45 protein-coding genes and 1 tRNA gene (2 of these 46 cut by a window edge) are annotated in these 57,671 nt (G+C 47.4%); 24 read left to right on the top strand and 22 right to left on the bottom strand.

The features are described from left to right. The 5 genes from JAO78_RS12930 to JAO78_RS12910 all read left to right on the top strand — a co-directional run. Positions 1 to 374 carry the 3' end of an AAA family ATPase gene (locus JAO78_RS12930; RefSeq protein WP_226751777.1) on the top strand. 1,642 nt of this gene lie to the left of the window's left edge, so 374 of the gene's 2,016 nt are visible here — the last part of the coding sequence; its start codon lies beyond the left edge, outside the window; its stop codon occupies positions 372 to 374. Positions 375 to 406: 32 nt separating this feature from the next. Continuing rightward, the gene (locus JAO78_RS12925) at positions 407 to 865 is read left to right on the top strand and encodes a DUF6641 family protein (protein ID WP_134059267.1); all 459 of its coding nucleotides are present in this window, start codon (positions 407 to 409) and stop codon (positions 863 to 865) included. Positions 866 to 943: 78 nt separating this feature from the next. Then, positions 944 to 1,390, top strand: a complete 447-nt coding sequence (locus tag JAO78_RS12920; protein WP_226751776.1) for a JAB domain-containing protein — start codon at positions 944 to 946, stop codon at positions 1,388 to 1,390. A gap of 28 nt (positions 1,391 to 1,418) precedes the next feature. After that, positions 1,419 to 1,826 (top strand): DUF2787 family protein, encoded by a 408-nt coding sequence (locus tag JAO78_RS12915; protein ID WP_226751775.1) that lies wholly within the window; start codon positions 1,419 to 1,421, stop codon positions 1,824 to 1,826. Beyond that, a complete protein-coding gene (locus JAO78_RS12910; protein WP_226751774.1) occupies positions 1,826 to 2,098 on the top strand; it encodes a helix-turn-helix domain-containing protein in 273 nt (90 codons plus the stop codon). The genes JAO78_RS12915 and JAO78_RS12910 overlap by 1 nt, the downstream gene beginning before the upstream one ends. Before the next feature lie 31 nt (positions 2,099 to 2,129). On the opposite strand, the gene JAO78_RS12905 is transcribed toward JAO78_RS12910, so the two are convergent. The 6 genes from JAO78_RS12905 to JAO78_RS12880 all read right to left on the bottom strand — a co-directional run bounded on the left by JAO78_RS12905 (position 2,130) and on the right by JAO78_RS12880 (position 12,608). Next, on the bottom strand, positions 2,130 to 3,692 hold the full coding sequence (locus tag JAO78_RS12905) for a hypothetical protein (RefSeq protein WP_226751773.1): 1,563 nt from the start codon (positions 3,690 to 3,692) through the stop codon (positions 2,130 to 2,132). Positions 3,693 to 3,754: 62 nt separating this feature from the next. After that, on the bottom strand, positions 3,755 to 6,802 hold the full coding sequence (locus JAO78_RS12900; RefSeq protein ID WP_226751772.1) for a DEAD/DEAH box helicase: 3,048 nt from the start codon (positions 6,800 to 6,802) through the stop codon (positions 3,755 to 3,757). A gap of 191 nt (positions 6,803 to 6,993) precedes the next feature. Continuing rightward, a complete protein-coding gene (locus JAO78_RS12895; RefSeq protein WP_226751771.1) occupies positions 6,994 to 7,671 on the bottom strand; it encodes a hypothetical protein in 678 nt (225 codons plus the stop codon). Positions 7,672 to 7,804: 133 nt separating this feature from the next. Then, a complete protein-coding gene (locus JAO78_RS12890) occupies positions 7,805 to 9,952 on the bottom strand; it encodes an N-6 DNA methylase (protein ID WP_226751770.1) in 2,148 nt (715 codons plus the stop codon). A 20-nt stretch (positions 9,953 to 9,972) separates the two neighbouring features. Then, positions 9,973 to 12,360 (bottom strand): EcoAI/FtnUII family type I restriction enzme subunit R, encoded by a 2,388-nt coding sequence (hsdR, locus tag JAO78_RS12885; protein WP_226751769.1) that lies wholly within the window; start codon positions 12,358 to 12,360, stop codon positions 9,973 to 9,975. A gap of 161 nt (positions 12,361 to 12,521) precedes the next feature. Continuing rightward, positions 12,522 to 12,608, bottom strand: a tRNA-Leu gene (locus tag JAO78_RS12880). A 622-nt stretch (positions 12,609 to 13,230) separates the two neighbouring features. Between JAO78_RS12880 and JAO78_RS12875 the strand changes: the two genes are divergently transcribed. After that, positions 13,231 to 13,734, top strand: a complete 504-nt coding sequence (locus tag JAO78_RS12875; RefSeq protein ID WP_226751768.1) for an RDD family protein — start codon at positions 13,231 to 13,233, stop codon at positions 13,732 to 13,734. On the opposite strand, the gene lptG is transcribed toward JAO78_RS12875, so the two are convergent. Beyond that, positions 13,731 to 14,798: an LPS export ABC transporter permease LptG gene (gene lptG / locus JAO78_RS12870; RefSeq protein WP_226751767.1), complete on the bottom strand. Its 1,068-nt coding sequence runs from the start codon at positions 14,796 to 14,798 to the stop codon at positions 13,731 to 13,733. The genes JAO78_RS12875 and lptG overlap by 4 nt on opposite strands. 1 nt (position 14,799) lies before the next feature. Continuing rightward, positions 14,800 to 15,903 carry an LPS export ABC transporter permease LptF gene (gene lptF, locus JAO78_RS12865; protein WP_226751766.1) on the bottom strand — a complete coding sequence of 368 codons (1,104 nt, stop codon included), beginning with the start codon at positions 15,901 to 15,903 and terminating at the stop codon, positions 14,800 to 14,802. A gap of 214 nt (positions 15,904 to 16,117) precedes the next feature. Between lptF and pepA the strand changes: the two genes are divergently transcribed. The 7 genes from pepA (at position 16,118) to JAO78_RS12830 (ending at position 25,846) form a co-directional block, all read left to right on the top strand. After that, positions 16,118 to 17,626 carry a leucyl aminopeptidase gene (pepA, locus tag JAO78_RS12860; RefSeq protein ID WP_226751765.1) on the top strand — a complete coding sequence of 503 codons (1,509 nt, stop codon included), beginning with the start codon at positions 16,118 to 16,120 and terminating at the stop codon, positions 17,624 to 17,626. Continuing rightward, positions 17,626 to 18,090, top strand: coding sequence for a DNA polymerase III subunit chi (locus JAO78_RS12855; protein WP_226751764.1), 465 nt, complete (start codon positions 17,626 to 17,628; stop codon positions 18,088 to 18,090). The genes pepA and JAO78_RS12855 overlap by 1 nt, the downstream gene beginning before the upstream one ends. A 17-nt stretch (positions 18,091 to 18,107) precedes the next feature. Then, the gene (locus tag JAO78_RS12850) at positions 18,108 to 20,966 is read left to right on the top strand and encodes a valine--tRNA ligase (RefSeq protein ID WP_226751763.1); all 2,859 of its coding nucleotides are present in this window, start codon (positions 18,108 to 18,110) and stop codon (positions 20,964 to 20,966) included. A gap of 291 nt (positions 20,967 to 21,257) precedes the next feature. After that, entirely contained in the window at positions 21,258 to 22,757 is a 1,500-nt protein-coding gene (locus tag JAO78_RS12845) for a Na+/H+ antiporter NhaC family protein (protein ID WP_226751762.1), read from the top strand. A gap of 268 nt (positions 22,758 to 23,025) precedes the next feature. After that, entirely contained in the window at positions 23,026 to 23,367 is a 342-nt protein-coding gene (locus JAO78_RS12840; RefSeq protein WP_226751761.1) for a PadR family transcriptional regulator, read from the top strand. A gap of 2 nt (positions 23,368 to 23,369) precedes the next feature. Next, the gene (locus JAO78_RS12835; RefSeq protein WP_226751760.1) at positions 23,370 to 24,317 is read left to right on the top strand and encodes an HAAS signaling domain-containing protein; all 948 of its coding nucleotides are present in this window, start codon (positions 23,370 to 23,372) and stop codon (positions 24,315 to 24,317) included. A gap of 440 nt (positions 24,318 to 24,757) precedes the next feature. Further along, complete coding sequence (locus tag JAO78_RS12830) at positions 24,758 to 25,846, top strand: DUF3083 family protein (protein ID WP_226751759.1); 1,089 nt, start codon at positions 24,758 to 24,760, stop codon at positions 25,844 to 25,846. Positions 25,847 to 25,954: 108 nt separating this feature from the next. Here the strand turns inward: JAO78_RS12830 and JAO78_RS12825 are convergent, their stop codons facing one another. The 5 genes from JAO78_RS12825 to JAO78_RS12805 all read right to left on the bottom strand — a co-directional run bounded on the left by JAO78_RS12825 (position 25,955) and on the right by JAO78_RS12805 (position 36,362). Further along, positions 25,955 to 29,752 carry an efflux RND transporter permease subunit gene (locus JAO78_RS12825; RefSeq protein ID WP_226751758.1) on the bottom strand — a complete coding sequence of 1,266 codons (3,798 nt, stop codon included), beginning with the start codon at positions 29,750 to 29,752 and terminating at the stop codon, positions 25,955 to 25,957. A 2-nt stretch (positions 29,753 to 29,754) separates the two neighbouring features. After that, entirely contained in the window at positions 29,755 to 31,593 is a 1,839-nt protein-coding gene (locus tag JAO78_RS12820) for an efflux RND transporter periplasmic adaptor subunit (protein ID WP_226751786.1), read from the bottom strand. Between the two features lie 129 nt (positions 31,594 to 31,722). Further along, entirely contained in the window at positions 31,723 to 32,139 is a 417-nt protein-coding gene (locus tag JAO78_RS12815) for a hypothetical protein (RefSeq protein ID WP_226751757.1), read from the bottom strand. 72 nt (positions 32,140 to 32,211) lie between these two features. Continuing rightward, complete coding sequence (locus JAO78_RS12810) at positions 32,212 to 34,662, bottom strand: heavy metal translocating P-type ATPase (protein ID WP_226751756.1); 2,451 nt, start codon at positions 34,660 to 34,662, stop codon at positions 32,212 to 32,214. A gap of 125 nt (positions 34,663 to 34,787) precedes the next feature. Then, entirely contained in the window at positions 34,788 to 36,362 is a 1,575-nt protein-coding gene (locus JAO78_RS12805) for an amidase (protein WP_226751755.1), read from the bottom strand. Between the two features lie 198 nt (positions 36,363 to 36,560). On the opposite strand from JAO78_RS12805, the gene JAO78_RS12800 reads away from it, so the two are divergent. The 8 genes from JAO78_RS12800 (at position 36,561) to JAO78_RS12765 (ending at position 45,474) form a co-directional block, all read left to right on the top strand. Next, positions 36,561 to 38,258: a TIGR03545 family protein gene (locus JAO78_RS12800; protein WP_226751754.1), complete on the top strand. Its 1,698-nt coding sequence runs from the start codon at positions 36,561 to 36,563 to the stop codon at positions 38,256 to 38,258. A gap of 107 nt (positions 38,259 to 38,365) precedes the next feature. After that, entirely contained in the window at positions 38,366 to 40,000 is a 1,635-nt protein-coding gene (locus JAO78_RS12795; protein WP_226751753.1) for a serine hydrolase domain-containing protein, read from the top strand. Positions 40,001 to 40,208: 208 nt separating this feature from the next. After that, positions 40,209 to 40,388: a hypothetical protein gene (locus JAO78_RS12790; protein WP_226751752.1), complete on the top strand. Its 180-nt coding sequence runs from the start codon at positions 40,209 to 40,211 to the stop codon at positions 40,386 to 40,388. A gap of 126 nt (positions 40,389 to 40,514) precedes the next feature. Continuing rightward, complete coding sequence (locus tag JAO78_RS12785; protein ID WP_226751751.1) at positions 40,515 to 40,874, top strand: VOC family protein; 360 nt, start codon at positions 40,515 to 40,517, stop codon at positions 40,872 to 40,874. A gap of 556 nt (positions 40,875 to 41,430) precedes the next feature. Continuing rightward, positions 41,431 to 41,781, top strand: coding sequence for an SPFH domain-containing protein (locus tag JAO78_RS12780; protein WP_226751750.1), 351 nt, complete (start codon positions 41,431 to 41,433; stop codon positions 41,779 to 41,781). Between the two features lie 142 nt (positions 41,782 to 41,923). Further along, the gene (locus JAO78_RS12775; RefSeq protein ID WP_226751749.1) at positions 41,924 to 43,282 is read left to right on the top strand and encodes a M24 family metallopeptidase; all 1,359 of its coding nucleotides are present in this window, start codon (positions 41,924 to 41,926) and stop codon (positions 43,280 to 43,282) included. Positions 43,283 to 43,343: 61 nt separating this feature from the next. Continuing rightward, positions 43,344 to 44,615, top strand: a complete 1,272-nt coding sequence (locus JAO78_RS12770; RefSeq protein WP_226751748.1) for a DUF2254 domain-containing protein — start codon at positions 43,344 to 43,346, stop codon at positions 44,613 to 44,615. A 325-nt stretch (positions 44,616 to 44,940) separates the two neighbouring features. Further along, positions 44,941 to 45,474 (top strand): hypothetical protein, encoded by a 534-nt coding sequence (locus tag JAO78_RS12765; protein WP_226751747.1) that lies wholly within the window; start codon positions 44,941 to 44,943, stop codon positions 45,472 to 45,474. A gap of 59 nt (positions 45,475 to 45,533) precedes the next feature. On the opposite strand, the gene rraB is transcribed toward JAO78_RS12765, so the two are convergent. From rraB to JAO78_RS12720, 9 genes are read right to left on the bottom strand one after another with little or no spacing between them, the layout of a single operon-like run. Continuing rightward, positions 45,534 to 45,917 (bottom strand): ribonuclease E inhibitor RraB, encoded by a 384-nt coding sequence (rraB, locus tag JAO78_RS12760; protein WP_226751746.1) that lies wholly within the window; start codon positions 45,915 to 45,917, stop codon positions 45,534 to 45,536. A 13-nt stretch (positions 45,918 to 45,930) separates the two neighbouring features. Continuing rightward, positions 45,931 to 46,665: a 1-acylglycerol-3-phosphate O-acyltransferase gene (locus JAO78_RS12755; protein WP_226751745.1), complete on the bottom strand. Its 735-nt coding sequence runs from the start codon at positions 46,663 to 46,665 to the stop codon at positions 45,931 to 45,933. 53 nt (positions 46,666 to 46,718) lie between these two features. Next, positions 46,719 to 48,998 carry a DNA topoisomerase IV subunit A gene (parC, locus tag JAO78_RS12750; protein ID WP_226751744.1) on the bottom strand — a complete coding sequence of 760 codons (2,280 nt, stop codon included), beginning with the start codon at positions 48,996 to 48,998 and terminating at the stop codon, positions 46,719 to 46,721. Then, positions 48,995 to 50,398: a tetratricopeptide repeat protein gene (locus JAO78_RS12745; protein WP_226751743.1), complete on the bottom strand. Its 1,404-nt coding sequence runs from the start codon at positions 50,396 to 50,398 to the stop codon at positions 48,995 to 48,997. Before JAO78_RS12745 ends, parC begins: the two co-directional genes overlap by 4 nt. 34 nt (positions 50,399 to 50,432) lie before the next feature. Further along, on the bottom strand, positions 50,433 to 52,325 hold the full coding sequence (gene parE, locus JAO78_RS12740) for a DNA topoisomerase IV subunit B (RefSeq protein WP_226751742.1): 1,893 nt from the start codon (positions 52,323 to 52,325) through the stop codon (positions 50,433 to 50,435). Beyond that, positions 52,322 to 52,912, bottom strand: a complete 591-nt coding sequence (locus JAO78_RS12735; RefSeq protein WP_226751741.1) for a YqiA/YcfP family alpha/beta fold hydrolase — start codon at positions 52,910 to 52,912, stop codon at positions 52,322 to 52,324. The genes parE and JAO78_RS12735 overlap by 4 nt, the downstream gene beginning before the upstream one ends. Next, positions 52,912 to 53,670, bottom strand: a complete 759-nt coding sequence (locus JAO78_RS12730; protein ID WP_226751740.1) for a metallophosphoesterase family protein — start codon at positions 53,668 to 53,670, stop codon at positions 52,912 to 52,914. Before JAO78_RS12730 ends, JAO78_RS12735 begins: the two co-directional genes overlap by 1 nt. After that, on the bottom strand, positions 53,670 to 54,104 hold the full coding sequence (locus JAO78_RS12725; protein ID WP_226751739.1) for a DUF1249 domain-containing protein: 435 nt from the start codon (positions 54,102 to 54,104) through the stop codon (positions 53,670 to 53,672). The genes JAO78_RS12730 and JAO78_RS12725 overlap by 1 nt, the downstream gene beginning before the upstream one ends. Continuing rightward, positions 54,097 to 54,741: an NUDIX domain-containing protein gene (locus JAO78_RS12720; RefSeq protein ID WP_226751738.1), complete on the bottom strand. Its 645-nt coding sequence runs from the start codon at positions 54,739 to 54,741 to the stop codon at positions 54,097 to 54,099. The genes JAO78_RS12725 and JAO78_RS12720 overlap by 8 nt, the downstream gene beginning before the upstream one ends. Before the next feature lie 116 nt (positions 54,742 to 54,857). Here JAO78_RS12720 and tolC point away from each other — a divergent pair, with 116 nt between their 5' ends. From tolC to JAO78_RS12705, 3 genes are all read left to right on the top strand, one after another. Continuing rightward, positions 54,858 to 56,153 carry an outer membrane channel protein TolC gene (tolC, locus tag JAO78_RS12715; RefSeq protein ID WP_226751737.1) on the top strand — a complete coding sequence of 432 codons (1,296 nt, stop codon included), beginning with the start codon at positions 54,858 to 54,860 and terminating at the stop codon, positions 56,151 to 56,153. Between the two features lie 123 nt (positions 56,154 to 56,276). Beyond that, the gene (gene lpxL, locus JAO78_RS12710) at positions 56,277 to 57,203 is read left to right on the top strand and encodes an LpxL/LpxP family Kdo(2)-lipid IV(A) lauroyl/palmitoleoyl acyltransferase (RefSeq protein WP_226751736.1); all 927 of its coding nucleotides are present in this window, start codon (positions 56,277 to 56,279) and stop codon (positions 57,201 to 57,203) included. Positions 57,204 to 57,216: 13 nt separating this feature from the next. Beyond that, a protein-coding gene (locus JAO78_RS12705) for a TcpQ domain-containing protein (protein WP_226751735.1) crosses the window boundary here: on the top strand, positions 57,217 to 57,671 show its 5' portion. 130 nt of this gene lie beyond the right edge of the window; only the first 455 of its 585 coding nucleotides appear in the window; its start codon is at positions 57,217 to 57,219; its stop codon lies off the right edge, out of view.

Below are 57,671 nucleotides of genomic sequence, written 5' to 3'. Positions count from 1 at the left end.
ACGAACGGCAAGTGGTTAACGAACTGCTGGCGCAACTTGAGTGCTTTAGCTACCCGCTATTCGCTGCAACTAATTTCGAAACGGCATTGGATAGCGCCATATTGCGCCGCTTTGACTTCAAGCTGCAGTGTGACTACTTGAGCACGCAGCAAGTTTTAACGCTGTACAAGCGCACTGTGAGCGTTCCACAGCTATCGACGTTAGAGACTGCGCAGCTAAGTTTGCTCAGCAGATTAACACCCGGTGATTTTGCACTTTTAACCCGTCGTTTGCGCTTTAGCGCAGCGCACGAACATCGTCAGTTAGCGCTTGCCGTGCTGACCGATGAAAACAACCGCAAGCAACCTAAAACCCCCATCGGCTTTGTGCAATAGCCACTAAGCCAACACCATAAGGAAAACACACTATGTCTATATTGAGTTCGCTCAAGGTTATCGCTCGCCCAAAAATTGAGCCCAAACCACCTATCTTAGGCAAGCGCCTAAAACTGATTGAGAAGCTGGATGAGCAGCAGGCGATGGCGCAGGCCATGTTAGATGGGCAGGCTTATGAAGCCTACAAAGATAAAAAAGTGAAAGACCCCGAAACCGGCGAGCGCAAAACCGTACGCACACGCAAAGCGGTCCGCCCCTGGTACTTTGATGACAACGAGCACTACTACTTTGAAATCAAAGTCGGCCTTAAAACGCTGGAGCTGGAAAAGGGCAAAGCGGCAATCGATGTCGGTAAGAAAGAAGACTTACCGACTGTTATCAGTACCATCATCAAGGCGGTAGAAAGTGGTGAGCTGGATGCACAGATATTACAACTGTCACCGGCAAAACCTCCGAAACCGCCTAAAGCCAAAACCACGGATAAAAAGTGATACGACATGGCCGGTCACTATGCCGGCCAATTCATTCAATCAGGTTAAAAAACGTTTAGCAGGTTTTGGAGGTGCATTATGGCAACCCTGCGAGAAATAGAACTAACCTACCGTTTTAAAGAAGTGGACTGTGACATTACCGGTAAAACAGCCAACAGCCCTGAAGTCATAGGCAAGCTTTTTGACTACCTAAAGCATGAAACCAAAGAAGTGTTTATCGTGGTGAACCTCACCTCACAGCACGAAGTGAATTGCTTTGAAGTGGTGGCAAAAGGCACTGCCGATGCAATCAGCACAAGGCCTGTTGAGCTGCTACGCACGGCAGTCATTTTAAACTTAAAGGCGGTTATCCTAATTCACAATCACCCATCTGGGTTAAGTGAGCCAAGCCAGGCCGATGTGCGCTTTACCGAGCGGGTCATCGAGATTGGCAACATCTTAAATATCACCGTGCTGGACCATGTGATTATCGGCCTTAACCAACACACCAGTATGCGACAAACCCACGCTCATATTTTTAAGTAAACACCTCACCTATTCAGGAGTAAACATTATGCGTATTCAGTACGAGGGCTTAGCTTTGCCTGTTTCAAAGCGATTTATCGATGCACTTATTAAAGCCATCGAGCCACACCGAGAGCCATTAGCAGAGTTTGTCTGCGTGAACTTTCGGGACCCGAAATACAGTGCAGAAGATGGCGGCTACCATCCGGTAGAAATCCTACTTACCGGCACCAGTGGCCGTTATGACATCTGCTACATCACCGACTTTTGCTATGCAGGTATCGGCGATTGCGCAGAGCTGGTGAAGTCTTTGGACTTCGAGTTTATCGCTGGCACCTTTCAGGATATGACCGGCTACTACCCAATCGAAACCGCCAGAGAAATCTACCCTATGTGGGAAGATAACTTTTTAACCTACTGGCTGGATATGGGGGTTTTTGAGGTGGAGGTAAGCTAATGGAAGCATACAAACCAAAACGGGGCGAAGCTCATTTAAAAGCCAGCCCAAAGCGTATTGCACTCGGCAATTGGCTGCGTGAACAGCGAAAGGATAAAGGTCTCACCATGCGCGACATGGCAGCGATTAGCGGCTTACCGCATAGCTACTTTGGCAAGATTGAGCAAGGTATTCGGGGTTTGGATATTCTGGAGTTTTTGGAGCTCTGTCAGTGGCTAGGCATTGATTATCGTTCTGCGATAACTCAAATCAACAAACTGCAAACTCCTTAAAAAGACGCTTGCTTGATCTTCAGGCAAGCACTTAACTTTCGTAGAAACTTAAATGTATTGGTTCGAGCCAACAGCTTTTGTACACGCTATTGAGTAACTTTGAAATTTTTGGGAATGCTTCTAGCTCTGAGGGAATATAAAACTTGTTATCGTCCAAAGCTCTAACAAGCTCAACTTTGTACAGATACAGAAGCAGCTCCCGAATCCTCTGTGCCCTCTTAGCTCGTGCTACCCTACTCGATTTTAAGTTCAAATAATCCTCAATTATTTGATCACTTGCCGCTTCAGCAGGGCTACATGCTCGTCCTTGGTAGTTAGGTAATATAAATTCACAAAAGAATAGAGCCCAAAGTTTAGCAGGCATATTCCAGCCATCTTCATCAAAATCTGCCGGTTTCAAGTTGACTGAATAACGCTCACACAACAAAAAGTTAATGTCGCAAGGTCGGCTAGACAGGTTATTTAGAAAACCTTGTTTTTCTGCTCTTTCGTCTTGAATCTTTGCGTTTGCGACCGACACTTCGTATTTCGCTATCTTCTTCAAAGCATCTTGCCATTTATCGATACCACGCAAATAGGATTTAAACTCCAAAACTTCGACTTCTTCGTTGAAAATTAACTGATAAAACAACTTCGGGATTTTTGATTTTGGTTTTACCCCGTTAATACTGAAGATCACGGGCACAACTTGTCTTTTGGCATAGTTACCATCGACTATGATATCTGCTTCAGCTGTCGCATGGTCCCCAGTTTCGTTAAACAAAACATTTCTAATCCTCGACACTGCAACATTTTTTGAAACAGTAAGATCTTTGCCATCCAAAAGCGTGAATTTGTTTGACTTCATAGGTTTTAACGGAAGCTCTGAACGGGACGAATTGCGAAGTAAGTTATCAATCTCGAATTTGAAAGTGCCGTATATCTTTGCGTTTTTTTGCTCAATTAGCTTTGGTAGCTTCTGTTTAGATACTTCGTAACACCTTGCTTTGACAAACGCATCATTAACCCAACTTCGATTTGCCTTCCGAATTAATAAGCTACGTAGCTCTTCTAGTTCAACGTTCCAAGCCACCTTACTTATGTCAATTTCAACAACCTCAAAATCGAGTTGCGCAAACTTCTTTTTATCCTCGTTAGATTTTGCATTGGTAACATAAATTTCAATGCCAACTTGACGACCTGAAGCATCTGCTATTACAGAGTCGATAATAATATTGCCGAATCTTACTTCAGCTTCTGCTCTGCAAATTTTAATACGAGGTTCTAATTCATAGTAAGTTGATATAATTTCGTTTCCCATGCAATCAGCTCCCGAGGAAGAGCCATAATATCCAGGCAAAAGAATGCTTTGATTTTCAGATGCAAAGTCTGAAAGAATGGATTTCGCTACCTTATGAAGGACTGATTCGCCCTGACACACAGAGCCTTGCTCATGTCCAAAATATTCTGTTTTCGATGACGATTCTGAGTTGTAAGCAATTAGTGGTTCACCGCAGTCAACGCAGTGGCAGTTACAAGCTTTTCCATTTTCGACCTGCTTAATGTGGCAATATTTACCTTCAGCATTTATTGCCCAAGCGATTTTTACTGCCATAAATAATTTAGTGTCCGTTTTTCAAACCAAATAAAATATTGAATTAACGAATTAAAATTAACTCAAATTTCTCCTGATAACTTCTTCCACACTCTAAGATAGTCCTCTCCAGACAATCTCGAATTTGCTGGCTTTAACCTATCCCAATCATCAGTTTTTAGTAACTTTAAATATTCACTGGCTTTACGAGAGGATAAAACTATATCTTTTTGGCTGACTATTTTCGCCCTGAAATCATCTCCGACTCGCTCAGCAATACTTCTAGGAACACTATTCATTCGCATCAACACAGCTTCCTCAGTTTTTACGCCGTGGTACAGCATTGCCGGAAGGTTATTTAATCTGCGCTTTTCTTCGTCTGTCATGGCTTCAAAATCAAGCCCTGAAGTTGGCATTTTGCTTAATGCCGACAGTCCCCAAGCGCCATTGTTAGCCAAATCTCTATAGACAGCTTTACAGGCTTTCGAAATTTGGTCTGTCAGGTTCTCACCTTTAAAGTATGTCTTGGCTATGTATTCGATAGAGCTGCCCGTCACCCAAGCCTGAGTAATGTCAGCAAGTTTACGATGACTATTCCCTTCGCCTTTACTGATCTCTCGCAAGCTCTCTTGTAATTGCGGAACCCGCAACATAATCCCCATTAAACTTGGTAACACAGACTTTGATTTATCGCCAAATAGGCTCGAAGGTTCCCAATCTGCAAGCGTTAATTTGTTTTCAAGGTTATTCAAATCCAACAATGTTGAACGAACGCCCTCTGGGGAGAAGCCGGTAACATCAGCCAACGAAGCATTTTCTGGATGCTCAGCTAACTTTCTAACATATCCTTTGGTAGCCTCAAGAAGTGCGTCAGCTTTCTCTTGCGAGGCTTTATCAGCTTTAGCGCGAAGAGAACCAAACCCGTAGGTATTTCGCAGTAATTGTTCTGCTTCACCAATTACAGCGTCCAAGTTACGTTTTTCATTCCATAAATGAGCGATATAGCTTCTGAAGTCTGCCCATTGTTCTTGCTGCATAATCCAAGATAAGTTTGCTAATTCCCCCGCAGCTTGAAGATCATCCAGCATCCCTTCCAATCGGGAAACTAACGATGCGGTTGCATCACTAACATATTTCCGGATCTCATTCGGCTGTGCACCTGCTGCAATACCGATTACGCCTACGCTATCATGGCCGATACGCCCAGCTCGACCCGCGAGGTTCCAAAATGCCCGATGTGACATTTCATTGCCGTAAGGCAATTTTCTCGTCGCAAGAAAAACAGATGAAACAGGGAAATTAAGACCTTGTGCAATGGTTGTCGTTGCACACATCACTCGAATATGGCCTGCTTCTGTAAGCCACTCGATTAATGAAAGCGCCTCAGCAGGTAAACCTGCATGATGCACAACAACACCTTTTGACAGCATATCAATTAGCTCAAAGTCTTCACTAATCTCAGCAGCAAGAAAACGCTGAACCAGTTTAATGTCTTCGTGTACCTGAACAAAAGGTTCAAGCTCTGCGGCAACTTTACGAGCAATACTCCAAGCATCTGGAATCGTCTGCGCTACAGCAATACTGGTGCCACGCTTAGAGAACACCTTAGCCATAGCGACAGCTTGTGTCGTTATGCCCTTTGCGTTTGTATAATTCAGTTTTTGCAGAGGCCTATTACCATCTACTTTATGCATTCCCTTAAGTTGAATAGTCCGTTGAGTGGTAGTCAACGTTTCAAAACTTAAATTCCAATCACCAGCTTTTTCACCTTTATTAATATCAAATAGACCAACAATTCTCTCATTAGGTTGCCAAGCAGAGGTGCCCAAGCTGATGCTTCGGCCACGATCAGCAGCTAGCCATTGAGCTAAATCTTTAGCATTCGGAACAAATGGCATCAAGAGTAAGAAGTTCGCCCGAGGTGATTCTTGCTTAATCGTTGCAAGCAGAAGCTCAATACGCAAGCCACGAGACTCATCTTCAATATTGTGAGCTTCATCCATTACAACCAAAGCCAATGGTCGAGCGACTTTTTTATTCCTCATCACCAATTGAAGTTTCTCAGGTGTCGCAACCAAAACCTGAAAAGCACGTGCTTCACCCAAAAGCGCCTCTTCAAAAGAATCGACTTCAATCGCGCCAGTTAACGGCTCCACTTGTATACCTAAAGGGCCAAAATCTTCACGTAATCTTCGGGTAATTTGAGAAACCAAGGCGCGAGTTGGTGCAACATAGGCCACCCAACCATCATCCTGATCAAATTGATTAAGTGCTTGCAACATGCGGAACTGTGCCAACGCAGTTTTACCGCCTGATGTGGGCAAATCAACAATTACCGCTCTGCTGGCTTGGTCTAGTAAACCTTGCTCTTGAAGTGCAGCTCGTTGCGGCGGTAACAGCTCAAATAAGCTCTTGTTCTTAGTCACATGGGAAACAAAGCGTGTCACACGGGAGTTAACCGTATGCGCCACCCACCATAACGAGCCTGCGACCATTTTTCGGCTTGCGACATGTAACCAGCGTAAAATCATTTCAAGTTGCGGGTCTTTAGAGGCTTGAGCCGCTTTTTGCGCCGCTTCAAAATGCTGATCTAATTGCGCATCTATCGCTACCGGTTCGCCTTGTAGCATGTACACAGCTAAACGCTCTGTTGCTTTGGCCCAGTGATAAAGCGCCACTAAACGCATGGCTATGCTTTGTGCCTCTGCACCTTGGGTTTGTTCTAGTAACGCTTTTTCGTAGTTTGCTTGATCGTTTCGTAAACCAAGCACAATCTCTGAAATCTGATCTAAGTCGTCCCAGCGGTTTTTGCGTAGCAGTCGCAACCAACAATCAAAAATTCGGTAAAGCAGACGCTTATCCCAAGTAACACCAGCAACACTGGGTACTGCTACTGTATTGTGTTGCTCTTTAAACCATCGACGTAAATCCGTCCAGCGATCGGCGCAGTACGCCAAACCCGACACATGCAACACATGAAACAAGCGCGCCTCATTGTCACTCGGTACGGGTAATACACGATAAAGCCCAAACGCTCGAAACGCGCCAGCTTGTGCAAGCTCACGAATATTTTTATTGTCCTGATTGGCTACTGGGTGCAACAAAGCGCCAATGCCTTCGATCGCGGCCAACTCATACGCCGTCGCTACTTGCTCCAACAAGTCGCTGTCAAACTCAGTTGCAGCATGTTCAAGTAGATTACCCAGCGCCACATCAACCAGGCGCCGTTCAGCCATTTCCATAGCTGTATCACGCCGTTCAGCACTAATGGACTGAACAGCCCAATGCTGATCTACCTGTAGTAAGTGCTCTTGTGAAAGCGTCATGACGCCTCCTGCATAGCCGCTTGAGCACGAGCAGACAGGGTACTAATCATGTTAAGGGGAAGGTATAAAGCATAGATTTCAATATCAGTTTGCACTGGACAATCAGCCGCCAGTGCTTTCGCTCGGCCTACAATATCAGAAGCGCTTGGAGCAATATCTCGCACCAAAACACCATAAACAGCAATGTCTTTTGTATTCGAGCTTAAATATCGCTTGGCCGCACTTTTAAACATCTGTTCCCATGGTGCTAGTACCGAATGGAGCCCTAAATAACGTAAAAGTGCATCTTTTGTTTTGCGATTATCTCGAAGCCCAAAAAGTTGGGTGCCTAAGCTGGCCATCACGCTTGGCGGCGCCTTATTCTCTTCAGACGTTTTTACTTCACCAAACGCAAAACGGTAAGGAAACTCAGCATCATCGACAAGCTGAAACCCTGTCAAATCACATCCAGCAGGACTTGCGTTCGGATTTTTAAGATCACGCCCTGTTGGCCACGGAAAAACACAATTGCCCTTATTCGCCACAAAGGCTTCGGCAATCGCCTCGCCAACTCGCCAATTATCTGGCACCGTTTCATCGGTTAACGCTAGACGTAAACCCTCTTGCTCAAATTCAGTGCTTACGACACTGCCAAGTAACTCCTGAAGCTCATTATTTCCTGTGGTATCTTGCAAAATATGCTTTACGGGGCCAGCAAGCATCTCACTTACTTGATCGTCATGATAAGACAAACCATGAGCAATCACAGGCTGGGTACTAGCGTCATAAGAAAGCTGAGCAAAGGGCATCTGCACTAATAGTTTCTCTTTAAACTTTATTGTTAGTGTTTAAAAAATAATCTGCCAACTGTGTTGTTGATTCATTACAACAATCAGAAAAATCACGTACCAAATTGGCGAGTTCATTAAGCTTCATATTGTAATCCACGATAATCTTCTGCTCCGAAATTGATGGAAGAGGTAGAGTTTCACCCAGGAAAAGCTCCTCCTTCAATCTTTTTCTATTAGTTGTTCCTTTACTAGCATGCTGGCATGCATAGGTAAACTCTTTGGAACGAAGTAAAAAAGCCAAGAACTCAGGTAATATGACATCCTTTCTAATATCGAATAATGGAAAATCTTGGGTAACAACAGCTCCATCTAAATCAAAAGGTACGATAGCAAATGCTCCATTTCTTGCATCAATACGGCTCATGATCAGTTGGCCACTTTGCGCTATAAACTGAGATTTTGTTTTAATATCCTTTCCAAGGATAACTTGCCTAAGCACTGCTCCTTTCCCATACAACTTTACTGTTATTTGTTTGTAATCAACATCATCCTCTAACTCAATACTATTTTTAGAACGAATTAAAAAATCACCTATCTTAAATTCATTCCATGACTTCTTATCTATATTTCTTATTGTCTCAAATTGAGCTTGCAGATGAGCATTGCTACCTTCAATTTCTGATAAATAACTCGATAAAGCTTGTTGCAAATGTTCTGGACCTTTTAACTCCTTTTGTTCCTTACGCGGATTTCGAAAATCAAAAGAAAAATCTTTCCTCTCAATATCTTCAAACGGGACAAACCAAGAGTATTCACTTTCACAAGGGCTTTCGTACCAAACCCGGATTTCTGCCATCTCCTCTTCTTTCAAAGCATTTGTTACGGTGTAGCAGGGATTCTTCATTCCCCTGCGCTCAGCCGGTACTTCGTGCTGATAGAACCAAACACCTTGTGTAGGTCCGTTTCGATCAAAAAAAAGTATGTTCGATTGGATATCAGAATACGGCTCAAATACCCCCTTAGGCAAACGGATAACAGTGTGTAGGTTGAAATCACTGAGTAGTTGTTTGCGTACTCGCTGCGCAACCCCACCGTCATACAATACGCTTTCTGGAACGACAACAGCTGCACGGCCTCCGGATTCTGACCCATTTACTTTCCGCTTAAGTTTTCGCATTATAAGCTGTAGAAAAAGCTGAACCGTTTCGGCGGTTTGCATGTCTTCAGGAAAGTTACCAAGAATACCTTTTTCTTCCTCACCTCCAAAAGGTGGATTGCTTAGAATCACATCTACACGATCTTTGTCCCCAATCTCTCGTAATGGGAAACGAAGACTGTTTTCTGAGTCAATTCTTGGGTATTCCAAACCATGCAATAATAGGTTCATTTGAACAAGAAGGTAAGGCAACGACTTGGCCTCACCACCAAAGATGCTTTTCTCTTGCAATACCTCGCGGTCTTCAACCGTTTTACATTGACGCTCGAGGTGTTCGAAAGCTTCAACTAAAAATCCACCCGTGCCACAGGCAGGGTCTAGCACTGATTCACCCAACTGCGGATTCATTACTTCAACCATAAAACGAACCACTGGGCGCGGGGTATAAAACTCACCAGAGTCACCCGCGGCATCGCGCATTTCACGCAACATGGTTTCGTATAAGCGGCTTAAGGTATGCATTTCTTCTGATGAGTTGAAGTGAATACCATTTATTTTGTCGATTACATCACGTAACAAATAGCCATTGATCATGCGGTTCTGCAAGCCTTTAAACACTGTCGCGATAACATCACGTCGGTCACCTCCATTGTTTCCTTGTAGGCTACGCAAGTAGGCAAACAAACCAATGCCACGCGTGCCATCTGGTCGCATTGCTTCATCATTATTAATAAAAGCAATAAGCTCGTCGCCAGTTATGCCTCCTTCCGTTGCAGCCCAGTCGCGCCAGCGGTATGGCGCTTCTATGGCGGGCTGGAAGCTTTTTCCTTCTAATACAGCTTCGGTTTCTCGCATTTGCTCTAAGTCATCGAGAAACTTCAGAAACATTATCCAAGTTAACATTGGCAACCGATCGAGGTCGCCATTTAAGCCTTTGTCTTTACGCATTATTTTCCGAGACGATTTAACAATCGCACCCAATTGCTGGGCGGTGGTCATCGGCTGATCTGCTTTCTTTGTTCTTGCCATAAATCGTGTTGTCACTTCTATTATTGCTGGCTATAGAGCAGTGTTTGTAATTGGTCCACGGCGGTTTTCATTTGCAATGCGCCGCCAAAGAGATTGGCTATTTCCATCACATTGCCATATTCAGAAATGGGCGGTACCTGTAGCGAATCCGGAATACTGAATTGCTTAGGGCCGTGGTCGGTATATTTGTCCAGTAAAGACGTTAAGATCGCGCGGGCTTCTGGGCCGTACTGATCAAAAAAGTCCGGTTTGTTTTTCTTCAAGTAGTCAGCGCGCTCTTTTCTGGTTCGCAGCGGAACGTTAAATGCTATGTGACAAAGTAAATCCAATGGATCTGCATCGGCTTTACCCGACTCTGCCACTAAATCATCAAACTGGATCCCTCGTTCTTGTAATTCGAGAATGATCTCTTCTCGCTTTAGCGGATTAGCCCAGCTATCTTTTAGTTCGTCCAGTGAGGAAAAGAGGGTCTTTACCTTTTCTGCAGTGTAGTCGGTATATTGGATGATTCGAAGCTGTTTACCGTCTTCATCTAGCTCATAGACTAAATGAGACGTGATTTTAACGCTGCCACCGTCTACGTAGTACTTTCTCGGTTCGTGCTCTTCATCATCAGCGCCTTCACCTTCAGTGTTCACTTCGTATTCACCCGCCTCTTCAGCAACTTCTAACTCTTCACTATCTGGTGTTAAAGTGTCATCAACCACTTCTTCACCATCTTCATCAATCACCACTTCATTTTCAATTTCTGGGTAACCGTCAAAGTCAGGATCAGCAAAATTTTGTGTGGCGGAGCCGGTATAATCAATGATGTTGAACCACAACTTGCCGTAATCTTCTCGTAGGCGAGTACCACGGCCAACAATTTGCTTGAACTCACTCATTGAGTTCACAACACGCGCAAGCACAACATTTTTACAGGTTGGCGCATCTACCCCCGTTGTTAATAGCTGTGAAGTGGTCAGTATCACTGGTGTACTGGTTTCCAGCTCTTGAAAACGACTGAGGTGCCCTTTGCCAATTTTTCCTTCTTCGGATGTGACTCGAGCAACGTAATCAGGGTGCTTGCGTGCAAGGTCAGAATTTAAGTTATTAAGTGCCCGACGCATTTCATCAGCGTGTTCTTGGTCGACACAAAACACTATCGTTTTTGCAAAGCGATCGGTTCGCTTCATAAAGTCAGTTAAATGCTTAGCAAACGCATCTGTTCGAGCCTTTAACGCAATAACCCGCTCAAAGTCCTTGGTGTGGTATTCACCATCTGGGATTTCTCGCCCAAAGCGGTCAACATCACCTTTGCTCGGTCGCCAACCTGCAGCATCGACTTCCGAAATGACTCTGTGTACGCGATATGGTGCAAGAAATCCGTCATCAATACCTTGGCGCAAACTATAGGTGTAGATTGGATTGCCAAAATAACGATAAGTATCGCGGTTATCTTCACGCAGCGGAGTAGCTGTCATACCTATTTGGAAGGCAGGCTCAAAATACTCCAGAATTTCGCGCCAGTTACTGTTATCGCGCGCACTGCCTCGATGACATTCATCGATAATGATTAGATCAAAAAAGTCTTGCGGAAATTCCTTATATAAACCGGGACGGCGCTCATCACTTGCAATCGATTGATAAATGGCAAAATAAATTTCACGACTTTTAACAACTCTGCCGCCTTCAATTTTGTGTCTTGCATCACCAAACGGGGTAAATGTTTTATCCTTTGGATCATCAACCAACACATTTCTATCTGCCAAAAATAGAATGCGTGGCTTTCTATAGTCTCCCGTGCGATTCCAGCGAGCACTCCACAGCTTCCAACAAATTTGAAAAGCGACGACTGTCTTACCCGTACCCGTTGCCATAGTAATTAATGAGCGCTTTTTACCTTGAAGTACCGACTGTACTGCACGGTTTATGGCAATTTGTTGGTAGTAACGAGGGGAATATCCAGAAACATGGTGGTAAGGAGACAATAAAGTATCAAGATCTTCATCCTTTAAACCTTCATCGCCGCAAAGCCGCTTGAATAATTCATCAGGGGTTGGAAAGCGCGACAACAATTGCTCTTCACCAGTGGTGTAGTCAAATTCTAAGATCTCATGACCATTAGTTGAATAAGCAAACTTTAGCCCTAAGATTTCTGCGTAATCTTTTGCCTGTTGTATTCCTTGCCCTACAGGGCTACTTTCAGGTTTTGCCTCGACAACAGCTATAGGAAAATCGCGAGTGTACTTAAGTAAATAATCAGCTCGCTTTTGCTCTCCACGCTGAACTTTGCTGCCCTTGAACTGAACGCGACCATCAGTAAATGTGTACTGTTCAGTTATGACGCTAGGATTTTTTTGCCAACCAGACTCAATGATTTTTGGCGTTACATATACTCGACAAGTATCTGCTTCGTTTAATGCCACTCTACTATCCTTGGTATCAAGACCCAAATGGTCTTATATTCCGAAACTTTAAATAAAGTACTCAATGCCAATAGTGTAAACTTGTCATTTAGGGTACATAAAGTCAATTGGTCGTGTTAACAAGAACAGCATTTTTTTAAACGTGAAAGTTAGGAAATATATGGTGCCTAGGGCCGGACTCGAACCGGCACGTTGTCGCCAACGGTGGATTTTGAATCCACTGCGTCTACCAATTTCGCCACCCAGGCATTGAGAGGACTTTTTTTATCTGTATCTAGTGTAGCTACAGACCTTTACAAAACTTTACAAGCTTTTTTACGAGCTCTTATTTCTTTAACTCTAAACTATTCAAAGAGTTAAGTCTACCTTTTGCGAAGACGCGTTGCATTTTGAATCCGCTGCGTCTACCGATTTCGCCACCCAGGCATTGAGAGGACTTGCAAACAGTATGCAGCTTGGCAACTGTTTTCAAAACTTTTGAAATGTAGACGTTCCAAAAGTTAAAAACCTAATTTAAAAGAGTGCTGTAAAGTTGATTAACTTGTGCAACGCTTTAAATCAAAGTAATCGCATTATACGATGCGCGGCTGACTGTGCAAGTGCTTTATGCGGTTTATTGTATAAGCCTGATGCATTTGCTTATTTTTACAGCAAGAATATAACCAAGTGACTAAGCATCCTAAAGATTGCACGCCAACATACACTTAAGTGTCACTGGCGGCTGATGCGTTCTTGTCAGCGCAAGGCTCGGTAAAAAGCCGTTCATCTGTGCACACTCGCTAAAAAGCGACCGACTAAATAAACGCGCGTCTTTAGCTTGCTTTCAGTGTCATGCTAAACTTGCAACTTCAGCTTAAAAGGAAACCTTATATGTACGCTAATGCGCCAAGAGCGGGCTTTGCCCGTCGTCTCTCTGCGATTATTTATGATGTTTTAATCTTGTGCGCGTTGGTGATGCTGGCAGCAGGGGTCGCCATGTTGTTGGTGCAACTGCTGGTATGGGGTGCCGTTGTGTCGATTGAAGGCTATGTTGACATTGCCGATTATTTAAATAGCAGTTGGCGTCGCTGGGTCTACCTTGGCTATTTTGTTGCCATCATATTAGGCTTTTATGTGTACTTTTGGTCTAAAGCGGGGCAAACCTTAGGCATGCGCGCTTGGCGCATGTTATTGGTAACAGATGCTGGCGCACCTTTATCGCTGCTACAAGCGTTAAGTCGTGCCTTGTTATCGCTAGGCGGCTTAGGAAATATTTGGTTATGGTTGCGTTGGGGTAAAGGTTTGGCTCTGCAAGATCAGTTTACGGGCACACAAATGATCGTATTAACCAAAGAGCAAAGCAAAGCACTGAATCTGCACGACACAGCGCGTTAAACTTTTTGGCGCATAAAGTACAGCGAGATCCCGATAAACAATAAACTGGGTATCGCTGCACCGGCTAAGGGCGGTAGTTGATAGACGAGCGCTAAAGGCCCGAACACTTCATTACTCATGTAAAAGCCAAAGCCCGTTAAGATCCCCAATAACACCCGCGCGGCCATGGTAACGCTACGTAGCGGACCAAATATAAACGATAAAGCCAATAACAACATAGCCCCCACCGTAACCGGCTGCAGTACCTTACGCCAATAGGCTAATTGGTAACGGCTGGCGTCTTGGCCATTTTGCTGCAAATAATCGACATACTCCATTAAACCTTGCAGCGATAGCATTTCAGGCTTAACCGTTACCACGCCGAGTTTTTCAGGGGTAAGGGTGGAACGCCAACGTTGGCTTTCTGCTTCAACGCGAATAATTTGCTCAGACGTAAAATTTAACGCGGTAACCTGCTGTAAACGCCAAGCATCTTCGATGTATACCGCACTGATTGCCGTAATTTTTTGCTGCAAAGCCAGGTTTTCGTCAAATTGGTAAATAGTTAATTCTTGCAAGTTACCAACATCATCGACTTCTTTGATATTAACGAAACTATCTCCATCTTTCGCCCAAACGCCTTGGCGGGCAGCAAATAAGTTACCGTCAGAAATCGCTTTTATGCGCAGCTCTCGTGCCGCACGATCACTCACCGGCGCGCCCCATTCTGCAATAGCCATCATCACTAACACCATCAATACCGCTGACTTCATCACCGAACTGATAATATTTAAACGCGATAAACCCGCCGCCTGCATCACCACTAATTCGCTGTTACTGGCCAACATACCTAGGCCAATTAACCCGCCAATCAGTGCTGCCATTGGAAAGAAAATCACCACATCACCCGGTACGCTGTACAAAGTAAACAAGGCGGCATGCACCATATCGTAGTAACCGCGACCAATAGAGCGCATTTGATCGATAAAACGAAACATGGAGGACAAACCAATTAACACTGTTAGTGTTAACACACTGGTCATTAAAATAGTGCGGCCAATATAGAGATCGAGAATTTTCAGCATCTTAACGTCCTGCTAGCCATGCTCGAACCCGCTGAGCACTGGAGCGGTTGCGTAAAATTAACACGGTACCCACCGTCAGCCCAAGTAGATGTAACCACCACATACCCCACTCTGCGGGTATTTTGCCATCTTCAATTGCCGAGCGCGCAATAATCATCAAGGCGTAATAGCCTAAATAAAGTAATAAGGCTGGCAGTAAACGGCCAAACTTGCCTTGGCGTGGATTAACTCGTGCTAAGGGCACAGCAATGAGCGTAAGGATCGGAATAGACAATGGGATAGCAATGCGCCAATGCCATTCGGCAGCCGCTTCGGCGTTATTTTCTTGTAATAACGCTGGGGTGCTAAGACTGCCTAATTTACGGCGGCGCTGTTCTACTTCTTGTTCACGAATTTGCATCAGGTAACTGCCAAACTCGGTGATCTCGTATGCCGCAGTTTGGCTATCACCGGCATAGCGACGGCCTTGTTGCAACTGCAACATCTGCGCGCCGGTTTGCGGATCTTCTTTTACTGCACCGCTTTGTGCATAAACAATGGCATGGCCAGGGTTTGCTGGATTATCACTGCTTTGCGCCACAAACACCTTAGATAGCGCATTACCCGAACGACTGACATCTTGCACAAAAATCACGGCTTTTTCATTTGAGGTATGCTGAAAACGACCCGGCACCAACGAAAAAAGTCCTGCATCCGATTCAGCTCGTTCCAGCAAGGTGTATTCTTGCTCTGTAGCCCATGGGCTCAGATACAGCGTTACCGCACCGGCTAACAGCGCCATCACGAGCGATAACAATAAAGTGAGACGAGTGATATACCATTCACTAACGCCGGTAGCATGCAACACCGTCATTTCACTATCGGCATAAATGCGGCCATAAGCGACTAAAATGCCTAAAAAGGCACTCAACGGCAGGATAATCACCGCTAATTGCGGCAATTTCAGCGCAACAATACTCATGACCAATTGGCCCGGTATTTCACCCTCAGAGGCATCAGCCAAAATCTTCACAAAACGTTGGCTAATGATGATGGTGGTCAAAATTAGAAAGACAGCTAACTGAGAGCGAAAAACTTCACCAATCAGATAACGAAAAATAATCAAAATGCCCCCTAAAAACCTGTCTTTTCACTGGAAAGCTGGTCATTTTTCAGTAAACTTGGTATTTATAGCAATTATTATCGGGCAAAGCGGCTTAAAATCCGAGCTTTTTTATTTATTCTCGGTAAAATTCATTATCACTTTGTAGTCTGCTACTGCCCGCAGTACTTTAATTAGCGACTTATAGTAGCATAGTCTCTTAGAATCAGGAGTAAACATGGAGTTCAGCGTAAAAAGCGGAAGTCCCGAAAAACAACGTAGTGCTTGCATCGTTGTTGGTGTCTATGAACCGCGTCGCCTCTCTGCAGTAGCAGAGCAATTAGATAAAATCAGCGAAGGCTATATCAGCAATTTGCTTCGCCGTGGTGATTTAGAAGGCAAACCAGGGCAGATGCTGTTACTGCACCATGTTCCGAATGTACTAAGCGAGCGAGTGCTATTAGTGGGCTGTGGTAAAGAGCGTGAGCTAGACGAGCGCCAGTATCGGCAAATTATCGCCAAAACCATCAGCACCTTGAACGAAACCGGTTCAATGGAAGCCGTCTGCTTTTTATCTGAATTGCATGTGAAAGGCCGTGATACCTACTGGAAAGTGCGTCATGCCGTTGAAACCACACAAGATTGCCTCTATGTGTTTGATCGTTTAAAAAGCAAAAAAGATGAAACACGCCGCCCGCTGCGTAAAATTGTGTTTAACGTACCCACCCGTCGCGATCTGACCATTGGTGAACGTGCAGTAGACCATGGTTTAGCCATTGCTGCCGGTATCAAACAATGTAAAGACGTGGGCAACATGCCTCCGAATATCTGCACACCGGTGTACCTTGCGGAACAGGCCTCTGCCTTACAAAGCCTGTCTGACAAAGTCAGTGTTGAAGTACTGGGTGTAGAGGAAATGAGCGCCCTTGGGATGAACTCTTACTTAGCGGTTGGCCGCGGTTCGGTTAACCAGCCACGTATGTCGGTAATTAAATACAATGGTGCCGGTAACGACAGCGCGCCTGTGGTATTAATTGGTAAAGGTTTAACCTTCGACTCGGGTGGTATTAGCTTAAAACCGGGCGATGGCATGGACGAAATGAAGTTTGATATGTGCGGCGCCGCCTCTGTGTTTGGTACCATGCACGCCGTGATCAACTTACAATTGCCGATTAATATCGTGGCGGTGCTAGCCGCCGCTGAAAACATGCCGGATGCCAATGCTTATCGGCCGGGTGATATTCTTACTACGATGTCTGGGCAAACGGTTGAAGTATTAAATACCGACGCCGAAGGCCGTTTAGTATTGTGTGATGCACTCACTTACGTTGAACGCTTTGATCCTGAGCTGGTGATTGATGTGGCCACCTTAACCGGTGCTTGTGTGATTGCACTGGGCAAACACGCTTCTGGCTTACTGAGTAACCACAACCCGCTTGCCCATGAAATCCTCAATGCTTCAGAGCAAAGCGGTGACCGTGCTTGGCGTTTACCGCTGTGGGATGAATATCAAGATCAACTGGAAAGCCCTTTTGCCGACTTCAGTAACTTAGGTGGCCGTGCAGCCGGTACTATTACTGCAGCCTGCTTCCTGTCTCGCTTTACCCGCAAATATAACTGGGCACACCTTGATATTGCTGGAACTGCTTGGCGTAGTGGCGGTAAAGATAAAGGCTCTACCGGTCGTCCGGTCGCGTTATTAACGCAGTTCCTGATTAACCGTACGGGCAACAATCAGGATCATTAATGACTGTTACGTTTTATGTGCTGGCTGAGCCTGATGGCTCAGCTGAACACACCGCCACTCTGAATGAGCTGTCGCCTGCGCCAGCTCATTTTGCTTTTGCTTGTCAGCTTTGTGCCGATTTGTACCGCGCCAATCAACGCGTTTTTGTATATACTGCCGACCAACACATGGCCGAACAGCTAGACGAATTACTCTGGCAGTTTGATGCGGAACGTTTTGTGCCGCATAACCTCAGTGGTGAAGGCCCCGCGCGTGGCGCACCCATTGAGATTGGCTGGCAAGCACCACGACAAAGTCGTCAGGTGTTAATCAATTTAACCGACAACATGCCGGAATTTGCCCGGCGTTTTGCGCGTGTAATCGAATTTGTTCCGGCAGAAGCGTCGTTAAAAGCGCAAGCCCGGGAACGTTACAAACAATATCGTCAAGCTGGCATCACGCCTGAAACCGTACAAGCCGACTGAATTTACAGGTATCTCTGATGGAAAAAACCTTCAATCCAAGCGAAATAGAACAGGCCATGTATCAGGCCTGGGAAAGCAAAGGCTATTTTAAACCGAACGGTGATGACCGTGCAGGTAATAACTATTGCATCATGATCCCGCCACCAAACGTTACCGGTAGCCTGCATATGGGACATGCCTTCCAGCAAACCATTATGGATGCGCTAACACGTTACCAACGCATGCAAGGTAAAAATGCCTTGTGGCAAGTGGGCAGTGATCACGCCGGTATCGCCACACAAATGGTGGTTGAACGTAAATTAGCCGCAGAAGGTTTGCCAGGCCGCCATGAGCTTGGCCGTGACAAATTTATTGAAAAAATCTGGGAGTGGAAAGCCGAATCAGGTGGCACCATCACCTCGCAAATGCGCCGTTTAGGCAACTCGGTAGACTGGGATCGTGAACGTTTTACCATGGATGCCGGTTTATCCAATGCCGTGCAAGAAGTGTTTGTGCGTTTATACGAAGATGATCTGATCTACCGTGGTAAGCGCTTAGTGAACTGGGATCCGAAACTGCACACGGCTATCTCTGATTTAGAAGTTGAAAACAAAGATCAGAAAGGCCAAATGTGGCACCTGCGCTATCCGTTAGCCGACGGCGCCATGACCGCTGAAGGCAAAACTTATTTAGTGGTGGCCACCACACGCCCGGAAACCATGTTGGGCGATACCGGTGTTGCAGTAAACCCAGACGATCCACGTTATCAAGCGCTGATCGGCAAAGAGATCCTGTTGCCTTTAGTTAATCGTCGCATCCCAATTGTAGCCGACGACCATGCCGATATGGAAAAAGGCACGGGTTGCGTCAAAATTACCCCAGCACATGACTTCAACGACTATGAAGTAGGTAAACGTCATCAATTGCCGATGATCAACATTCTGACTCTCGATGCCATGATCCGCAGCGAAGGTGAATGTTTTTTCACTAATGGTGAAGTTAATCCGGCGCTCAGCGCGCCTATTCCTGCCGAGTTTCAGCAGCTAGAACGTTATGCCGCACGTAAAGCCATTGTTGCGGCTTTTGATGCTGCGGGTTTGCTGGAAAAGGTGGAAGAACATAACAATACCCTGCCCTACGGCGATCGTAGCGGCGTGGTGATTGAGCCGATGCTGACCGATCAATGGTATGTGCGCGCTGCACCGCTGGCGAAAACCGCAGTAGAAGCGGTAGAAAGCGGTCAAATTCAGTTTGTACCAAAACAATATGAAAACATGTATTACAGCTGGATGCGCGATATTCAAGATTGGTGTATCTCGCGCCAACTCTGGTGGGGCCATCGTATTCCCGCTTGGTACGACGCCGACGGTAAAGTCTATGTTGGCCGTAACGAAGCCGAAGTTCGCGCTAAATATCAACTGGCTGACAGCATAGCACTACAACAAGATAACGATGTATTAGATACCTGGTTTAGCTCCGCGTTGTGGACCTTCTCTACGCTTGGCTGGCCAGAGCAAACCGATGATTTAAAAACCTTTCATCCGACCGATGTGTTGGTAACCGGTTTTGACATTATTTTCTTCTGGGTAGCACGCATGATCATGATGACCATGCACTTTATCAAAGATGAACAAGGCCAACCGCAAGTACCGTTTAAAACGGTCTATGTTACCGGCCTGATCCGCGATGAAAGCGGCGATAAAATGTCGAAATCCAAAGGCAACGTTATCGATCCATTAGATATGATTGACGGTATTAGCCTGGAAGATTTATTGGCCAAGCGCACCAGAAATATGATGCAACCGCAATTAGCGAAGAAAATTGCTGATCGCACCACGAAACAATTCCCTGAAGGCATCCCCAGCAGCGGCACCGATGCTGTGCGCTTTACCTTAGCCACGTTAGCCTCAACCGGTCGTGATATTAACTGGGATATGAAGCGCTTAGAAGGTTACCGTAACTTCTGCAATAAATTGTGGAACGCCAGCCGTTATGTGTTGATGAATACCGAAGAGCAAGATTGCGGTTTCGGCACTGCAGAGAAAACCCTGTCGCTGGCCGACAAATGGATCTTGGCGCAGTATCAACAAACGGTGAAACAAGTGCGGCATTACTTTGATACCTACCGCTTTGACTTAGCCGCTACGGCCTTGTATGAATTTACTTGGAATCAGTTCTGTGACTGGTATTTAGAACTGACTAAGCCGATTTTATTTAAAGGTAATGAAGCGGAACAGCGTGGTACGCGCCACACCTTGATCACGGTGCTCGAAAGTTTACTGCGTTTAATGCACCCGATCATGCCGTTCATCACCGAAAGCATCTGGCAATCGGTTAAACCGTTGGCCAATATTCAAAGCGACAGCATTATGCTGGCCGCTTACCCTGAATATCAGGCTGACTTAGTCGATGAAACAGCACAAGCCGATCTGGAATGGCTAAAAGCCGTGATCACCGCTATCCGTAACGTGCGTGGTGAAATGAACATTTCGCCGAATAAGCCCTTAACGGTTTTATTACGCAACATCTCCACCGAAGAACAGCGCCGTATTGAACAGAACCGTAACTTCCTATTAGTGATGGCAAAACTGGAAAGCCTGGAGTTGTTAGCGCCTGAGCAAAAAGCGCCTGCCAGCGCCGCACAGTTAATTGGTAATATGGATCTGCTGATCCCGATGGCCGGTTTAATTGATAAAGAAGCCGAATTAGGCCGAATTGCTAAGCAGCTGGAAAAAACCGAGCAAGAGCTGTCTCGTGTTGCCGGCAAGCTAAACAACGAAGGCTTTGTTGCCAAAGCACCAGAGGCGGTTTTAGCAAAAGAGCGCGCCAAACAAGCTGAGCTAGAGCAAGCTGTTGCCAAGTTACAGCTGCAACAAGCCGAGATCGCTGCGATTTAAGCAACACAGTTAACATGTTAAGCAATACCCACGGCCAGTAACTGGCCGTGGGTATTTTTTTGTTAGCGCTGGTAATTGTACAAGCGCGAGTTTTTGTTATCATGCACAGGTTTGTTTGTATCCTAAACAAACACAATTAGCGTGCTCAGGTAAGAAAGCTTTTACGGTAAGTTTTTCAAGCCACAGCTACTGCTCGCACTGTGACTATCGCTCCGTTGAGTTGTCCATTCTGCTGCAACGGTTCAATACCTTTTTTGCCGGTAAGCCGGACTTTTATACGAGAATAAAAATATGTCAGCAGAAGATACCTTAGGGAGTTTGGCCGAGCCTGTTGCAGCGGCGGTCGAAGCGGCCGCCATTGCGCCAAGTGCGATAAGTTTAATCCCACCTCTTGTTGTTCTAGCCTTTGCCATCTGGTTAAAGCGCCCCATTTTGGCGCTGGTGCTAGGTGCTGCGTCAGGTCTATTATTAATTGGCTCACCACTCGACGCGCTATTTAATTTAGGCGAAACCTCTGTTCGCGTGATGCAAGATGAAACCATCGGTTGGCTCATTTTAGTTTGCGGTGGCTTTGGTGCGTTAATTGCGCTGTTGGTGCATACCGGTGGGGCCTTTGCCTTTGGCCGCATGGCGCAGCAATATGCAAAAGGGCGTAAACCGTCCCTGTTCATGACCTACCTATTAGGTTTAATTATTTTTATTGATGATTACCTAAATGCCCTGACGGTCGGTGAAACCATGAAACGGTTAACCGATAAATATAAAGTGTCACGCGAAATGCTGGCCTATGTGGTCGATTCTACTGCCGCACCCATGTGTGTGTTAGTGCCGATTTCAACTTGGGCTATTTTCTTCGGTGGCTTATTAGTTGCTAACGATATTGCGCCGGCCAGCGATCCGAATGGCATTAAAACCTATATCGCGGCCATTCCTTACATGATTTATGCTTGGTTGGCGCTAATCATGGTGCCGCTGGTTATCTTGGGTATAGTGCCGTTGATTGGTCCAATGAAAAAAGCCGAATTAGCCGCGATGCAAGCAGTGGATGCCCCGTTGAACAGCGTGGTCAGTGCCGAAGCACTCGCTAGCAGTGTGGCTAATCACGCCACGGCTACCGGCCAGCCACATACGGGTTTTGCCGTGGCATCGTTAGAAGAAGAATTTGATCATGCCGATAAGAACGACGGCAAGTTGATGAACTTCTTATTACCGATGTTAATGCTGATTGGTTTTACCATTTGGTTTGAAGCGGAAATTTGGCCCGCGCTCATTCTAACTTTTATTATCACCATTCCGATGTACATGGCGCAGCGTTTAATGCCGTTTGTGGATATGATGGAGTTAATGATGCATGGTTTTAAAACCATGCTACCGGCTATTTGTACCGTTATCGCTGCCTTTACCTTTAAAGATGTTTGCGATCAACTGGGCTTACCGCTGTATGTGATTGAGAATTTAGCCCCCTACATGACAGCACAAATGCTGCCTGCCTTAGTGTTCGTCGCGATGGCGGTGTTAGCTTTTGTAACCGGTTCAAGCTGGGGCATTTTCGCGGTATCAATCCCTATCGTTATGCCATTAGCGATGACAGTCGAGGCGAATATCCCACTGGTGATCGGCGCTCTGCTTTCAGCCAGCTCGTTCGGTAGCCAAGCCTGTTTCTACAGTGACTCTACCGTACTGGCCGCACAAGGCTCAGGCTGTAATTTGATGAGCCACGCACTAACGCAGTTCCCTTATGCGTTAATGGCCGCCATTGCAGCGTTCTTTGGGTTTATCTTACTAGCGTAGGTTTTGACCCAGGCAAAAAACCATAAGGGCGCGTAAAGCGCCTTTATTGTTTTGTATTATGTCTATTTCAGTCGCCAACAAACCCGCAAATACCCTTACACAAACTCAATAATGGCCGATTATAGCGTTACGCAATGGCTGCGCTTATTAAGCAAAGTATAAAAATAAAATCACTTGCAATCTTACTGTGCGTCACCTAGTATCTTAACTGTGCGCTACACAGTATGCGCCGTACAGTATCGCCGACATCAACAGAAGGAGCAAGCAGATGACCTTGGCACAACGCGATAAAATGCGCCTAGAGTTACGCCGTGGCGTGCTGGTGTTGGCAGTATTAGCTTCACTAAAACAGGCGCACTATGGCTATTCACTGCGGCAACAGTTACAGCAAGGCGGCATCGACATTGATGAAGGCACCTTATATCCGTTGATCCGGCGGCTAGCTGAGCAAGGTCTACTAGAGAGCGAATGGCAGCAAGCAGAGGGACGGGAACGACGTTATTACAAGTTGTCTGCCTTGGGTGCAACGTTGTTACAACAGCTAACGCAAGAGTGGCAAAACCTCAATGGCGCACTAGCTAACTTATTGGTTACTGAGAAGGAAAAATAGTCATGGACTTAGTCACTCGATATATTGCTGCGGTGCAGCGCGAGCTACCGGCGGCGAAACGCGAAGAAATTGCGAGAGAGTTGCAGGCCAATATTATGGATGAACTGGATGCGTTAACGGCAGCGCAAGGTGCCTTAAGCGACGCAGATGTCAGCCAGCTGTTAAAGCAAATGGGCCATCCACGACAAGTTGCTAGACAGTTTGTACCCGAGCAGCCATTTATTAACGCCAGTTATATGCCCATTTATCGCTATACCTTAACGCTAGTACTCGGGATCTTGTTTTTGATCCAAGTGGTCAAGAGCACTTTTGGCTGGTTATCCTACGCTGATGTCGGTTTGATTAGCTTAGTGTTCAGTATCGCGGCAGGATGGATTGATGATGCTTGCTTTGCTTTTACTGCCATTACCCTAGGTTATTTTGTCATTTCCAAACAAACCCCTGAACCAGAGCAGCACTGCTGGCAAAACTGGCAGCCGGAAAATTTACCTAGCGCGGGCTTTAGCTGGCAGACGATTGCACTACAAGATATTTTTACTGATTTGGCGAGTTATTTATTTTTACTGGTGGTCATATTTTACCCACTGTGGCAAGTTGTGGCGCCAGCAGAAACCCCTAGCGTATTGCTCAGCAACGAGGTAAAAACATTGCTACTGTGGTGTACACCTTTGTTGCTCGCGGGTATCTGCAATAGCCTATGGCAATTAAAGCAGCGTATTTGGCAGAAAGCGCTATTGCAGGCGAATATTATCATCAACGCTTTGTTTACCTTGGTAATTCTGTATTTGGCAATGATGTCGCCTTTTTTGCAAATAACCGAACAGCCTTTGCTTGGCATGCTTAGCTCGGCGCAAGTTGAACGTTCAATAACGATAAGTTTAGTTGTGCTAGCGTTATTTCCGGCATGGGAAGTGCTACGTGATAGTTGGCGCTGGCGTCAGTTAAGCTAAATTGATGCTGAACTAAAACAGTGCGCTCCTATCATGCTGATCAACGAACGCTAGCCAAATTAAAGGTGTAAACCATTTAGGTTCTAGTTTAGGGGAGCAGCAAAACCTGCTCACTTCATGCAGATGAGCTTTCAACCGTTGAAAAGCGCATCTGCGGCTTGCCACATCACATAAGCTTTAACGTGCTGTAAAGCATAAATACAAAGCCATTTCGCAGATATTGATATTAGTGCAAAGCTCAATAGAAACACGCACCGCTAAACAAGGCAAAATACGGCCAAGATAGATGGATATCGAGTAAATTGTGGAGCCTTCATAGATACTTTAAATTAAGCTGAATTTAACCTTAACAAGTCTAAAATAATTACATTAAACATTTCTATATTAACATTGTATTTCTGGTAAAATTGCCGCTAATTTATACACCTGAGGAAACACCTATGCCTGTAAGCTCGCAACACAAAGTTTATTTACCAGCTGAAGCCCGAGATAACCAATATCTCTTAGCTGAATTTGCGTTAACAGACGAACTACTCGCGGCCTTTCCTGCTAGCAACCCAGCAAAACCGTTTGAACAGCTTTATCAGCAATTGTCACAGCAGTTTTTTGAACTGGCGGATGCGGCGCAGTTACACAACGTGCATCTGATTGCGAATGGTAAAACGCCGGTGGTGCGCTTCCATCAGGAAGCTTACGTATTACAAACCACTGAACAAATTTTATTTTTCTATAACCCAAGCTATCACGAAGCACAGCATAGCTTTTATGATGCCAGCATCCGAGCACGAAAAATTTCTTTATTATTTTTAGCCACCGACCAGCCATTACGCGCCAACGCTGCAACGTTCCACCAAAAAGTCACGACAGTGCTACAACAACTGCTGGCTAACTTAAAAATGACTGAGACAAAAGTAAAAGTGCGTGACCATCAGCATCTTACTTATGATTTGTTTGCCAAGGCCAAAGGCCAGAAAGAAAGTTACGGCTACAAATTGCGCTCAATTGGAGCGCGCTATAAAGCACGGCAATGTGAACTGCCAGAACATAATGCGCTTACCTATGTCATCGTCAACTTACCGTTAAGCCGGCGCTTAAAAGAGCAAGTCGCATTGAATTTACAGAGTGATGCGCCATATCTGCCGCTGTATCAAAAAGTCAGTGATAGCTTTGTCAGCGCCTGTCAGCCCGAGCAATTCAAACATTTAGCCGTGCTGGCTAATGGTTTGTTACCCTTGGTGCGCAATAGTCAATTTGATAAAAGCAGCCATGGTACAGAGTTGCAGATGATTGGTTTTGATCCGAGCGCGCAAGCAGGTCAACTGATCAGCGATTTGCAAGGCGATAAACTGGTTGAAATGATGCAATTAGTGATCTTCGCCACGCCAGCCGATCAAACCGATATGGGCTATGGCCGCTTTATGAACCAGGTAGAAGCGGCGTTACATCGCTTTGCCAAAAGCTTAGCACTGCAACCCGAGCGGGACGATCTCACTGTGCGTTTTCATCAGCATATTAGTTATCATCTATAAGTTAGCAATAGCCGTAACCCAGCACCCGCTAAGTTACGGCAGATAAATGCCTACCTCTCTACAGATTAAAAAGGGCGCTAACTGCGCCCTTTCTCGCTTTTTCTCATACTACTTCATGGCTAAGCGCCACTCCTCGCGTGCTGAGTAGAGTACCGGAATTAAAAAGATACTCAGTAGCACAAAAAACATGCCGCCGACGGTGGGCACGGCCATGGGGATCATTAAATCGGCGCCGCGGCCACTGGCACTGAGCACCGGTAATAACGCTAAGATGGTTGTGGCAGACGTCATTAAGCAAGGGCCGATGCGCTTGGCGGCCGCGGCTAATACCAATTCGCGTACCGCCGCTTGCGAGCGGGGTTGATGTTCGGCAAATTGCTGCTTTAAATAGGTCGCCATTACGATGCCGTCATCAACCGCGATACCAAATAACGCTAAAAAGCCGACCCACACGGCGATACTTAGGTTATAGGCTTGCAGGTTAAACAGCTCACGTAAATTGGCACCAAACCAGCTAACATTAAGAAAATCGGGCTGGGCAAAGGCATCTAAGGCAATAAAGCCACCGGCCCAAGCAATGGCAATGCTGCTAAAAATCATCAAGGCCGTACTAACTTGTTGGAACTGCAGATACAGCAACATAAAAATCAATATCAGCGCTAAGGGCACCAGCCACATTAACGTGGCTGCCGCACTTTGTTGTTGCTGGTAACTGCCAGCAAACTGATAACTGACACCGGCGGGCAACGTTAATTCGCCCTTGTTTAGCAATTGCATCAAATGCGCTTCGACCTGCGCCACGGCGTCTACTTCAGCTAAACCGGGATGGGCGCCAAAGGTAATATAGGCCGTGAGAAAGCTGTTCTCAGAGCGGATCATTTGTGGGCCGCGCTCATAGCGCAGTTCGGCCAGCTGACTGAGTGGCACTTGATAGCCCGCTGGCGTGCTAATCAGCACCTCGTTAATCGCCTCCACGGTATCGCGTTGCTCACGCTGATAACGCACGCGGATCGGGTAACGTTCGCGCCCTTCTACCGTGAGCCCCGCTTCCATGCCACCCAGCGCCGTGCTAATACTTTGCTGCACCTGTTGCATCGACAAGCCATGTCGGGCAATCGCTTGCCGATCCGGCACAATACTTAAATAAGGCTGGCCGACCACCCGTTCGGCATTCACCGTTAACGGTACTATGCCTGGAGCTTGGCGTAGTATGGCTTCAAATTGCAGCGCCATTTGCTCTAATGTCGCCAAATCTGGCCCTTGCAATTTAATGCCCATCGCCGCCCGCATACCGGTTTGTAACATCAGTAAGCGCGTTTCAATCGGCTGTAGTTTCGGTGCAGAAGTCACACCTGGCAGTTGCGCCGCTTGCACAATTTCTTGCCAAATATCCTCTGGCGACGTTATATGCTCACGCCATTGCCGATAAGGTCGGCCACGCGCATCAGCAATCAACTCGCCATTAGTATCACGGGTAAATTGCTGGCTGCTACTATCAAAGCGGAAAAATTGCCGACGTCCTTGCGCATCAGTGCGATATTCACTGTGATACTGGATCTGCGTTTCAATCATGCCCAGTGGCGCGGGATCTAAGGCGGTATCGGCTCGACCTATTTTGCCCACTACCGATTTAACTTCGGGAATGCCGGCAATGGCTTTGTCTTGCTGTTGCAGCACGGCTAAGGCTTCACTGATTGAAGTATGCGGCATTAACGAGGGCATAAACAGAAAAGCGCCTTCATCCAGTGCCGGCATAAACTCACGTCCCAAGCCCGGAAAGCGTTTGGCTAACGCGCTGTCGGCTTGTACACCCGGGATCACGCGATCCGCACCCAGCCAGACACTTAACCCCGTTAGCACCACCAACAGTGGTAAAACGATAAACAGTGCTTTAAAACGTAAACACAGCGCTAATAACGGCAAGTAGGCGCGCTGAAACAACCAAAAGCCGCCTAAAATCAGCAGTAACAGCGTACTGACCAACAGTAAGTTATGCCAAAAACCGGCGGCAGGGCCTAACGGTAACCACAATTGCGAAAGCAACACCAAGGCCGTAACAAGCAGGATGATCACCAGCACATGCTTTAAACGCGGTAATAAGCCGCTGGGTAAGAAAGCCGTCCATGCCAATAAAGGCGCAGGTATGCGCTGAACCAAACCTTGTAACAGGCTGCGTAAACCTTGCGTATTAGGCGCGAACAACAAATACAGCAACACCGGTAATAAGGTGACCGCCAGCAACACGGCACAAAGTAACACAAAGGTTTTGGTGTAGGCCAAAGGCCCAAACAATTTGCCTTCGGCGCCCGTCATGGCAAACACCGGTAAAAAGCTGATGATGGTGGTGCTAATAGCAGTAAGGATAGCGGGGCCCACTTCTTGACCTGCTTGCATGATGGCGTGTTGCAAAGACAAAGCAGGTTGATCTTGCCGTTGTCTAAGCAGGTTCTCCGTAAAAATGATGCCTAAATCCACAATAGTGCCGATAGCGATGGCGATACCGGCCAACGCCACGATATTGGCTTCTACCTGAAACAGCCGCATCAGCAAAAAGGTACAGAGTACCGTGGCCGGTAATAATAAACTGATCGCCAAGGCGGCCCGCACTTGCCACAGCAGAGCCAGTACCACAATCGTGGTTAACAATAATTGCAAACTGAGGGCGCTTTCTAACGTGCCGACGGTTTCATCAATTAATAACGAACGATCATAAAACGGCACTATGCTGACCTGACTTAGCGTTAGCCAAGTGGGCCAATCAGCTTGCGGTTGCGCGCGTAGCCAGTCGCGCCAGGCGTTAGGCTGCTGTTGATAATCTGGCAGTGATTGGGCGCTGGCAAAGCGTTCAACTTCAACCTGACTAATCTTTGCCCAGTCAATCACCGCTTTGGCCGGCATGCCTGGCACTAACTCTTGCATGCGCTGGCGTAAGTTAGTAATCGCTTGTCGTGGGTTATAGCCTTCACGCACCGTCACGACGGCGCCTACCGCTTCGGCTCCGGCCACATCCAAAGCACCGCGCCGGGCAGCAGGGCCGACATTCACGCTAGCCACGTCTTGCACCCGAATGGGCGTATTATTCGGCCCCAGTCGCACCACCGCTTGTTCAATATCGGCGAGGTTTTTAATAAAGCCCTGACCGCGGATCAGGTACTCAACACCATTGATTTCGCGACTGCCCGCACTCACGTCCAGATTCGATGCCATCACCGCCGCCGTGACTTGCTCTAAACTGACTTGATACAAACGCAGTAAATTGGCATCGACTTCTATTTGATATTCGCGCTGATAACCACCAATGGCCGCGACTTCGCTGATACCTTCAGCGGTTAACAAGCCGCTGCGTAAATACCAATCCTGCACTGAACGCAGCTCAGCCAAGGTCCAGCCACCGGTGGTTTTTCCCTGCGGGTCTTGTCCTTCTAAGGTGTACCAGAACACCTGCCCTAAACCGGTGGCATCAGGGCCTAAGGCGGGCTGCACACCACTAGGTAACGTATCTTCAGGTAGACTAGCCAGTTTCTCTAAAATGCGCGAACGCGCCCAATAAAACTCGATATCTTCGTCGAAAATCAGCGCAATACTGCTAAAACCGAACATCGACAGTGAACGCACATCCTTCACCCCTGGCACGCCCATCAACGCAGCACTGAGCGGGTAAGTGAGTTGATCTTCGACATCTTGTGGCGAACGCCCAGCCCAATCCGCAAAAACGATCTGTTGGTTTTCACCCAAATTAGGGATGGCATCCACCGTAATGGGTTTAAGTGGTATACCGTGTTGCCAGGCAAAAGGCGCCACACCCATACCCGCCACTAACAACAGCGATGCCAACAGCATCACCACTAATTTTTGCCGCATCAGCACGGCCAGCACACGGCCAAAGCCGCCGATTTGTGCAGTCATGCTTATGCCTCCCCGCCAAATTGACGGACCAAGTCGCCACAACCGAGCATCATCGCACCGAAATAAGGGTTACGTAACTGATCGGTAGGCTGCAACCAGCTGGCACCCTCACCATCGCGCGCCATCGGGCAATAGGCTTCATACCAACCTTTGGCTAATACCCCTAGCTCGGCAAAACGTAATAAACCGATATTATGCCGATAGAATAAGGCGCGAGCACTCTGCAGATCCGTTACTTGATCTAGCTCGCCCTCACCGGCCTTAAGTGCCATTAATAGCCCCGGAAAACGATCCGGCCACGCAATGCCCGCGACCGCTTGTTGCATTGCCAGCGTGCCTTGGCGCCATGCGCTAAGATCGTCACTAATTAAACCGAGATAGAGCTGCTGATAAGCGGCCAATAACGGCGCTTGTTGCTCATCACTTAACACAAAACCCGAGCTTGGTTTAACCGGTGTTACCGCTGCGGCGCGCTCTTGGCTGTCCAGCATGCTATGATCTGCATGGCTTGTACTATTACTTTTACTATTACTTGCACTGGTGCTTGAACTACTGCTCGAACCGTGTTGGTGTAACATCGGGGCTCGCCCCGAGGCGGTGGGGTTCAGCATACTGGCTAAACCGCGAATTTGCAGCTCGCTGTCTAAGCGAAACGCCCCTTGTGTCACGACTAACTCACCTTGCTCTAGCCCCGCTAATACCTGATATTGCTCACCTATGCGCTGCCCTAGGGTAATGCGACGAGGATTATAATGCGGTTGCTCGGCATCGGTTTGCACATACACCAATGACTGGTTACCCGTAAACAACACGGCACTGGCGGGAATTAACAAACTTTCCGCGACCGGCAATTGCGCGCGAGCATGGGCTAACATGCCCGGCCTTAAACGCCCAGTGGGGTTCGGCATCACCGCCCGGATGCGCGCAGTGCGACTGCTCGCATCTAACACCGGCTCAATCAGCTCAATGCTGGCACTGAACGTCTCGCCCGCAAAAGCCGGCAATTGCACCTCCAGCGCCTGTCCAACCCGCAGCAAGCCAAGTTGCTGCTCAAACACTTCTAATTCTAACCATAATTGGTCCAGTGCCAACACCGTAAATAGCGGTTGACCGGCACTGACATAGGCACCTTGATTGACCCATTTTTCAGTAATAATGCCACTAACTGGCGCACTGATGGTGACGGTATCTTGTAACTGTTCACGCTGCAGGATCTGTTCAATTTGCGTGGCAGGTACACCTAACAAACGTAAACGACGGCGTGCGCTATCTAGCGTCGTACCGGCCGGCAAACTGCCACGGTCAGCACTCAGTTGCTTGGCTTGCAACAATTCTTGCTGGATGACGATAAGATCCGGGCTGAAGATTTCCAGCATCGGCTCGCCAGCGGTTACCGTTTGCGCAGTGCGATTCACATAGGCTTGTTCAATACGCCCACTGCTCCAGGCACTGATAGTTTGAATACGACTTTCATCAGCCGCCAAGGTGCCCGGCAAGTTAAGCTTTGCAGTTGCTGTACTAAGGCGTACCGGTTGCACCTGTGTTTGCAGTAAGGCGGCGGCACGCGGGCTTAGCCGCAGCACTGCCGCATTAGCGGCTTCATCTTTTACCATATTTTCTTGCGGCACCGGGATTAACGCCATACCACAAATGGGGCAACGCGCATTAGCATCAGTTAAACGAATTTGCGGATGCATCGAGCAGGTATACACCTGACTGTCTGGCTGTAAAGCCGCTAAAGGATCGGCAACCTTTGACTGCATTTGACTATGCGCATGCCCGGCATGCGGATCAGCTTGTTGCTGCGCCATGGCCGACAGCGGCAAGAAGCATAAAGACATAACCAACAAAGGCATCCTGACGGAAAACAATAATGACGCAAGTGAAGAAGATGGCAACATAATAAAAACCCTTACTGAAAATAGCTGGAGCCGATGCAAGCATCAGCAAAAAAGCGACTCAGAAAAGGGTTAAATACGTAATTGATTGTTCGATAAATACAACGGCAACCGTCGTTTTGGCGGGGGCGTATGTAATTGACTGACTGGGATAGCCGTAGATAAAAACTCGACGGCTGACAACTTTTGCCAAGTAATAAATATTGCCGAAAAAGCCAGCTGCACTGGCTCTGCGCTGGCAGCTTGATTATCGCAACCTGAGCAGTGTTGTTGACTTGCTAGTGGTTGACTTGATGACAGCGGCATTTCTGCTGCATCGTCACGGTTGGCTGCGCTATGACAAGGCGGTGTGGTTTGCTCTATGGCAGCTGAAGTTACCGTGGCGGCCTGTGCCACATTTTGACACAGCATTAAGCACCAGGAAAAGGCCAAGCTGACGAGCAGCGGCACAGTCCAGAGTTTTTGGCGTTTAACCAAGGTGCTTAACATTAATGTTCCTGTCTATTAATAGGGCTATAGGCGCACGGTAAAGATACGCTGACCAGCGACTGCTGTCAAAAACTAGCGAAATTGCCGCAAGCGCAACGCATTGGTCAGTACAAACACGCTAGACATGGCCATGGCGGCTGCGGCTAAACCGGGCGCCAATAAGATACCGGCGACGGGGTACAATACCCCCGCTGCAACCGGGATCAGTACGATGTTATACGCAAAGGCCCAAAATAAGTTTTGTTTAATATTACGCATCACTGCGCGGCTTAAACCTAACGCCCGATACACCGCCATCACTTCACTGCGTTGTAACACCACATCGGCAGCGTCAATCGCAATATCGGTGCCGCTACCAATGGCAATGCCGACATCGGCTGCGGCTAGCGCGGGGGCATCGTTAATGCCATCGCCCACAAACGCCACTTTGCCAAACTCACGTTGCAACGCTTGCACTACCGCTTGTTTATCGGCCGGTAGCACTTGCGCTCTCACATCGGTAATACCTAGCTCGGCGGCCACCGCATTGGCGGTGTACTGATTATCACCACTGACCATTACCACCCGCAAACCGGCTTGTTGTAGTTGCCGAACCGCATCTTTACTGTCTGCGCGCAATTGATCGGCGATGGCCAGTAACGCCAGTAATTTTCCAGCATGGGTTAAATAAATTACGGTTTTACCGGCAGCACGACAGTTTTTTGCCTGTGCATCAAAAGCTGCCACACTGATCTGCTGCTGCGCCAACAAGGCGGCACTGCCCAATAACACGGGCTGTGCATCCACCTGTGCGCTAACGCCAAACCCGGTTAACGCCTTAAACTCGGTCGCGGCAAGCGGCTTAACCTCAGCGTGCTTAGCGGCCGCTAATAAGGCCTGTGCCAGCGGATGTTCCGCATGTTGCTCCACGCCTGCGACCAACGCCAACACGTGTTCTTTAGTAACGCCATCGGCGCAGTGTACGTCTGTCAATTGCATTTTACCGGCGGTTAAGGTGCCGGTTTTATCAAAGGCCACCAGCTTAATTTGTTGTAATTGCTGCAACGCATCACCTTGCCGAAATAAGATCCCTAGCTCCGCTGCGCGCCCAGTACCCACCATAATGGAGACTGGCGTGGCCAGTCCCATGGCACAAGGGCAGGCAATAATCAGCACCGCTACGGCATTTACCAACGCAAAACTGACGGCGTCTTCGCTACCCAACCAAAGCCAGAGCAGCGCTGTTAATAAAGCAATTGCCAGGACCACCGGTACAAACACGGCCGTCACCTTATCCACCAAAGCTTGAATGGGTAACCGACTACTTTGTGCCTGTTGCACTAAGCGCACAATTTGCGCCAATACCGTTTGCTCACCTACGGCGGTAGCGCGGCAGAGTAAACTGCCTTGCTCACCATTAACGGTACCGGCCGTCACCTTGGCACCAGCCGCTTTGGCAACAGGCATAGGCTCACCACTTAACATGGCTTCGTCAACCCAAGACTCACCGGACACGACCTCGGCATCAGCCGCAATCCGCTCTCCCGGCCGCACCAGAAATTGCATCTGCGTTTGCAATTCATTAATAGGGAGATCCTGAAAGTCATCATCTCTTTTTATCCGTACGGTTTTCACTTGTAGCCCAAGTAAACGCTGAATAGCTGCCCCCGTCTGTCCACGCGCACGCCCCTCTAACCAGCGGCCAAGCAAGATTAACGTTACAATGACCACCGCCGATTCAAAGTACAGATGCTGACTGCCAACAAGCAGCAGTGAGGGCAGGAATAACACGATGCTAGAATAGCTCCACGCCGCTAAGGTACCCAGCGCGACTAACGAGTTCATATCTGGCGACCGTCGCCATAAGTTGGGGAGCCCCGTTGTAAAGAAGTGACGCCCCGGGCCAAGTAGCACCACGCTGGTTAACACAAATTGCAGCAGGCCGTTATAAGGGGCGGGTAGAACCTGTTGCAGCCACTGCGCTAACTCCGGTAACAGATGGCTGCCCATTTCTAACACAAACACCGGTAAACTTAGCAGCAGCGCTAACCAGAATTGTCGGCTTAAGCGTTGTTGTGCTTGTTGCTGCTCTTGCACGAGATCGGTATTCTCTGCACTTTGCACCTTGCCTTGATAACCCGCAGCAGCAATCGCCTTAAGTACTGCGTGATCACCCGCCAGCCCAGCAATACGCGTCAACTCTAGCGTGTTTGAGGCGAAATTGACCGTGGCCTTAAGCACACCGGGCAGCGCTAACACACTTTTTTCAATTTTACTGACACAGGAGGCGCAGTGCATATTAGCAATGTGCAGTTCGATCTGTTCGAGTCGGGTAGGATAACCGGCTTGTAGCAAAGCACTGGTCACTGTCGGTAATAGCGTGTTATCGGTGAGGCTAAATTCCGCACTAGCAGTGGCTAAATTGACGCTCACCTCACTGACCCCATTAACGCTAGTCAGCGCCGAAGTCGCACGGCGCACACAACCGGCGCAAGTCAGGCCGGTGATCGGAATGTGTATGCGCTGCAACGCAGAAGTTGACATCGTTTGAGCTCCTTACCGTGAAGAATGGCGTGGGTGAAACAGCAAGACTGCGTATAGCCTAAGCCACTACTCAGCATGCTGCAAACTTCACCGCCTTAATTACACGGTAAGTTAAACGCTTAACCTTACTCTGATTTTACTGCAGGCTCAGCATTGCTGGGTAAACTTGCTACAAAACCCGGACGCCGATACGCTGATAATTGTTGCTCTAACAATGCCGCTACGCGCAACAGTTCGGGCTCAGACCAGGGTAAACCGACCACGCTTAAGCCCAGTGGTAACACACCATCATAACCACCCGGTAACGTAATCGATGGGTAGCCGGCCACCGCGGCAGCAGTAGAAGTGCCAAAATTAAAACTGTCGCCATTCACATGATCAATCGGCCAAGCTGGTCCATAAGAAGGCATAATTATCGCGCTGTAGCCGTCATTTAAATAGGTATTTAATGCTGCTTCTGCCAGTTCACGGCTACGCGTTAACGCCTGCTGATAGGCTTCAGCTTGGGCGGTTAAATCAGTGGCAGCAGCTTGCTCAAGGTATTCTTGACCATAAAACGCCAAAGCTGTTTCGCCCTGTGCGTTATTGAAGTCGACAATTTTTTGCACGGTATTTACTGCTGCAGGCACGTCGTAATCGGTTAACCACTGCTGTAAATCTCGCGCAAATTCGTATACCAGTACCGCTAACTCGGCTTGATATAATTCCCCCGGCAATTGCCATTGATCGGTAGTGACAACTTCAATACCCGCCGCCGTTAGCACTGCCGCCGTTTTATCTAGAATAGCCGGTAACGCTGGGTTGCGACTGTCATAAGCGCGAACTAATAATACTTTGCCACTGGTTGCAGGCTGTAACGCGGCCGCGGTTAAAGACGCAGGTAATTTTTGCCGCGCTTCGGTTGTCAGCATGGCCTCTAATAATAACGCCGCATCATACACTTTGCGCGCCATCGGCCCGGCAATATCCTGCGCAGCGGCGATCGGAATAATGCCTTCACCCGATACCGCACCACGCGTTGGTTTAATACCCACAATGCCGTTGATAGAAGAAGGGCACATAATAGAACCGTCAGTTTCGGTGCCCACGGCCAGCAAGCTGAGATCAGCGGCCACCGCCACACCTGAGCCTGAGCTCGAACCACAAGGCGTATGGGTTAATACATGTGGATTACGGGTTTGCCCGCCTAACGCTGACCAACCGCTGGACGAGTCTTCACCACGAAAATTCGCCCACTCTGACAAGTTACTTTTGGCAAGGATCACGGCACCGGCTGCTCGCAGTTGCTTCACCAGCTCGGCATCTTTGGCTGTGAGGTGATTTTTTAAGGCTAAAGCGCCAGCAGTAGTCGGTAATTGGTCGGCGGTAGCAATATTGGCTTTTAACACTACCGGCAAGCCGTGCAACGGTGAACGCATTTTGCCTTGCGCCCGCTCTTCATCCAATAATTTTGCTTGCGCAAGGGCCTCAACATTCACATCGACAATAGCGCGCAGCTCATGGCCTTGCAGATTGTGCGCGGCTATTTGCTCCAGATAATGTTGCACTAATTGTTCACTGGTAAAGGTGCCCGCGGCCAAACCTTGCTGAGCGGCACGGGCATCAGTCCATGCGGGCGAGCTTAAGGTTACCGGCTGCTCTTTTACCGCCGGTTGACAGCCTAACAACACCATACTTAACGACAGACATAATATGCGCATAACAGATCGATCCTACAAATACTGACTCATGCTTTAGCATAAACGCTGAGGCGCTTTGGAACAGCCTGCTTTATCGCAACCAGCTGTTACCTGTCGCAAGGCTAAACCCGGTTATTTTGCAAAAAGATGAAGCAAACCGCGTTTTACCTTACACTGTAGGGGTCAACTCGCCTCTTTGTTGCAGATAAGGATTTCCTGATGAAAAAACTACTTTGGCTTATTCCCGTCAGTCTGATCACCCTTCTGGTGATTGGCTGGTTACTGGCTAACACTATCATTAAAAGCGTACTGATTGACCAACTTGAAGAAGCCACCGGCGCTGAAGCGAATGTCGACAGCGTATCGCTTCGCCTCATGCCGGTATCATTACAAATTAATGGTGTACAACTCACCGATCCCGCTAAACCGGCTTATAACAGCGTCAGTTTTAAGCAAGCCTTTGCCCGCATTGATCCGTGGCCTGCCTTAAAAGGTTTTTACGTGGTAGAAGAATTAGAAGTGAACGAGTTAGCCTATGGCAGTGCGCGTCAGCAACCCGGTAAAGTGTATCGAGTGCCGCCACCGAACGACAATGCGTTGGATTTAGCCTCGTTATTACAAGTGGAATTGCCTACTGCAGAGTCGATTTTAGCGCGCGCCAATTTACAAACCGTGCAACAAGGGCAGCAACTCAAAGAGTTAATCAGCGGCCAACGCCAAAAGTTTACCGAGTTACGGCAGCAACTGCCTACCCAGCAACAGTTAGAAGAGTTTCAAGCTAAAATTAAAGCACTAACCGACAGCAAGATCAGTGATGCCGCAGATTTAGCTACAAAAACCCAGCAACTGAGCAGCTTACAGCAACAATTAAAGGCCGAGCGTGAAAAACTTCGCACCCTACAGCAAAGTTTTGGCCAAAGCCGTGACCAGCTGAACGATGCAGTAAAAGCGGTACGCAGTGCAGCTGAGCAAGATTGGCAACAACTAAAACAATTGGCGAATATTCAAGACGGCGGCTTAGCACCGATCTTCCAAATCTTGCTGGGTGATGTGTGGGCCCGTGAGATGCAAAAGCTCGAAGCTTTGTATCAACTGGCCAAACCCTATTTACAACAAGAAGGCGATGCGACGCCAGCCAAACCTTTGGATCTGAATCAGCCCTACCCTGATTTTTGGGTAAAACAAGCCAAGCTGCATTTATTACTGGCCGGCACCGAAACCACTATTAATATGCAAGACATTACCACTCAGCATCAACTTATTAATAATGTGGCGACGCGCTTTAAAGTCGATGTATCGGGTTTGCCTAAACTGAACAGCCTGAAGCTCAATGGCGACTTTGCGATTCTAGAGCAGATGATCACCAACCTTAGCTGGCAGCTTGATGATATGGCCTTAGAGAATCTGACGCTAGGCAACGATAAAACCGCTATGACCATCTTGGCTGGTTTATTTAGTGCCACCGGCTCACTGAAACTGGTCGATGATCAACTAAAACAACAAGCCAAAGTGCTATTGAAAAACGCTAACTTTGATAAAACCGGTAACCGCTATTTAGACCAACTGGTGTCGCTGTTAAACCAGCAAAGTCAGATCCCACTGGATGTGTTAGCCGAAGGCTTAATTTCTAAACCTGACGTGACTATTCGCTCGTCATTAGATCGGATGTTAGGTGATGCCTTGCTGGGTGAAGCTAAGCAAAAAGTCGCGGCGCTGCAAACGAAACTGCGCAGTGATTTAGATAGCCGCTTACAACAACAATTAGCCGGGCAACAAGAATGGCTCGGTTTATTGCAACAGCAAGAAGGTGATACTAAAGCGCTGGAAGGCAAGTTAGAAGAGCTGTTAAATGCCAAGATGGGTTCCATACAAGACAAACTGCGTAACCGCTTACTAGATAAATTAGGCGGTAATTAAGCGGCTTACCAGCCCCGATTTGCCAATAATGCATGGTAGGTCGGGGCTTTCACACAAAACGTCATCCCTGTCTATACTGTTCACTGTGTGTAAAAGGAATACATCAGATGAAATCTTTACTTATGCTTATTAGCAGCTTAGCACTTAACCTGAATGTGAATGCAGCCGATATCAGTGGCCATTGGCGTGGTGTGCTAGCCACATCACCAAACAGCGGCCTGACCTTGGCACTGCAAATACAATCCAGCACTGAAGGCTATCAGCTATTACTACGCAGTCCTAATCAACATTCGAACGACATTGCCGTTAGCAGTATGACCATACAAGACAATACCTTAAACTTTACCGTCGATGCCTTAAAAGCAGCTTTCACTGGCACATTTGACGGTGAAACCCTCAGCGGGACCTTTACCCAAGGTCGGCCAATGCCACTAACCTTAAGCCGCTTGACGAAAAGCGACGAAGCACGGCTGGTACATGAACAACAGCTGTTCGGTGAGTTGCAAATCAATGCCAACGCCAGTTTACCTTTAGTGTTAAATATCGCGGTAATTGCTAACGGCTATCATGTCACCTTAGACAGCCCCAAACAGCAAAGTTATGGTATTCCTGTTGATCAGTTTAGTATTAACGAACAGCAATTGCGCTTTGGCTCATCGATGATTAACGCTAGCTACCAAGGCACTTGGCAAGATGACGCGTGGCAAGGCAGCTTTGTGCAAGGTCAAGCTATACCGCTTATCCTAAAAAAAAAGCCGGTAACTCAGCCGCTAACACCGACACTAAGTAATTTGAGTGAATGGTTGGGCACTGAGTTTGGTCAGCACGGCGTGGCCATCGCTTGGGTGGATGGCCAAGCGGTGCGCTATCAGCTGCATGGGCAAGCCAATGTGGCAAAGCAGCAAGCGGTGAGCCAAAACACGCTGTTTGAGATCGGCTCTATTAGCAAACCGTTGACAGCATTGGCTATTATCAAGCAGCTACAACAAGGCAAGTGGCAGTTAGACACCCCACTGGCTGAGCAAAGCACCCTACCCGAGCTCGCCACACATCGCTATACCTTGGCAGAATTACTGACCCATCGCAGCGGTTTGCCAAGGTTACCCGCCAATTTGCCGCTGGATGATTTGAGCAACCCTTACGCCAGTTATGATGAAGCGGCACTGAAAGCCGCGCTCGCAAACACCAAGTTTGCTGAAAAAGCCTTTGGCTATTCTAATTTTGGTTATGGCTTACTGGGCTACTTAGCAGGGCAGCAAGCAAAGATACCTTATTCCAGCTTAATGCAGCAGCAAGTATTGCAACCATTAGGCATGAAAACGGCGGGAGTGCAAACCAGCAAGCAAAGCTTTAAAGATCTTGCTAGCGGCTATGCGATCAGTGCCGACACCGTGCCGAATTGGCAATTCGACAGCTTAGCCGGCGCTGGCGCGGTCGTCGCTTCCATTGAAGATATGGCCACTATGCTGCGCCATATTTTCCAACACCACGCCAAAGATAAAGCACTGCAACAATGGCTAACCGCACTACCCACCACCGAGCAACCTGCCATGACGCTAGGCTGGATGCTAACCGAGCAGCAGTGGCTTTGGCATAACGGCCAAACAGCCGGTTTCTTCAGCTTAGTGATTTTTGACCTAAAAACCGAAAAAGGCTTGGTTCTACTGACCAATATCGCCATCCCCGTCACCGAACAGGGCTTCGCGCTATTTAAGGAATGGCTGGCTCAAGACGCCAAATAACCCTAGCGTTTAACCTATCTCATCCGACCGCACTCAGACACTGGTCAGACCGCACTCAGAGACTGGTTGTACCACACTCAGACACTGGTCTGGCCACGAACAGCGAAGGATTAAGCCACACTGAAAGACTGCGGATACCTTAATTAGCCAGTTAGCCAAGCTTTATATACGCTAGCTAAGTGCAAACTAAACATGTGTAGGAGCAACGATGTTTAATGAATTACCCGGCAAGACAGTGAAAGTATTTTTTAATTGTACCCAGTGGAACGAGTATGCAGTGTCAGGCGTGGTGACTAAATTTGATGATTACTGGCTGTATTTAAAAACTAAAAAAACCGATGAGCGGATCGCGATTGCTGAAATCAAACGCATTTCAATCCAGCGTTAACATAACCTAACCCAAGGTTAAACCCTTTGGCTAGACTATACTCAGACAGAGCTTTAACCCGACTCTGGGACAGGTCTGACCTTACTCAGAGACAGACCGGACCTCACTCAGATACCGGAGTTACTAATGCAGCATGAAAAGTTACACTATGTTGAATTGCCCGCCGTTGATTTAGCGGCGACAAAGCTGTTCTTTCAACAGGTTTTTAATTGGAGCTTTGTCGATTATGGGCCCCAGTACACTGCTTTTAGCGATCAGGGATTAGAGGGAGGCTTTTTTCAAGCCGATCTCTGCTCGAACACACAGCATGGTGCGGCCTTGCTGATCTTTTATAGTGAACAGCTTGAGCAAACCCTAAAAAAGATTAGCGCAGCCGGTGGCACTGTGGTTAAACCTATTTTTAGCTTTCCTGGTGGTCACCGCTTTCATTTCACTGAGCCTAGCGGCAATGAATTTGCTGTTTGGTCAGATAAATATCAGGAATAATCCTACAAAGCCATCGCTTAATATTATCCATAACATGTTTGGTTAAATTGCATCTTGTTGCGGTTATGGCATGGTCATGATCAGTTAGCCGTGCGCTCAAACCAAAATTGAACGTCATGCAGCCAAGTTATCGCCTAATATCATCAATGCCATAAGCGGTTTAACTGCATCTTGTTGCCGTGATGTCATGGTCATGCTGAGTTAGCCGTGCGTTCAGAGCAAAATCTATAGTAATCCAGCAAGATCAGCATCAAAAATCATCTGTGACATTAGCGCTTTAACATCGATTCGTGGTCACTATGCCAAGGTAATCAGGTGTTGTGCTTTGTAAAAGATTAAACTAACTTATGCTACAAAATTATTAGCAATAACCAACGCTATTTTTCGGCTCAGCTAAAGTACATCCCAAAAACCACTCTGAAAAAAGGATTTATTAATGTATCAAAACAGGCAAGCACTCGCAGTAGGCTCCTTGTTTATGCTTTTGTTGATTAGCGTGGCCGTTGTTGTTATGTCGTTTTAGGCCTGGCCTAAATACAACTTATATCGCATGGAGATGCAAGGTCGTGCCGCGTTAAAAGAAGCCGAATGGTCAAAACAAATTTTGATTGAAGAAGCTCGAGCGCGAGAAACGGCCGCCTTAATGCAAGCCAATGCCCGAGTGACGCTGGCAGAAGCCGAGGGTAAAGCGGCGGTGGTGAGAGCTAAAGCCGAGGGCCTAGCCGATATTGAGCGAGCCAAAGCCGCTGCAGAGTCCAACCGTATTATTGGTGAGTCGCTAAAAGGCAATACAGAATATTTGCGGTATATCTGGATCAAAGGCTTACAAGATGGCAAAGGCGAAAGAATTTATATTCCAACTGAAGCCGGTTTGCCGATCCTTGAGGCTGGCAACTTGGCTAAATAAGCCTTTTTGTTGCTAAAAGTAATCATACAAAGAACTTTCAGCCAATAACTTACAGCGAAAATTTTAACGGTTATGCTTAATATTAAATACATCTTATGCGCCGTTCGACATTTGCCTCTTCACCGCACAAGGGCATGCTCCAATGAAAAAAAATAATAAATTTCAAAAATCTAGCTGGATTTTCGCCGCCTTCATTTGCTGTACAAGCTTTGCAGCTGAGCAAAATGCCGGTAACTCAACAATGCCACAAATAGTGCTTCCCACACCATTAACTGGCCCGTCCCCTTGGCCAGACATTCTTAAACAACGCATTTCGACCTTGCTACCGAAAGCTATGGATAATACTGGTCTGGCACATTGGTTAATTGTGTGCCGCGAGAACGACAACGATCCTTTAGCCAAACATGTTGGCTGTGAGAACGCGGGCGGCACGGCGGTGGTGTTATTTAGTCGCACCAGCAAGGGGGTAACATCACGCATATTCTCACCTGTAAGCGAAGCCACCGCCTTGAAAGAATTAAAGCGCTTTGATGAAGTGATTGAAATCTCAAAACAACAGGATGCTATTCATGCCGCGGCATCTTGGCTAAAAGAACAAAACATCCGTGGCCCATTAGCCGTGAATAGTTTTAGCCAAAACCCGCAGGCCGATGGCTTAAGCCATTCACAATATCTTGCCTTGAGCTCCGCTTTACAAGACACTGAGCTAAGCCTAGTTGCGGCAGAGCCGCTTATTTATTATTGGCTGGCTCGGAAGCTACCTGCCGAAGTGGCCATTATGGCTGCAGCAGCACAGCTCACTTCAGACTGGCAATATCAAGCTTATCAGCACGTTATTCCCGGAGTGACTACTGACCAAGATATTGCCCACTTTTTGAAAGAAAAAATGGCCGAGGCCGGTGTGCAAGATGCTTGGGCATCAGATCAAAACCCTGCGGTTAACTCAGGCCCAGACCGTGGGCACTCGCATGCCACTGCTCGCGTGATCCAACCCGGCGATGTTATTCAAATCGATTTTGGTATTCGTGTGTTCGATCATTGGGTGACGGATATTCAGCGCTTTGCTTATGTGCTGAAACCCGGCGAAAATAAAGCGCCAGCAGCCATTCAACATGCCTGGGATAGCGCCCTAGCAGGCGGTAGAGCAGCATTTGCAGCAATGAAGCCGGGGGTTACAGGAAACAGCGTGCATCAAGCACAACTCGAAGTGATGGCCAAAGCAGGCTCACTGCCCGTCATGTGGAGCACGGGCCATCCGGTAGGCTATGTTGCACATGATACTGGCCCGAATCTGGGCGTGCGCATTGCTTCCGAGCGGCAACTCGACGCTGGCATGACCTTTTCATATGACGGCTTTTACAGTTGGTATTATCCAGGGAGCGCCCAACAGCAAACGAAAACGATTTCTGTAGAAGAAATGGTGGTGATTACCAATGCAGGCGCACAATTCTTAACAGTGCCACAGCAAGATTTAATTTTAATTGCTGCACCGACAAACTAAAGCCGCAATAGTCGGGGTTTAGCTGCACGCTAGCCCCCTTTAGCCGAAAAGAGGAATACACATGCCCGCTTTAGTATCGATTGACCGTTTACGCTTTTTACTTAATCAGTTACACGAGCGGCTATGGGTGCGACCTTTAGCGGTGTGTTTATTGTCGATTGCGGCGGTTTTTATCGCCAAACTGGCCGATGGCACAGCATTGATAAAATGGGTGCCCCATATCAGCATCGACTCGGTGGAGAGCTTATTGTCGATTATGGCCTCTAGTATGTTAGTGATTGCAACGTTTTCGGTCACCTCGATGCTATCCGCCTACAACTCCGCCAGTAACTCGGCAACGCCTCGTGCATTTCGTTTAATGGTCGCCGACGATGTTTCACAAAATGCATTATCAACTTTTGTTGGCGCTTTTATCTTTAGTGTAGTGGCCATCGCGGCGTTAAAAAATAGCTTTTTTGACAAAGCAGGCTTATTTATTTTGTTTGCTCTGACCGTATTCGTATTTGGTTTGGTGATCACTGTTTTTGTCCGCTGGGTTGATCGGATTGCCCGACTGGGGCGGCTGGGCTCTACTATCGAAAAAGTGGAATTGGCCACCGCCGCGGCTTTAGAACGCCGCCGCATCTTCCCAACATTATGTGGTATCCCCACTTCAGTTGACGCCAGCAAAGGCCACCCCGTTTTTGCAAACGAGATTGGCTATGTGCAACATATTGATATGTCGGCAATTCAGGCATGGGCGGATAAAATGAATGCACATGTCGAGGTTGCCGCACTACCGGGCACCTTTGCTGCGCCCAATCGTGTATTGGCTTACGTGCATAAATTATCAGCCAGTGCATTAGAACACGATCACTGCATAGCCGAGGCCTTTCAAATTGGCCGTGAACGCTTATATGCCGATGATCCTCGCTTCGGGTTAGTGGTGTTATCCGAAATTGCGGGGCGTGCACTATCCCCTGCGGTTAACGATCCTGGTACAGCCATTACTATTACCGGGGCTTTAGTGCGATTAATCGCCTTGTGGAATAAGCCACTCACCGACGCCGAGCAACAAAAAAGTAAGACCCTTTTTCCACGCGTCGCTGTGCCAGAGCTAACGATCCGCGATCTGTATGACGATGCCTTTACCGCGATAGCACGAGATGGTGCAGGTATCCTTGAGGTATCAGTTAGACTGCAAAAGGCTTTACAGTCATTGTCATTACTGGGCGCAGCGGAAAACCGTGAGGCAGCCCGTTATCATAGCCAACGCGCATTAATTCGCTCTGAACACGCTTTACTGCACGCTGACGATGTACAAATCATTAAAGACAGCATCAAGCCAACTTAAAATAGATTATCCACTCAACCGCTCTTGATGCACAGCCTGACGATAGCGAATGTTTGCAGCGTCGGATCTTTACGCACTTTCACCTTCTGGCTTACAAAAATATTATTTAACGGCCAACACAGTATTCATCCTTGGAATAGCACATAATACCAATAAGGCATGACAGTTTTTGGTTGCAAGGCAAACGCGACTGAAAACGACACATGACTTTGGGCGCAACGATATACCTCAGCTTAGCGGGATAAAAATGCATCTAGCTGCATTACTAAAGATAGTTTTTGAAACGGTATAGCAGTACGAATAAAAAATTTAAGAGGTTGATGTTATGAAGACTATCGCAACAATGATTTTACTGACGGGTTTAGTGAGTCTGACTGGCTGTGCCACGAAGCCACCTACTTTTGGCGAACGGATTTTAGCCGAAGGTGAATCGCAAATTGCTATCTCAAAAATGTGGGAACAAGGCAAAAAAGACACGCGTGAAGGCGAAGCCCTGTTAAAAGAAGGCAAAAAACTACTCGCTGATGGCAAAGACTATAGCCGTAAAGGCGAAAAATTACTGGCAAATAGCAGCGCTGATTTACAAACAAACCGCCAAGCATTCAAAACGCTCGCGCTAAGTGCAAATAACCTTAACACTAGCAAAGCCGCCAGCGACATGGTGGCAAGACTAGAAAAGTTGACTGACGCTTGGGAAGAAGCAGAAGAAGAAGTCGAAGAAGGAAACGAGCTGCTCAAACGCGGTAAAAGCGCTCAAGAAGAAGGTGAGTCGGCCATCAAAAAAGGGCAGCAGTTAATTACCGATGGTAAAAATAAAATTGTAGAAGCAGAAGAACGTTACAAACAAACCAGTAAATAAACACGGTTTGCTAACCGCTTCGCTGTGCACAACAGCGAAGCTAGCAATCCCAAGCTAAATTAAGCCTCGTCGTCTTCGTCAAACGCTTCATCAAATGCTTCGTCATCGTCACCTTCAAAGTAGGTGCCCCAGCCGTCATATTCAACCTGATGTTTTTTCGCTAAGGCTTCCAATTTAATGGCATCTGCCGTGATCGCGGCTTCATCTAAAGCTTGCTCACATATAGCATCGAAGACCCAAGCATTGGTGCCATCTTCAAACTCGACTTCTTCAGCGTCGGTCACTTCATAACCTAGCTTAAACAGCTCTACGGCCAGTTTTTCTAGTTTATTAAAGTCTTTATCATAAAAATGATGCTCAATGGTATACAGTGCATCCGGATCGCTACCATCTTCTAATAAAGCACTGATGGTTTCTGCGGTAAATTCTTGCCAGTTTTCCATAAAGATTACTCAGTTATTTTTGCTGTTGCGCAGTGTAGTCGTTAGCTAGCTCGGCATCAAGCGCACTAATTTGATCTGCCATTTGCTGACGAATATTTCGGGCAAACTGGCGTAAATTGTCATCTTTAGTCAGCACCACCGGCGCATTCATTTGGATAATCACTTTACCGTTGCGCCAGCGGTTTAATTTAAACTGGTTATGCGTCGAGCTCATACATACCGGCACTAAGGGTACATTCGCTTCTAAAGCTATGTGAAAAGCCCCCATCTTAAACGGCAGCAGCCCCCGACCATAACTGCGGGTGCCTTCGGGAAACATCCATACCGAGATCTTTTGATTAGCGATACGCTCTGCGGCAAATAACATGGTGTTGAGCGCTTTAGCTTTGTTATCACGGTCAATTAAGAAGTTACCGCTAAGCCAATATAATTGGCCAAAGAATGGAATAAATTTCAGGCTTTTCTTACCAATGGTTACGGTGCGCGGTAGCACTGAACCACTGATCGTAAATAAATCGAGGTTATTTTGGTGATTAGCAATAAACACGTATGGCTCGCCTGGTGCAATCGCCGGATCATAACGGATCTCTACGTCAATGCCGAGGATCCACGATACCTTGCCGTACCATTTGCTAAACAATGCCACATTGTTAGGATGAAAAGGGCGGAATAAACAAACCAGTAATCCCGCCACGGTGCTGCCAATAAAAAACAGCACTAATAACACTATACGCAATACAGCAACCACATCAGGCCCCTTGCCAACTCACACCACAATCAGATCAGGGGCCTAGTATAACGTTATTCGCTCGGGCTGCTGGTTTGATCACTCAGGCCATTGACAATAATTTCATCAATGCGCTGTAAACCGCGTGGCAGCTTATTACCACGCCGCCCCCGTTCACCATGATAGTGCTGTAAGTCATCCACTTTCAGGCTAAGCTTACGCTTACCGGCCACTAAGGTGACACTGCCATCAGCCGGTACTACGGCTAGCAAACTGACAAACTCTTCTCGACTGGCTGAACGTGCCGACGGGATCGACATCAGCTTATTACCTTTACCTTTGCTGAGTTTCGGTAACTCGGCCACCGGGAACACCAGCATACGGCCTTCGTTTGAAATACACAGCAATAAATCGGTATCGGGGTTGCCAACCGGTAACGGTGGCAATACTTTTGCCGCCGTCGGTAAACTGAGCAGCGCTTTACCGGCTTTATTGCGACTGAGCAAATCATTAAACTCGGCAACAAAACCATAGCCGGCGTCAGAGGCGAGCAGTAATGTTTGTTTTTCATCGGCAATTAATACATGTTCGACGGTTTCACCGGCAATAATGCCGAAACGGCCGCTTAATGGCTCACCTTGGCCACGCGCAGACGGTAATTCATGCGCTTCGGTGGCATAACTGCGACCCGAGGAATCTAAAAATACCGCTTGTTGATTCGAACGTCCTTTCGCTAAGGCTTTAAACGCATCGCCGGCTTTATAACTGAGGGCATTGCCATCGACATCATGCCCTTTGGCACAGCGCACCCAGCCTTTTTCAGATAACACCACGGTAACGGCTTCGCTTGGCAATAATTCTTTTTCGCTTAAAGCTTTGGCTTCTTCACGCTGCACGATAGGGCTGCGGCGAACATCACCGTATTTTTGTGCATCGGCCATCAGTTCATCGCGCACGAGCTTAGTCAGTTTTTTCTCAGAGCCTAAAATAGCCTGAAGCTTATCGCGCTCTTTGCTCAGCTCATCCTGCTCGCCCCGGATCTTCATTTCTTCTAGCTTGGCAAGATGGCGCAATTTCAGCTCTAAAATCGCTTCAGCTTGGCGTTCTGTTACACCAAAAAAAGCAATCAACTCAGGCTTAGGTTCGTCATAGGTTCGAATAATGCGGATCACATCGTCGATGTTTAAAAAGGCAATTAACAAACCTTCTAACACATGCAAACGGTCTAACACTTTATCTAAGCGGAACTGCAAACGCCGACGCACGGTGTCACGGCGGAAGCTCAGCCACTCGGTTAAGATTTCCAGTAAATTGCGCACCCGTGGCCGGTGATCTAGCCCTAAAATATTCAGGTTAACCCGATAACTTCGCTCTAAGTCAGTGGTGGCAAACAAGTGCTGCATTAACTGCTCAACATCAATTCGATTAGAGCGTGGCACAATAACAATGCGGGTTGGGTTTTCGTGATCCGATTCATCACGTAAATCTGACACCATTGGCAGCTTTTTCGCCTGCATTTGCGCCGCAATTTGCTCCAGTACCTTCGAGCCCGACGTTTGATGCGGCAACGCCGTTATCACAATATCGCCCTCTTCTTGCAGATACACCGCACGCATTTTAATACTACCGCGGCCTGTCGCGTATACCGCCGCAATATCTTCGATAGAAGAGATAATTTCGGCATCAGTTGGATAATCGGGGCCTTTCACATGCTGTAATAAATCGGCTAATTCAGCTTTCGGATTATCCAAGATCTCAGCACACGCATTGGCAATTTCACGCACGTTATGCGGTGGAATATCCGTGGCCATACCTACTGCAATACCGGTGATACCATTAAGTAATATATGCGGTAAACGAGCCGGTAACACCTTGGGCTCTTCGAGGGTGCCGTCAAAATTGGGGATCCAATCGGCAGTGCCTGAGCCTAACTCAGATAACAAAACTTCGCTAAAGCGCGATAATTTGGCTTCGGTATAACGCATTGCTGCGAAAGACTTTGGATCATCCGGCGCACCCCAGTTTCCTTGGCCGTCGACCAACGGATAACGATATGAAAAGGGTTGAGCCATCAATACCATGGCTTCATAACACGCTGAATCACCGTGCGGATGAAACTTACCTAACACATCACCGACAGTACGCGCCGATTTTTTATACTTCGCCAGATGCGACAGGCCTAATTCGGACATAGCATAGACGATGCGACGTTGCACCGGTTTTAACCCATCACCGATATGCGGTAAGGCCCGGTCCATAATCACGTACATGGAATAATTTAAATAGGCTTCTTCGGTAAAGCGGCGCAGTGGCAGCTGTTCGGTGCCATCGGCGGAAAGTACGGTTTCTGTCATGCCTGATCCTGTCGTGTTGGCGAGCTGGGTGTGGCCTTCGCTGAACGGGTGCGGCGTAGTAATAACACCACCACCAGTATGAATAGCCCTAGGGTCGCGGCCATGCCCAGCCATAACCATTGCATTACTCTATTACGTTCAACTTCTGCTAAGCGTAACGCGTTTAATTGGTATTCTTGCTCTAACATATTTTGCTGAACTTGCTCGCGCTCGGCTTCAAAACTCAAGCGCATTTTTGCAATTTCTAACTCGTTTTCTTTATCTCGAAATTGCTGAAAACCACGAACAAAAAGCCGCATAGTTTGAAAAGCACGTTCATATTGCCCTTGATCCGCTAACAATTCCGCTTTGAGTAATTGAAACGATAACAGCATATTACCCGAACCACTGTTCTCTGCCGTTTGCACATATTGCTCGGCCAGCAATAATTGCTGCATAGCTTGGGTGTTTTGCTGCAAATTTTGATAAATCAGCGCTTTTTCATAATGATGACTGGCTAAATAATAGTCGGAATGAATAACCGCCAAATATTCTTCGGCTTTTTCCATGTAATTTAACGCCACTTGCGGTTTGTCCATTTCATTACTGGTTATCGCCAAACCGTTGTAAGCGTAATACAAATTCAGTATGTCTTGTTCTTTCAAGGCCGATTGCAACATCCGCTCGAAGCTTTGTAACGCTAACTCAAAGTCTTCTAAATAGCTGTAATTGCGAGCCAAATTATACAATACTGTCACGCGGTTTTTATGCCAGCCTAACTCTTCATACAACACCAAGGCTTGCTCTAGAAACTCTTGTGCGTCTTGCTCATACGACAAGTTAGAGTACAACAAGCCCAACTGTGCATTCACTTCGGCTAGTAGCTCTTTATCTTTTAATTGCGTCGCTCGCGCATAGATATCTTGTAAGTTTTGTAATGCTTGATGCGTACGATTTTGTAACGAATCAACCGCCGAAATATTAATCAGCCCGCGTAAACGCAGCCTTTCATTTTCGACAGCCATCGCCGTTGCTACGCCTTTTTGATACCACTTCATCGCATCGGCTAAGGCTAATTTCATTTCGAAAGCAAAGCCCAACTCATAGCTGAGCTCGGCATATAAACTGCTCGGATTATCTTTGAGTAGCGCAATACCCTGCTCTGCCACCGCTTGCTGCTCTTGAAAACGACCTAAATGACTTAAAATGGTGGCTTGATGATTTAACCAATAAGCCTGAGCCACAGCGCTTAAGTTAGCAAACTGCGCCTGATTAGCCGTTAAAATCTCGAGCATCTGTTCTGGCGCACGATTTTTTTCTGCAGCAACTTGCTGCAGCCACTCAGGCACATCATCAGGTAACGACTCAGCATGGCCGAGACTAACCCAACACCACAGAAGAATGACCAGCAGTTTTTTCACAGGTGACTCCCTAAATGCTTTAGCCGTGCCTAGATTAAGCGATGATGGCTCTATCACCTTTTAATTCCAGCCAATCACGCCGATCGGTAGCACGTTTTTTCGCCAACAGCATATCCATCAATTCCATTGTTTGCGCCGCGTCGTCTACAGTCAGTTGCACTAAACGCCGAGTGTTCGGATCCATTGTCGTTTCACGCAGTTGCAGCGGGTTCATTTCACCTAAGCCTTTAAAACGTTGCACATTAACTTTGCCGCGTTTTTTTTCTGCTTCGATACGGTCGAGAATACCATTTTTCTCTTCTTCATCAAGCGCATAGTACACATCTTTGCCAATGTCTATTCGATACAATGGCGGCATGGCAACGTAGACATGGCCCTGCTCAACTAGATGGCGGAAATGTCGCATAAACAGAGCACACAGCAAGGTGGCAATGTGTAGCCCATCCGAGTCGGCATCCGCTAGGATACACACCTTGCCATAACGCAAACTGGATAAGTCTAACGAATCAGGATCGATACCAATGGCCACGGAGATATCATGAACTTCTTGTGAAGCCAAGATTTGTCCAGATTCTACTTCCCAGGTATTTAAAATTTTACCGCGCAGTGGCATCACGGCTTGAAACTCCCGATCACGCGCTTGTTTAGCCGAGCCACCCGCCGAGTCACCCTCAACTAAAAAGAGTTCGGTACGGGCTAAGTCTTGTGCCGAGCAATCGGCTAACTTACCGGGTAAAGCGGGCCCTGACGTTACTTTTTTACGAATGACTTTTTTTGCAGCCCGTAGCCGCTTTTGGGCATTGTTAATACAAAAATCGGCTAAGGCTAATGCCACATCGGTTTGCTCGTTTAACCACAAGCTAAAAGCATCTTTGACAATACCACTGACAAAAGCCGCCGATTGCCGTGACGATAAACGCTCTTTCGTTTGGCCAGCAAACTGCGGATCTTGCATTTTCAATGACATCACGTAAGCGCAGCGATCCCAGACATCTTCCGCTGATAGTTTAATACCCCTGGGCAACAAATTGCGGTACTCACAGAAGTCTCGCATGGCTTCTAACAACCCCTGGCGCAAGCCATTAACGTGCGTGCCGCCCATCGCCGTCGGGATTAAATTGACATAGCTTTCGGTGGTTAGCTCTCCCCCTTCTGGCAACCAAAGTAACGCCCACTCTACCGCTTCGGTACTGGCGGTAAATTGACCAACAAACGGCTGCTCAGGTAAGGCAATAAAATGCTGTACGGCTTCGGCGAGATAGTCACGAATACCGGCTTCATAACACCATTGATATTGTTGTTGGTTAACTTTGTCATCAAACTTTACGGTTAAACCGGGGCACAATACGGCCTTGGCTTTTAATACATGTAACAAACGACTCACTGAAAACTTGGGTGAATCAAAATAAGAGGCGGTGGGCCAAAACCGAACGCGTGTACCGGTATTGCGCTTACCTACGGTGCCACTAACGGCTAACTCTGCCACCTTGTTACCATGTTCAAAGGCGATATCATAAACCTGACCATCGCGGCGAATACTCACATCCACTCGGCTTGATAAGGCGTTAACAACAGAAATACCAACACCGTGTAAACCACCAGAGAATTGGTAGTTTTTGTTAGAGAATTTACCGCCCGCATGTAGCCGGCACATAATCAATTCGACGCCAGACACCCCTTCTTCGGGGTGAATATCCACCGGCATGCCTCGACCGTTATCGATAACTTCAATCGATTGATCATCATGCAAAATCACCTGCACTAAATCGGCGTGACCGGCTAACGCCTCATCCACGCTGTTATCAATTACTTCTTGCGCTAAGTGATTTGGCCGCGTGGTGTCGGTATACATACCTGGACGGCGCTGCACCGGCTCTAAACCGGTGAGAACCTCGATCGACTCGGCATTATAAAGTTGTTCAGTCATACTGTAATTTGGCTTCCCGTTTCCTGAGGTTGCAGACAAAAATCGGCAATGTGTGGCAGATAATCTTGATAACCAACAAAGCTATGATCACCACCTGTAACTAGCTGAACCTGTGCGCCCTGATAATAATCCACGGCCAAACGATAATCTAACACCTCATCACCGCTTTGCAAAAGGACTAAATAGCGACTGGGCTGTTGCAACCGCATCGGCATCAAGGCTTCGAGCTGTTGCATATGCTGCGCTTGAACCTGATATCGCTGTTGTAACACCGGGTGTTCGTACTCACCCAAAAATTGGCTTAATACCCGATGCGGTGCCACAGCAGGGTTGATCACGCAGGCCCGACAGCCAATTCGCTCGGCCAGTACCGTGGCTAAAAACCCACCCAGCGAGCTGCCAATAATGGCTGTTGGCGGTTGCACTATGGCTTGCTCTAATACCTGCATCGCCGCATCGGGCGTGTAAGGTAAATCTAGCGCTTGAAAATGCACATTCGGTAATGCCGCAAAGTAAGCTTGGGTTTGCACCGCCTTGGTCGAAAGACTGGAACTGGCAAAACCGTGTAAATATAAAATTCGTTGCATTAAAGCCTCTTAAACTGCCAACTGACCTGACCTGCCGCAGCAAAATACCATTCGCACCATTGTGGTCCGGCATTAACGGTTTGCCAGTCATCGCTTGCTAAAAACTGCACCGAACTGGCTGGGCAACCGACAATATCAATGCCCTGCACCACCTTGTGATAAGCCAGATGCGCGTGGCCATGCGCCAGCCCTTTAATTTTGGGTTCGCGCAGTAACCAGGGCCAAAAAGTCTGTTGATCGCGCAAACCATGTTTATCAATAAAACAGCCCAATGGCTGAGAGTGATGATGACAAAACAACCAAAACTGTTTGGCCTGACTTTTTGCAAACTGCTGGGCTAAAGCGCTTTGCCGATCCTCGGCAAACTCACCGGCAGGTGTCGGGCCCTTGGTATTTAACAAAAACAGTTGCCACTCGCCTAAGCTTAAACTTTCTGCCCTTTGAAACGGTGGCTGTTGTTGCAGCTGAGCTAACATAGCCAAATCATCATGATTACCGGGTAACACAAACACAGGGCAGCTTAGCTCTTGGCAAAGTTGTGCCAATAATTGATAACTGCCCAAGGTGTGATCTTGGGTGAGATCGCCGGTTAAAATGAGTGCGTCGGGTGGCGACAGTTGTAATTGCGCTAAAATCGCTTTTAAGTGCACCGCCGGTTGGCAATCACGATATAAGCCATCGTGTTCCGCCAATAAATGACAATCGGTAATTTGCACTACACGATAGGCCGCTTTTGCTGGGAAGACATAGTTGTGCATTAACCTGACACCGCCGAATGCTGCCGAGTACCGCGCCGCGCGCACAAGTTTAACCAATCGCGCAGTAACATATTAATTTGTCGTTTTTCATCAGGCTGCGACATGGTGGCATTCGGATAAGGATACACACCAATAAAGCGCCATTGCTGCTGCGCTCGCACCACTTCGGCTAACCGCGCATCATGGTACAGCTGCACATCAAAACTGGGTTGAAAATAAACATGATCGGCACTGCTCAACTCTATTTTCACCCGCGTAGTAAAGCGCGCAACCTCAAGCACCGTTAAGCAATAAATATCCTGCTCACCCAGCGCTATAAATAATTGCTGGCCAAGTTGCGGCGTTTCGGGCAATAACGGCAGCAGTGCGGCATAGTTGCGTTCACACAAACTCAAAAAGTCGGGTAACTGCGGTACATAAATCGATTTATGCAAGGCGTGTACCCCAGCGTTGCTGCACATCACTTAAATGCAGCGCTAACCATTGCAAGCCAATCACTGTCGCAGCATTGTTAATGTGCCCTGATGCTAATAATTGCATGGCCGTTTGCCGTGGCATAACGTGCATTTTGATGTCCTCATGTTCAGCATCGAGCCCAAATAAACCGCTAGTCACGGGTTGTGTTAGCCGGGCTAAATACAAATGAATTTTCTCTGTGCTGCCACCGGGGCTCGAAAAATAATTTAACATTGGCCAAAGCTCACTTAAGGTTAAGCCCGCTTCTTCTTTCGCTTCACGAATAGCAGTTTGCTCTGCGGTTTGGCCGTCGTCGATCATTCCAGCAATAGATTCGAGTAACCACGGGCTTTGACCTTGATCGACCACACCCACGCGGAACTGCTCAACCAACACCACTTCGTCGGTTTGTGGATTATAAGGTAAGACTATCACAGCCTGTCCGCGCTCGAAAACTTCTCTGATCATTGGCTGGCTCCAACCGCCTGCAAACAGCTTATGTCGCAGTTGCCAACGCTCAATCCGAAAAAAGCCCTGAAAAACCGTGGTTTTGTCGATAATGTCCAGATCTTCTGCTTGAAAAGAAGGATACTGTTCTATCTTGAATTGCGACATGGTTGCCCTCACATTTTGTTACACTCTACCGGGTAACTTTACGGTTTAAACGTTACCTAGTTTACTTTAACAGGTTATCATTTGGGCAGTTTCCTTATTCAGCCAGGATTTATTACATGAAAAAAACGTTATTAAGCACTCTCGTGCTGTCATCGCTAAGTTTTTTTAGCCTACAACTACAGGCTGATGACTTAAAAGCGGTGTACCAGCTCGCTACCCAAAAGGATCCGGTTGTGCAACGTGCTGCCGCTAACCGCGATGCCGCTACCGCGCGTATTGATATCTCTAAAGCCCGTTTATTACCCTCTGTCAGCTTTGGTGCTGAAATTGGTCGTTCATCTAACGATGATTTACGTTTCGGTGGCAGTAACAGCATCGGTGCCAACGTTACCGCGCGGCAAAGCCTGTTTGATTGGTTTGATTGGCAGAGTTTGCCACGCGCAGAAAAAGTGGCGCTGCAAAGCCAAACCATTTACAACGCTGAAGTGCAAGGTCTGATCTTACGCGTGACGTCAGCTTATTTTGACGTGTTAAAAGCCAAAGATAACTTAACGTTCGTGGCTGCCGAAAAACGCTCTGTAGAGCGCCAGTTAGAGCAAACCAAGCAACGTTTTGCGGTAGGCTTAACCGCGATCACCGATGTGCATGAAGCTCAAGCACAATATGACAGCGTGGTTGCGCGTGAAATCAGCAGTGAAAATAACCTAGAAAATGCCCGTGAAGCCCTGCGCGAAATCACGGGTCAGTATCATGCTGAAGTCGCCATGTTAAATACCGACAAATTTTCTACCTCACGGCCGCAGCCTGCTGCAGCCAATGAGTGGGTTGGCATTGCTGAGCAAAACAACTTGGTATTACAAGCTCAGCGCATTTCGTTAGATGTGGCTGAAATTGATATTGATTTAGCGAAAGCGGGTCATTTACCCACCGTTGATGCGATTGCCAATTTAGGTGTATCTAAAACATCAGGCTTTGATCGCTTTGACAACAGCTCAATCAGCATTAGCCTCTCTGTACCGATTTACAGCGGCGGTGCAATTGATGCAAACGTGCGTGTGGCACAAGCTAGCTATGTGGAAGTCAGCCAAGCTTTAGAACAAAGCTATCGCTCTGTGGTTCGCCAAGTGCGTAGCTCATTTAACGATGTCAATTCGCAAATGTCTGTGATCCGTGCTTTAGAACAAGCGGTTATTTCGGCACAAAGTGCCTTACAAGCAACCGAAGCCGGTTTTGAAGTGGGCACCCGAACTATCGTTGATGTCTTACTCAGCACCCGTAACTTGTTTGATGCACAACGTAACCTATCAGGTGCGCGTTATGATTACATCCTAGCGCAGTTACAGCTCAAACAAGCTGCCGGTAACTTAACAGAAGAAGACCTGTTATCGATTAACAACGCACTGACGATGTAAATCTGTTGAGGTATACCGCGCGTCGGTATACCTCGTCTTTTCGTATGCTCCTACCAGTTTCGCCTTTCCTGCCGCGATTTTTTCGATACAATACCGTCAGTTTGTTTTTTTCGGATATCTATTTTGGTTAAGTCTCCTCAGTTTAGTTGGCGTTTTTTATTGCCGCGTTATTGGCTGTTATGGATCGGTGTCGGCTTGATGTACCTTATCAGCTGGTTACCCTACCGTGTGCTGATGACCCTAGGCGCAGCCTTAGGTAAGTTATTATTTAAAGCCTTAAAATCCCGTCAAAAAATTGCTAGACGAAATCTCGAGCTTTGTTTTCCACAGAAAAGCGCGGCTGAACGTGAAGCCTTGTTATGGCGCAACGCCGAAGAAAGCGGCAAAGCCATGTTTGAAACGGTGATTGGCTGGTGGTGGCCGGATTGGCGAGTTCGTCGCTTGGCACATATTACCGGTTACGAGCATATCCAGCAGGCAGTCGCTAGCGGCAAGGGTATTTTATTGCTGGCGGGGCATTTTCTACATTTAGAGGCGGCTGGGCGAGTGATTGGCTTAACCCACCCCAGCATTGGTTTTTATCGTCCGAACAATAACCCGCTAATGGATTATCTGCAGTATCACGGCCGCAGCCGCAGCAATAAATATATGATTGGCAAGCGGGATGTTAAAGGCTTGATCCAGGCGCTAAATCAGCAAGAAGTGTGTTTTTATCTTCCCGATCAAGATTACGGACGCAGTCGGGCTGAGTTTGTTCCTTTTTTTGCGGTGGCAGATACCGCCACCACCACCGGCACCTTACTTTTTGCCAATGCGGCAAATTGCGTGGTGATCCCGATCTATACTTATCGTTTACCTGATTATCGCGGCTATCAAATTGACATACTGCCGGCGTTTGATCATTTTCCCAGTGGCGATGATCGCGCCGATGTAACCCGCGTTAATCAGTGGGTTGAGCAAGCCGTATTAAAAAACCCCGAACAGTATATGTGGCTGCATCGACGGTTTAAAACCCGACCGGATGCTGAAGCACCGTCATTATATGACTAGGACGTTATAACCCATGAAGATTTTATTACAACTGCTAGTGGGGATCTTGGTCATTGGCCTAGTGTTTTTGCTTGTCACTAAACCTGAGCTATTGTTCGATCCGACTAAAAAGAATGCGGCAGCCGAGGGCTTTAGCCGTTTTTATTCGGATTATCGCACCAGCCTGCAAAAAACCCGCGATGCCAGCGATTTTATTATTACCATTCCGGATACGAGCGATGAATTGGTCTTACGCCTACGTCGACGTGAATTGCAAGTAGCCGCACCGGCGGCGGCAACTTGGCGTGGCCAAAAGATCCGTCGACGCTTTGAAGCCGGAAAAACCATTAAGCAGGTGTTGCAAGATTATGCTGATCAAGAACAGATGCAGCTTTTTTGGGCATTACCACGCGACTACGTTGTGAAAGAGTACTTTGTCACAAACGGTAGTTTAGTCGAAGCATTACAGGAAATGACGGTGACCATCAG

Origin of the sequence: Alishewanella maricola (assembly GCF_016343785.1) — a bacterium.
Taxonomy (GTDB): domain Bacteria; phylum Pseudomonadota; class Gammaproteobacteria; order Enterobacterales; family Alteromonadaceae; genus Alishewanella; species Alishewanella maricola.
Note: the sequence above shows the minus strand (reverse complement) of the source record. Positions and strands in the feature narration are given on the sequence as shown.

What these genes read in the sequence shown, in the direction of transcription:
- JAO78_RS12925 (WP_134059267.1), top strand. Translation starts at nt 407, where the DNA reads ATGTCTATATTGAGTTCGCTCAAGGTTATCGCTCGCCCAAAAATTGAG.
- JAO78_RS12920 (WP_226751776.1), top strand. Translation starts at nt 944, where the DNA reads ATGGCAACCCTGCGAGAAATAGAACTAACCTACCGTTTTAAAGAAGTG.
- JAO78_RS12915 (WP_226751775.1), top strand. Translation starts at nt 1,419, where the DNA reads ATGCGTATTCAGTACGAGGGCTTAGCTTTGCCTGTTTCAAAGCGATTT.
- JAO78_RS12910 (WP_226751774.1), top strand. Translation starts at nt 1,826, where the DNA reads ATGGAAGCATACAAACCAAAACGGGGCGAAGCTCATTTAAAAGCCAGC.
- JAO78_RS12905 (WP_226751773.1), bottom strand. Translation starts at nt 3,692, where the DNA reads ATGGCAGTAAAAATCGCTTGGGCAATAAATGCTGAAGGTAAATATTGC.
- JAO78_RS12890 (WP_226751770.1), bottom strand. Translation starts at nt 9,952, where the DNA reads ATGGCAAGAACAAAGAAAGCAGATCAGCCGATGACCACCGCCCAGCAA.
- JAO78_RS12875 (WP_226751768.1), top strand. Translation starts at nt 13,231, where the DNA reads ATGTACGCTAATGCGCCAAGAGCGGGCTTTGCCCGTCGTCTCTCTGCG.
- lptG (WP_226751767.1), bottom strand. Translation starts at nt 14,798, where the DNA reads ATGCTGAAAATTCTCGATCTCTATATTGGCCGCACTATTTTAATGACC.
- pepA (WP_226751765.1), top strand. Translation starts at nt 16,118, where the DNA reads ATGGAGTTCAGCGTAAAAAGCGGAAGTCCCGAAAAACAACGTAGTGCT.
- JAO78_RS12855 (WP_226751764.1), top strand. Translation starts at nt 17,626, where the DNA reads ATGACTGTTACGTTTTATGTGCTGGCTGAGCCTGATGGCTCAGCTGAA.
- JAO78_RS12850 (WP_226751763.1), top strand. Translation starts at nt 18,108, where the DNA reads ATGGAAAAAACCTTCAATCCAAGCGAAATAGAACAGGCCATGTATCAG.
- JAO78_RS12845 (WP_226751762.1), top strand. Translation starts at nt 21,258, where the DNA reads ATGTCAGCAGAAGATACCTTAGGGAGTTTGGCCGAGCCTGTTGCAGCG.
- JAO78_RS12840 (WP_226751761.1), top strand. Translation starts at nt 23,026, where the DNA reads ATGACCTTGGCACAACGCGATAAAATGCGCCTAGAGTTACGCCGTGGC.
- JAO78_RS12835 (WP_226751760.1), top strand. Translation starts at nt 23,370, where the DNA reads ATGGACTTAGTCACTCGATATATTGCTGCGGTGCAGCGCGAGCTACCG.
- JAO78_RS12830 (WP_226751759.1), top strand. Translation starts at nt 24,758, where the DNA reads ATGCCTGTAAGCTCGCAACACAAAGTTTATTTACCAGCTGAAGCCCGA.
- JAO78_RS12825 (WP_226751758.1), bottom strand. Translation starts at nt 29,752, where the DNA reads ATGACTGCACAAATCGGCGGCTTTGGCCGTGTGCTGGCCGTGCTGATG.
- JAO78_RS12820 (WP_226751786.1), bottom strand. Translation starts at nt 31,593, where the DNA reads ATGTCTTTATGCTTCTTGCCGCTGTCGGCCATGGCGCAGCAACAAGCT.
- JAO78_RS12815 (WP_226751757.1), bottom strand. Translation starts at nt 32,139, where the DNA reads ATGTTAAGCACCTTGGTTAAACGCCAAAAACTCTGGACTGTGCCGCTG.
- JAO78_RS12810 (WP_226751756.1), bottom strand. Translation starts at nt 34,662, where the DNA reads ATGTCAACTTCTGCGTTGCAGCGCATACACATTCCGATCACCGGCCTG.
- JAO78_RS12805 (WP_226751755.1), bottom strand. Translation starts at nt 36,362, where the DNA reads ATGCGCATATTATGTCTGTCGTTAAGTATGGTGTTGTTAGGCTGTCAA.
- JAO78_RS12800 (WP_226751754.1), top strand. Translation starts at nt 36,561, where the DNA reads ATGAAAAAACTACTTTGGCTTATTCCCGTCAGTCTGATCACCCTTCTG.
- JAO78_RS12795 (WP_226751753.1), top strand. Translation starts at nt 38,366, where the DNA reads ATGAAATCTTTACTTATGCTTATTAGCAGCTTAGCACTTAACCTGAAT.
- JAO78_RS12790 (WP_226751752.1), top strand. Translation starts at nt 40,209, where the DNA reads ATGTTTAATGAATTACCCGGCAAGACAGTGAAAGTATTTTTTAATTGT.
- JAO78_RS12785 (WP_226751751.1), top strand. Translation starts at nt 40,515, where the DNA reads ATGCAGCATGAAAAGTTACACTATGTTGAATTGCCCGCCGTTGATTTA.
- JAO78_RS12780 (WP_226751750.1), top strand. Translation starts at nt 41,431, where the DNA reads ATGCAAGGTCGTGCCGCGTTAAAAGAAGCCGAATGGTCAAAACAAATT.
- JAO78_RS12775 (WP_226751749.1), top strand. Translation starts at nt 41,924, where the DNA reads ATGAAAAAAAATAATAAATTTCAAAAATCTAGCTGGATTTTCGCCGCC.
- JAO78_RS12770 (WP_226751748.1), top strand. Translation starts at nt 43,344, where the DNA reads ATGCCCGCTTTAGTATCGATTGACCGTTTACGCTTTTTACTTAATCAG.
- JAO78_RS12765 (WP_226751747.1), top strand. Translation starts at nt 44,941, where the DNA reads ATGAAGACTATCGCAACAATGATTTTACTGACGGGTTTAGTGAGTCTG.
- rraB (WP_226751746.1), bottom strand. Translation starts at nt 45,917, where the DNA reads ATGGAAAACTGGCAAGAATTTACCGCAGAAACCATCAGTGCTTTATTA.
- parC (WP_226751744.1), bottom strand. Translation starts at nt 48,998, where the DNA reads ATGACAGAAACCGTACTTTCCGCCGATGGCACCGAACAGCTGCCACTG.
- parE (WP_226751742.1), bottom strand. Translation starts at nt 52,325, where the DNA reads ATGACTGAACAACTTTATAATGCCGAGTCGATCGAGGTTCTCACCGGT.
- JAO78_RS12735 (WP_226751741.1), bottom strand. Translation starts at nt 52,912, where the DNA reads ATGCAACGAATTTTATATTTACACGGTTTTGCCAGTTCCAGTCTTTCG.
- JAO78_RS12730 (WP_226751740.1), bottom strand. Translation starts at nt 53,670, where the DNA reads ATGCACAACTATGTCTTCCCAGCAAAAGCGGCCTATCGTGTAGTGCAA.
- JAO78_RS12720 (WP_226751738.1), bottom strand. Translation starts at nt 54,741, where the DNA reads ATGTCGCAATTCAAGATAGAACAGTATCCTTCTTTTCAAGCAGAAGAT.
- tolC (WP_226751737.1), top strand. Translation starts at nt 54,858, where the DNA reads ATGAAAAAAACGTTATTAAGCACTCTCGTGCTGTCATCGCTAAGTTTT.